The organism is Brevibacillus daliensis (genome assembly GCF_021245735.1).
GTDB lineage: Bacteria > Bacillota > Bacilli > Brevibacillales > Brevibacillaceae > Brevibacillus_B > Brevibacillus_B daliensis.
Map to the genome: position 1 here is coordinate 57,672 of NZ_JAJISB010000008.1, position 57,671 is coordinate 115,342.

The 57,671-nt window shown below is 39.3% G+C and carries 55 protein-coding genes (2 of these 55 cut by a window edge); 43 read left to right on the top strand and 12 right to left on the bottom strand.

Features of this window, described 5'->3' with window-relative positions:
• The 9 genes from LM917_RS09315 to LM917_RS09355 all read left to right on the top strand — a co-directional run.
• Window positions 1-975, top strand: partial view of an acetate--CoA ligase gene (locus tag LM917_RS09315; protein WP_232697233.1) — the 3' portion only. The gene continues 627 nt to the left of window position 1, outside the view; 975 of the gene's 1,602 nt are visible here — the last part of the coding sequence; the start codon falls outside the window, past its left edge; it ends in the stop codon at window positions 973-975.
• Between the two features lie 369 nt (window positions 976-1,344).
• Window positions 1,345-1,581: a hypothetical protein gene (locus tag LM917_RS09320; protein ID WP_232697234.1), complete on the top strand. Its 237-nt coding sequence runs from the start codon at window positions 1,345-1,347 to the stop codon at window positions 1,579-1,581.
• A 183-nt stretch (window positions 1,582-1,764) separates the two neighbouring features.
• Window positions 1,765-2,079 (top strand): thioredoxin family protein, encoded by a 315-nt coding sequence (locus LM917_RS09325; RefSeq protein WP_232697235.1) that lies wholly within the window; start codon window positions 1,765-1,767, stop codon window positions 2,077-2,079.
• A gap of 174 nt (window positions 2,080-2,253) precedes the next feature.
• Window positions 2,254-3,261, top strand: coding sequence for an ABC transporter substrate-binding protein (locus LM917_RS09330; protein WP_255668166.1), 1,008 nt, complete (start codon window positions 2,254-2,256; stop codon window positions 3,259-3,261).
• A gap of 34 nt (window positions 3,262-3,295) precedes the next feature.
• Window positions 3,296-4,213 carry an ABC transporter permease gene (locus LM917_RS09335; RefSeq protein WP_232697237.1) on the top strand — a complete coding sequence of 306 codons (918 nt, stop codon included), beginning with the start codon at window positions 3,296-3,298 and terminating at the stop codon, window positions 4,211-4,213.
• A 5-nt stretch (window positions 4,214-4,218) separates the two neighbouring features.
• On the top strand, window positions 4,219-5,016 hold the full coding sequence (locus LM917_RS09340) for an ABC transporter ATP-binding protein (protein WP_232697238.1): 798 nt from the start codon (window positions 4,219-4,221) through the stop codon (window positions 5,014-5,016).
• A 104-nt stretch (window positions 5,017-5,120) separates the two neighbouring features.
• Window positions 5,121-6,338: a branched-chain amino acid ABC transporter substrate-binding protein gene (locus tag LM917_RS09345; protein ID WP_232697239.1), complete on the top strand. Its 1,218-nt coding sequence runs from the start codon at window positions 5,121-5,123 to the stop codon at window positions 6,336-6,338.
• 223 nt (window positions 6,339-6,561) lie between these two features.
• Window positions 6,562-7,653, top strand: a complete 1,092-nt coding sequence (locus tag LM917_RS09350; RefSeq protein ID WP_232697240.1) for a mandelate racemase/muconate lactonizing enzyme family protein — start codon at window positions 6,562-6,564, stop codon at window positions 7,651-7,653.
• On the top strand, window positions 7,650-8,603 hold the full coding sequence (locus tag LM917_RS09355; protein ID WP_232697241.1) for a C40 family peptidase: 954 nt from the start codon (window positions 7,650-7,652) through the stop codon (window positions 8,601-8,603). Before LM917_RS09350 ends, LM917_RS09355 begins: the two co-directional genes overlap by 4 nt.
• Window positions 8,604-8,871: 268 nt before the next feature.
• Here the strand turns inward: LM917_RS09355 and LM917_RS09360 are convergent, their stop codons facing one another.
• A complete protein-coding gene (locus LM917_RS09360; RefSeq protein ID WP_373688777.1) occupies window positions 8,872-10,203 on the bottom strand; it encodes an MFS transporter in 1,332 nt (443 codons plus the stop codon).
• A gap of 167 nt (window positions 10,204-10,370) precedes the next feature.
• On the opposite strand from LM917_RS09360, the gene LM917_RS09365 reads away from it, so the two are divergent.
• The 3 genes from LM917_RS09365 (at window position 10,371) to LM917_RS09375 (ending at window position 13,043) form a co-directional block, all read left to right on the top strand.
• On the top strand, window positions 10,371-11,600 hold the full coding sequence (locus tag LM917_RS09365) for an alanyl-tRNA editing protein (RefSeq protein ID WP_232697243.1): 1,230 nt from the start codon (window positions 10,371-10,373) through the stop codon (window positions 11,598-11,600).
• Between the two features lie 57 nt (window positions 11,601-11,657).
• Window positions 11,658-11,840, top strand: a complete 183-nt coding sequence (locus LM917_RS09370; RefSeq protein ID WP_232697244.1) for a hypothetical protein — start codon at window positions 11,658-11,660, stop codon at window positions 11,838-11,840.
• Between the two features lie 231 nt (window positions 11,841-12,071).
• Entirely contained in the window at window positions 12,072-13,043 is a 972-nt protein-coding gene (locus tag LM917_RS09375) for a carbohydrate kinase family protein (protein WP_232697245.1), read from the top strand.
• 69 nt (window positions 13,044-13,112) lie between these two features.
• Here LM917_RS09375 and LM917_RS09380 read toward each other — a convergent pair whose 3' ends face one another.
• Complete coding sequence (locus LM917_RS09380) at window positions 13,113-13,568, bottom strand: GNAT family N-acetyltransferase (protein ID WP_232697246.1); 456 nt, start codon at window positions 13,566-13,568, stop codon at window positions 13,113-13,115.
• Between the two features lie 191 nt (window positions 13,569-13,759).
• Here LM917_RS09380 and LM917_RS09385 point away from each other — a divergent pair, with 191 nt between their 5' ends.
• From LM917_RS09385 to LM917_RS09405, 5 genes are all read left to right on the top strand, one after another.
• Window positions 13,760-13,945, top strand: a complete 186-nt coding sequence (locus tag LM917_RS09385) for a hypothetical protein (RefSeq protein WP_232697247.1) — start codon at window positions 13,760-13,762, stop codon at window positions 13,943-13,945.
• Between the two features lie 376 nt (window positions 13,946-14,321).
• Entirely contained in the window at window positions 14,322-16,145 is a 1,824-nt protein-coding gene (locus tag LM917_RS09390; RefSeq protein ID WP_232697248.1) for a SpoIID/LytB domain-containing protein, read from the top strand.
• 219 nt (window positions 16,146-16,364) lie between these two features.
• The gene (locus tag LM917_RS09395) at window positions 16,365-18,203 is read left to right on the top strand and encodes an LTA synthase family protein (protein WP_232697249.1); all 1,839 of its coding nucleotides are present in this window, start codon (window positions 16,365-16,367) and stop codon (window positions 18,201-18,203) included.
• A 124-nt stretch (window positions 18,204-18,327) separates the two neighbouring features.
• Complete coding sequence (locus LM917_RS09400) at window positions 18,328-19,017, top strand: metal-dependent hydrolase (RefSeq protein ID WP_232697250.1); 690 nt, start codon at window positions 18,328-18,330, stop codon at window positions 19,015-19,017.
• Window positions 19,017-19,673: an NUDIX hydrolase gene (locus LM917_RS09405; RefSeq protein WP_232697251.1), complete on the top strand. Its 657-nt coding sequence runs from the start codon at window positions 19,017-19,019 to the stop codon at window positions 19,671-19,673. Before LM917_RS09400 ends, LM917_RS09405 begins: the two co-directional genes overlap by 1 nt.
• A 201-nt stretch (window positions 19,674-19,874) precedes the next feature.
• On the opposite strand, the gene LM917_RS09410 is transcribed toward LM917_RS09405, so the two are convergent.
• Window positions 19,875-20,069, bottom strand: coding sequence for a DUF4083 domain-containing protein (locus LM917_RS09410; RefSeq protein ID WP_232697252.1), 195 nt, complete (start codon window positions 20,067-20,069; stop codon window positions 19,875-19,877).
• Window positions 20,070-20,144: 75 nt separating this feature from the next.
• On the opposite strand from LM917_RS09410, the gene LM917_RS09415 reads away from it, so the two are divergent.
• Entirely contained in the window at window positions 20,145-20,639 is a 495-nt protein-coding gene (locus tag LM917_RS09415) for a tetratricopeptide repeat protein (protein ID WP_232697253.1), read from the top strand.
• A 269-nt stretch (window positions 20,640-20,908) separates the two neighbouring features.
• Entirely contained in the window at window positions 20,909-23,794 is a 2,886-nt protein-coding gene (gene dacB / locus LM917_RS09420; protein ID WP_232697254.1) for a D-alanyl-D-alanine carboxypeptidase/D-alanyl-D-alanine endopeptidase, read from the top strand.
• 98 nt (window positions 23,795-23,892) lie between these two features.
• Here dacB and LM917_RS09425 read toward each other — a convergent pair whose 3' ends face one another.
• On the bottom strand, window positions 23,893-24,879 hold the full coding sequence (locus tag LM917_RS09425) for a YutH/CotS family kinase-like spore coat protein (protein WP_232697255.1): 987 nt from the start codon (window positions 24,877-24,879) through the stop codon (window positions 23,893-23,895).
• Between the two features lie 216 nt (window positions 24,880-25,095).
• Between LM917_RS09425 and LM917_RS09430 the strand changes: the two genes are divergently transcribed.
• Both LM917_RS09430 and LM917_RS09435 read left to right on the top strand, forming a co-directional pair.
• On the top strand, window positions 25,096-25,644 hold the full coding sequence (locus LM917_RS09430) for a cysteine hydrolase family protein (protein WP_232697256.1): 549 nt from the start codon (window positions 25,096-25,098) through the stop codon (window positions 25,642-25,644).
• A gap of 14 nt (window positions 25,645-25,658) precedes the next feature.
• Entirely contained in the window at window positions 25,659-27,101 is a 1,443-nt protein-coding gene (locus LM917_RS09435; protein ID WP_232697257.1) for a nicotinate phosphoribosyltransferase, read from the top strand.
• Between the two features lie 186 nt (window positions 27,102-27,287).
• On the opposite strand, the gene LM917_RS09440 is transcribed toward LM917_RS09435, so the two are convergent.
• From LM917_RS09440 to yxiS, 3 genes are all read right to left on the bottom strand, one after another.
• Window positions 27,288-29,120, bottom strand: coding sequence for an ATP-binding protein (locus LM917_RS09440; protein WP_232697258.1), 1,833 nt, complete (start codon window positions 29,118-29,120; stop codon window positions 27,288-27,290).
• Window positions 29,121-29,143: 23 nt separating this feature from the next.
• A complete protein-coding gene (locus tag LM917_RS09445; protein ID WP_232697259.1) occupies window positions 29,144-30,139 on the bottom strand; it encodes a BMP family ABC transporter substrate-binding protein in 996 nt (331 codons plus the stop codon).
• Window positions 30,140-30,406: 267 nt separating this feature from the next.
• Window positions 30,407-30,706 carry a protein YxiS gene (yxiS, locus tag LM917_RS09450; protein ID WP_232697260.1) on the bottom strand — a complete coding sequence of 100 codons (300 nt, stop codon included), beginning with the start codon at window positions 30,704-30,706 and terminating at the stop codon, window positions 30,407-30,409.
• A 209-nt stretch (window positions 30,707-30,915) separates the two neighbouring features.
• Here yxiS and LM917_RS09455 point away from each other — a divergent pair, with 209 nt between their 5' ends.
• From LM917_RS09455 to yidC, 11 genes are all read left to right on the top strand, one after another.
• Complete coding sequence (locus tag LM917_RS09455) at window positions 30,916-31,323, top strand: DUF2203 domain-containing protein (RefSeq protein ID WP_232697261.1); 408 nt, start codon at window positions 30,916-30,918, stop codon at window positions 31,321-31,323.
• Between the two features lie 205 nt (window positions 31,324-31,528).
• Window positions 31,529-32,713 carry a two-component system sensor histidine kinase NtrB gene (locus tag LM917_RS09460; RefSeq protein WP_232697262.1) on the top strand — a complete coding sequence of 395 codons (1,185 nt, stop codon included), beginning with the start codon at window positions 31,529-31,531 and terminating at the stop codon, window positions 32,711-32,713.
• An 8-nt stretch (window positions 32,714-32,721) separates the two neighbouring features.
• Window positions 32,722-33,543, top strand: coding sequence for an SPL family radical SAM protein (locus tag LM917_RS09465; protein WP_232697263.1), 822 nt, complete (start codon window positions 32,722-32,724; stop codon window positions 33,541-33,543).
• A 19-nt stretch (window positions 33,544-33,562) separates the two neighbouring features.
• The gene (locus LM917_RS09470; RefSeq protein WP_232697264.1) at window positions 33,563-34,498 is read left to right on the top strand and encodes a S66 peptidase family protein; all 936 of its coding nucleotides are present in this window, start codon (window positions 33,563-33,565) and stop codon (window positions 34,496-34,498) included.
• Window positions 34,499-34,601: 103 nt separating this feature from the next.
• On the top strand, window positions 34,602-35,306 hold the full coding sequence (deoD, locus tag LM917_RS09475) for a purine-nucleoside phosphorylase (RefSeq protein ID WP_232697265.1): 705 nt from the start codon (window positions 34,602-34,604) through the stop codon (window positions 35,304-35,306).
• 450 nt (window positions 35,307-35,756) lie between these two features.
• On the top strand, window positions 35,757-36,236 hold the full coding sequence (locus LM917_RS09480) for a class I SAM-dependent methyltransferase (protein ID WP_232697266.1): 480 nt from the start codon (window positions 35,757-35,759) through the stop codon (window positions 36,234-36,236).
• 290 nt (window positions 36,237-36,526) lie between these two features.
• Entirely contained in the window at window positions 36,527-37,942 is a 1,416-nt protein-coding gene (cls, locus tag LM917_RS09485; protein WP_232697267.1) for a cardiolipin synthase, read from the top strand.
• A gap of 361 nt (window positions 37,943-38,303) precedes the next feature.
• Window positions 38,304-39,281 carry a YpdA family putative bacillithiol disulfide reductase gene (locus tag LM917_RS09490; RefSeq protein WP_232697407.1) on the top strand — a complete coding sequence of 326 codons (978 nt, stop codon included), beginning with the start codon at window positions 38,304-38,306 and terminating at the stop codon, window positions 39,279-39,281.
• A gap of 94 nt (window positions 39,282-39,375) precedes the next feature.
• Window positions 39,376-41,214 carry a glycoside hydrolase family 3 protein gene (locus LM917_RS09495; protein ID WP_232697268.1) on the top strand — a complete coding sequence of 613 codons (1,839 nt, stop codon included), beginning with the start codon at window positions 39,376-39,378 and terminating at the stop codon, window positions 41,212-41,214.
• A 112-nt stretch (window positions 41,215-41,326) separates the two neighbouring features.
• The gene (locus LM917_RS09500) at window positions 41,327-42,139 is read left to right on the top strand and encodes a divergent polysaccharide deacetylase family protein (RefSeq protein ID WP_373688772.1); all 813 of its coding nucleotides are present in this window, start codon (window positions 41,327-41,329) and stop codon (window positions 42,137-42,139) included.
• Between the two features lie 412 nt (window positions 42,140-42,551).
• Window positions 42,552-43,313 carry a membrane protein insertase YidC gene (gene yidC, locus LM917_RS09505; protein ID WP_373688773.1) on the top strand — a complete coding sequence of 254 codons (762 nt, stop codon included), beginning with the start codon at window positions 42,552-42,554 and terminating at the stop codon, window positions 43,311-43,313.
• 182 nt (window positions 43,314-43,495) lie between these two features.
• Here the strand turns inward: yidC and LM917_RS09510 are convergent, their stop codons facing one another.
• From LM917_RS09510 to LM917_RS09525, 4 genes are all read right to left on the bottom strand, one after another.
• The gene (locus LM917_RS09510; RefSeq protein ID WP_232697269.1) at window positions 43,496-44,035 is read right to left on the bottom strand and encodes a GDYXXLXY domain-containing protein; all 540 of its coding nucleotides are present in this window, start codon (window positions 44,033-44,035) and stop codon (window positions 43,496-43,498) included.
• Window positions 44,032-45,102 carry a DUF2157 domain-containing protein gene (locus LM917_RS09515; RefSeq protein WP_232697270.1) on the bottom strand — a complete coding sequence of 357 codons (1,071 nt, stop codon included), beginning with the start codon at window positions 45,100-45,102 and terminating at the stop codon, window positions 44,032-44,034. The genes LM917_RS09510 and LM917_RS09515 overlap by 4 nt, the downstream gene beginning before the upstream one ends.
• Window positions 45,103-45,358: 256 nt before the next feature.
• Window positions 45,359-46,648 carry a glycoside hydrolase family 18 protein gene (locus LM917_RS09520; RefSeq protein WP_232697271.1) on the bottom strand — a complete coding sequence of 430 codons (1,290 nt, stop codon included), beginning with the start codon at window positions 46,646-46,648 and terminating at the stop codon, window positions 45,359-45,361.
• Window positions 46,649-46,716: 68 nt separating this feature from the next.
• On the bottom strand, window positions 46,717-47,892 hold the full coding sequence (locus tag LM917_RS09525) for a radical SAM/SPASM domain-containing protein (protein WP_232697272.1): 1,176 nt from the start codon (window positions 47,890-47,892) through the stop codon (window positions 46,717-46,719).
• Between the two features lie 224 nt (window positions 47,893-48,116).
• Here LM917_RS09525 and LM917_RS09530 point away from each other — a divergent pair, with 224 nt between their 5' ends.
• The gene (locus LM917_RS09530) at window positions 48,117-48,665 is read left to right on the top strand and encodes a hemerythrin domain-containing protein (protein WP_232697273.1); all 549 of its coding nucleotides are present in this window, start codon (window positions 48,117-48,119) and stop codon (window positions 48,663-48,665) included.
• A gap of 27 nt (window positions 48,666-48,692) precedes the next feature.
• Window positions 48,693-49,781: a TIGR04053 family radical SAM/SPASM domain-containing protein gene (locus LM917_RS09535; protein ID WP_232697274.1), complete on the top strand. Its 1,089-nt coding sequence runs from the start codon at window positions 48,693-48,695 to the stop codon at window positions 49,779-49,781.
• 65 nt (window positions 49,782-49,846) lie between these two features.
• Here LM917_RS09535 and LM917_RS09540 read toward each other — a convergent pair whose 3' ends face one another.
• Window positions 49,847-50,554 carry a Crp/Fnr family transcriptional regulator gene (locus LM917_RS09540; RefSeq protein WP_255668119.1) on the bottom strand — a complete coding sequence of 236 codons (708 nt, stop codon included), beginning with the start codon at window positions 50,552-50,554 and terminating at the stop codon, window positions 49,847-49,849.
• Window positions 50,555-51,046: 492 nt separating this feature from the next.
• On the opposite strand from LM917_RS09540, the gene LM917_RS09545 reads away from it, so the two are divergent.
• The 9 genes from LM917_RS09545 to LM917_RS09585 form a co-directional block, all read left to right on the top strand.
• Window positions 51,047-52,189, top strand: coding sequence for an amidohydrolase/deacetylase family metallohydrolase (locus tag LM917_RS09545; protein ID WP_232697275.1), 1,143 nt, complete (start codon window positions 51,047-51,049; stop codon window positions 52,187-52,189).
• A complete protein-coding gene (locus tag LM917_RS09550) occupies window positions 52,177-52,320 on the top strand; it encodes a hypothetical protein (RefSeq protein WP_232697276.1) in 144 nt (47 codons plus the stop codon). The genes LM917_RS09545 and LM917_RS09550 overlap by 13 nt, the downstream gene beginning before the upstream one ends.
• Before the next feature lie 18 nt (window positions 52,321-52,338).
• Window positions 52,339-52,563 carry a PRD domain-containing protein gene (locus LM917_RS09555; protein ID WP_255668120.1) on the top strand — a complete coding sequence of 75 codons (225 nt, stop codon included), beginning with the start codon at window positions 52,339-52,341 and terminating at the stop codon, window positions 52,561-52,563.
• Window positions 52,564-52,565: 2 nt separating this feature from the next.
• Entirely contained in the window at window positions 52,566-52,928 is a 363-nt protein-coding gene (locus tag LM917_RS09560) for an SFCGS family glycine-rich protein (RefSeq protein WP_232697278.1), read from the top strand.
• A gap of 11 nt (window positions 52,929-52,939) precedes the next feature.
• Window positions 52,940-53,287 carry a DUF4312 family protein gene (locus LM917_RS09565; protein WP_232697279.1) on the top strand — a complete coding sequence of 116 codons (348 nt, stop codon included), beginning with the start codon at window positions 52,940-52,942 and terminating at the stop codon, window positions 53,285-53,287.
• A gap of 21 nt (window positions 53,288-53,308) precedes the next feature.
• Window positions 53,309-54,097 (top strand): DUF4311 domain-containing protein, encoded by a 789-nt coding sequence (locus LM917_RS09570; RefSeq protein WP_232697280.1) that lies wholly within the window; start codon window positions 53,309-53,311, stop codon window positions 54,095-54,097.
• Between the two features lies 1 nt (window position 54,098).
• Window positions 54,099-54,755, top strand: a complete 657-nt coding sequence (locus LM917_RS09575; RefSeq protein WP_232697281.1) for a DUF4310 family protein — start codon at window positions 54,099-54,101, stop codon at window positions 54,753-54,755.
• Between the two features lie 270 nt (window positions 54,756-55,025).
• On the top strand, window positions 55,026-56,972 hold the full coding sequence (locus LM917_RS09580; protein ID WP_232697282.1) for a BglG family transcription antiterminator: 1,947 nt from the start codon (window positions 55,026-55,028) through the stop codon (window positions 56,970-56,972).
• Window positions 56,969-57,671, top strand: partial view of an amidohydrolase/deacetylase family metallohydrolase gene (locus LM917_RS09585; protein ID WP_232697283.1) — the 5' portion only. Its footprint extends 437 nt past the window's final position; only the first 703 of its 1,140 coding nucleotides appear in the window; it begins with the start codon at window positions 56,969-56,971; its stop codon lies beyond the right edge, outside the window. Before LM917_RS09580 ends, LM917_RS09585 begins: the two co-directional genes overlap by 4 nt.

The following is a 57,671-nucleotide window of genomic DNA, read 5'->3' on the forward strand; positions in this document are numbered from 1 at the left end:
GTAGCCTCAACCTTTTGGCTTGATGTGCGAGAAGATGATCTGGTATGGGCAACGGCTGGTCCAGGTTGGGCGAAATGGGTGTGGAGTCCGTTTGTTTCTGCCTTGGGAAGAGGGGCAACCGCATTCGTTTTTCAAGGCAAATTTTCTCCAGAAGCATATGTATCCATATTGCAAAAGTACTCAATCAATGTGCTATGCGCTACTCCTACCGAATATCGATTAATCGCTAAGATGAATGGACTGGAAGAGTATGACTTGTCCAGTTTACGATCAGCATGTTCAGCTGGTGAACCGTTAAATCGGGAAGTGATCGATACGTTCCGTAGGACTTTTGATATCACGGTACGAGATGGATATGGACAGACGGAGAATACGCTTCTGGTCGGCACGTTTGTCGGGATGGAGCCAAGACCAGGCTCAATGGGAAGACCATCTCCTGTGGTTAACGTTGCCATCATTGATGAGGAAGGTAACCAGCTACCCTCGGGACAAGTAGGTGATATTGCGGTAGACCGCTCGATGGTTGCATTATTTAAAGGATATTGGAATGATTCTGAACGTACCAGCCGAGCGTTTCGAGGGAATTGGTACGTTACGGGAGACCAAGGAAGACTTGATGAAGATGGATACATTTGGTTTGAGGGCAGGTCTGATGATATCATCATTTCGTCTGGATATACGATCGGTCCATTTGAGGTGGAGGATGCTTTGGTTAAACATGAAGCTGTTGCAGAATGTGCAGCCGTAGCGAGCCCTGATCCTGAAAGAGGACAAATTGTTAAAGCATTCATTGTATTAAAACAAGGGTTTGAACCTTCGACTGAACTGATTACAAAATTGCAGGAGCATGTAAAACAATATACTGCCCCTTATAAATACCCAAGAAAAATAGAATTTGTACAGGAGTTGCCAAAAACGACCTCAGGAAAAATCAGACGAATCGAGTTACGTGTAAAAGAAAAGGAAATGAAATGATGAATAAATCTTAAATCACAGATAGAAGTGAGATGAAAGTGAAAAAGACGCCCCTCTACGTAGAGGCGTCTTTACGTTGTTTTGTTACCTTTCTAGCTTAGCAGGAACGCGAGTTGCCGCTAAAGCAGCAGCACGAAATAATCACCAGAAGGATAAACAGCACAAGGATTATTGAGCAATCATTACAATCATTGCCACCAAAGAAACCAGACATCATATCAACCTCCTTTTCTCTGCTTTATAACTTATGTGTAGACGGATGTATTGGTTATTCCGCGGAGCAACATTTTTCTAAAAAAAAGATGGAACATAGCTCCGAATACGGGTAAGGTATGGTATAGACAAACTATTCGAAGGAGGAAGATCACCATGAGTTCATGTAATTTGGATCATACATTAGAAGATGTACAAACTAAGCTGGCGGAGCAAAGAGAGTTTCTTCCACCTGTACTAGCAGAACAAGTGAGTCTGTTTCTTAGCGAACAAGTAAATCAAGGTACACTGAATGAAATTTTTCATTTATTAAAAAAATATGACCTAAGTGAAGAAGCAGAAAGAGTGAGTAGAAATGTACTTCTTTCTAAAATTGTCCAAAAACCCAACTAAATAAGGACGGATATCCGGTGTGATTTGGATAAGTAAAAGTAGACTCATGTATGACTTGAGGGGTAATGTTGTTTCTTGTTAAAATATTGATCGGTAACAATTGTATCTCCCGCACATTGGTTCGGGAGTTTTCTTTTGTGAAAAATGAATAAAATATACAATCACAAAAAGGGGATAAATTGAATGAAGGATATTGATTTAACTCAATTAAACCAGATAGTAAATGAAAATACAGATAAAATGTTTCTGTATATTTATACACCGCTATGTGGAACGTGCAATATAGCCTATAAAATGCTCACTGTAATGGAGCAACTCTTTCCTGCTGTTATGTTTTATCGCGCTAATATCAATATGTTTCCTGATCTTGCCAGAGAGTGGGAAATAACCAGTGTGCCTGCATTGCTATATTTTGAAGATGGTATAGAAAAATCCCGTTGTTATGCCTTTTTCTCAACGCCTGATCTATACGAATGGATGAAAAATCTCATTACATAAGTATTATTATTTTTTTGCATAAAAATAAAATAATATTCTGACTCTTCAAAAAACATACAGTTAGTGGTAACATAGTTTACTGTACAGACATTTTTGAATATAAAAAAGGGGGAGTAATACGTGAAGCTGAAGACGAAGAAGTCCAATGTTCTTTTCTCTGTTTTAACTTTAGCTATGCTAACGCTTGTAACTGCATGTGGACAATCAGCTGCGCCTGCACCAGCTGCACCAGCAACACCACCTGCAAGTTCTGGTGAAGCTACTAAACCAGCGGAAGAAGCGAAAGTGTTAAAAATCGGGGTAATTCAAATCGTTGAGCATCCGGCACTAGATGCTGCGAGAGACGGTTTCATTGCCAAATTAGCTGCAAACGGTTTCGAGAAGGACAAGCAAGTCACGTATGATATTAAATCTGCTCAAGGTGAAATGCCTAATGCGATTACCATTGCTCAAAAATTCGCAGGTGATAAAGTCGATCTGATCCTTGCGATTGGTACACCAGCAGTACAAGCTGCTGCACAATCTACCACTGATATTCCTATCCTGTTCACGGCTGTAACAGACCCAGTAGCAGCAGGATTGGTGAAATCGATGGATGCACCAGGCGCTAATGTTACAGGTACAACTGACATGAACCCAGTTGAAGAACAACTCTCCTTAATTAAGCAGCTAAAAGCTGATGCTAAGTCAGTAGGTATTATTTATAGCGCAGGTGAAGTAAATTCTAAAGTCCAGGTTGATATAGCAAATGAAGTAGCAGGTAAACTGGGTCTTACTATTCAAGAAGCAGCTATTACGAGCCCAACAGAGGTAAAACAAGCAGCTGAATCAATGATTGGTAAAGTAGATGCTTACTATGTACCAACAGATAACATAGTTGTAGCTTCCATTTCAGCACTTCTTACTGTAGCTGAAGCTCAGAAAATTCCAGTAGTCGCAGGAGAAGAGAACTCTGTTAAGAGCGGCGCAATCACAACATATGGAATTGACTATAGCCTTCTAGGTGCGCAAACAGCGGATATGGCAGCAAAAATTTTAAAGGGTGAAAAGAAACCTGGTGAAATGCCAGTAGAAGCCCAAAAAGAAATGAAACTAGTAATTAATACTAAAGCAGCTGAGAAAATGGGAGTTAAATTGCCTGAAGATTTAGTTAAGAAGGCAGTCCAAACTTTTGACCAATAGTTGATGGAAAATTACTAACATAAGGAGGAGCATCATGAACTTCGCAATCGTGAGCGCAATTGAACAGGGTTTACTCTTCGCTATCATGGTGCTAGGCGTTTATCTAACCTTCAGAATTCTTGATTTTCCTGACCTGACGGTTGATGGAAGCTTTGCGCTAGGTGGCGCAATCGCTGCTACCTTAATTATCGATGGTATGAATCCGTTTCTGGCCACGCTGATCGCGATGGCTGGAGGAGCGATAGCCGGTACATTTACTGGATTGCTCACAACAAAAGGAAAAATTAATGGACTACTCGCCGGGATACTCGTAATGATTTCCCTTTATTCCATTAATCTGCGAATTATGGGGAAAAAGTCCAATCTTCCTTTGTTGCGGGAGGAAACGTTGTACTCAAAAACACAAGCCCTGTCTATTCCCGATATTACTTTTGGTGGCATCACATGGTTGACAGGTGAAGCTATCATCTTCCTGGTCATGGTTTTGCTGATCAAATTCCTCATTGACTGGTTCCTGCATACTGATCTTGGACTTGATATTCGTGCAACTGGAGATAATTCAAGAATGATTCGCAGTTTTGGTGCCAATACGGATACGACTACCATTATTGGCCTTGCCCTGTCGAATGCATTAGTGGCAGTCTCAGGAGCTTTTATAGCACAATATCAAGGATTTGCTGACGTTGGTATGGGAATCGGGATGATCGTGGTTGGTCTCGCTTCCGTAATCATAGGTGAAGTATTATTTGGAGCAAAAAGCATTATGCGTGTTACGCTTGCTGTCGTTCTGGGTTCAGTGGTCTATCGACTGGTTATTGCCTTTGCGTTACAAGCCGGTTTAGAAGCGACAGACATGAAATTGATAACAGCGTTCCTTGTCATCCTGGCACTCGTATTGCCGAATATTATGAAGCGTGCCTTGAAGATGGGAAAAACGGTGAAAGGGGGATAACAGCGATGCTTACAATCTCCAATGTTAATAAAACCTTCAATGAGGGTACGGTAAATGAAAAAATAGCGTTGCGTAACATTAATCTTCATTTGGCTCCAGGTGATTTTGTTACAGTAATCGGTAGTAATGGTGCTGGTAAATCTACATTGATGAATGCCATTTCAGGTGGTTATATCCCTGATACAGGTACGATCAAAATTGCTGAACAAATGGTTACGAAGTGGAATGAACACAATCGCGCCTCACTGATTGGTCGAGTTTTTCAGGACCCAATGGCGGGGACTGCGCCTAATATGACGATCGAAGAGAACCTGGCCATCGCCTATTCGCGCGGTAAGAAGAGAAGACTGGGACTTGGGGTCACCAGTAAAAAACGGGCGCTTTTTCAAGAAAGATTGAGAATGCTAGACCAAGGATTAGAAAATCGCTTAAAAACGAAAGTAGGCTTTTTATCGGGAGGTCAACGCCAGGCACTCAGCTTACTTATGGCTACATTTACTAATCCGAAAATTCTGCTATTGGATGAGCACACAGCAGCACTTGATCCTAAACGTGCAGCGTTAATTGTTGATTTGACACTGAAGGTTGTTAATGAAAATAAGCTAACCACACTAATGGTTACGCATAATATGGAACAAGCCCTGAACATGGGAAATCGTCTATTAATGCTGCATGATGGTTCAATCATTCTTGATATTCCACAAGAGAAAAAGTCCCAAATGACAACGAATGACCTCCTTCGCGCTTTTGAAGAAGCGAGAGGTGGAGAGAAGTTAACCGAGGATAGATATATTCTCGCATAAGAATAACAAATGATCGGATTGTTTTCATAGGATTCGGCATATAAGTAGAATGAGTTAATGGTAACCTCGAATCGAATAAGAAAATAGAGAAAGAGGGCATCCACATGAATTGGAATAAAAAATCATTGGCACTAGTATCATCAGTATTGTTTGCAAGTACGGCATTGGCAGGATGTGGGGGAGCAGGAAACAATGCAGGAGGCGGGACACAATCTGGTGGCACCGGTGGCGCTACTGCTACAGGTGACAATAAAATTGTAATCGCAATGGTTGGACCACTTTCTGGTTCCATTTCAGACTACGGTGATTCGGCAAAAACAGGTGCAGAGTATGCACTTAAACAGAAGGTTGCCAAATTTAAGGAATTAGGCTTTGAGCTTTCCATGAATCCATTGGATGACCAAGGTGAACCAAAACAAGGGGTTGTAAACGCGCAGAAAGCAATCTCTGATCCAAATGTAATTGCATTAGTGGGTCACGTAACGACAGGTTCATCCCTTGCTGCATTACCTAATTATGAAACTGCGAAACTTGCAATGGTGGCACCTTCCACTACAGGACCTGACTTCACAGAAAGTGGAAAAAAAGTTGCTCACCGTATTTGCGCTCGTGATGATCAGCAAGGAAGTAAAGCAGCTCTATATGCGAAAAACACGTTGAACGTAAAAAATGCCATGCTTATTCATGACAAGCAAGCTTATGGTCAAGGCTTGGCTGACCAGGTAAAAGCACAATTTGAAAAAGATGGTGTGCAAGTTGTTGGTTTTGAAGGAATTACTGCCGGTGAGAAGGATTACAATGCTGTCGTTAACCAGGTAATGGCGAAAAATCCTGAAATGATTTACTTCGGAGGCTATTATGCGGAAGCAGGAATCTTGATCAAACAGCTTCGCGATAAAGGCTTCAAAGGGGTATTCATGGGTGCTGACGGTCTTGACTCAGCAGAAATGTTCAAAATCGCTGGTCCAGCTGCTGAAGGCGTAGTATTTACGTCTGTAGTAGGGGATATCGGCGCTACAGAGGAAGGGAAGAAATGGATTTCTGATTTTGAAAAAGATACTGGCAAAAAAGTCGGAATCTTCACTTCTTTCGGTTATGACGCTATGAATGTTACTTTGAATGGAGTAGAACAAGCAATCAAAGCAAACGGTAATAAAAAACCTACACGTGAGCAAGTGCTTGAAGCTATTCATGGCACAAAAGATTTTAAAGGTCAGTTCGTAAACGTAACATTTGACGAAAAAGGTGACAACCAAAACGCTCAAATCTTTATTTACGAATACACAACTGATAACAAGAAGTTCATTGGTGAAGCAAAATAAGGTTGCGTGATTACATCTGGCAGGCCTCTTTCATAAGAAAGAGGCTTACTTTTGTCACTTGTCAGGTGAGAGTTAACTGTGCTTCATTCAGAAAATAGTGAATAATTCTTTATATAGTAAAAATCCGTATAAGTTTGTTATACTAATGTGCATACATAAATGAAAGAACATTCTGTGATTGATTGAATTGTTGGATCTTTCTTACAACTGGAGGTCTTCTGGCATGATTATCGCGAGCATTGAGACAAAAAGACAATTTGTACCACTCACCAAGCCTTTTAAAACAGCGTTACGTACGGTAGTAACCTCGGAGTCTATTATTGTTCGAGTTGTGACGAAAGACGGTAAAACTGGATTTGGTGAAGCACCAGCAACCGTAGTAATTACGGGTGACAGCCTGGATAGTATTGAGGCTGCGATTGAAAAAACGATTGCCCCACAATTAGTAGGGAAAAACATATGTAATTATGAAGACGTTTTTCAAACGCTTCATGCTAGCATGGTAAATAATAGCAGTGCCAAGGCAGCAGTCGATATGGCAATTTATGATCTACTTGCAAAGCATGCAAATATGCCATTATATCAATTCCTAGGCGGTTATCGAAATAAAATGGAAACCGACTTCACTGTAAGTGTCAATTCTCCTGAGGAGATGGGGGAAGATGCTGTTTCCTATTTGCAGGCTGGCTTTGAGACGCTAAAGATTAAAGTTGGGAAAGACGAAATTGCAACGGATATTAAGCGCATCCAAGAAATTCGACATCGTATAGGTAATCAGGTAAAAATCAGGCTGGATGCGAACCAGGGATGGGGAGTAAAGGAAGCCATCTATTCAATTCGACAGATGGAAGATATGGGACTAGGTATTGAACTGGTCGAGCAACCTGTGAAGGCACATGACATTGATGGACTGCTTGCCGTAACGACACATGTAGATACACCAATTATGGCTGATGAAAGTGTTTTTTCACCGATACAGGCATTTGAAGTATTACAAAAACGTGCTGCAGATCTGATAAATATTAAATTAATGAAGTCAGGCGGTATCTACAAAGCACAACAAATTAATCATCTTGCAGAAATGTGCGGAGTAGAGTGTATGGTCGGAAGTATGATTGAAACAAGACTTGGTATTACAGCAGCGGCACATTTTGCTGCAAGTAAGAAGAACATAACGCGATTTGATTTTGATGCACCACTGATGCTTAAATTCGACACAGTAGATGGTGGCGTTCAGTATGAGGGGAAATGGATGAAGCTAGGTCAAGAACCTGGGCTCGGAATATATGAAATCAAAGAGAGTGTGAAAGCATGATTATGCAAAAAAGACATGTGATCAATGTAGATGTAGCCACGATATGGACATCTCCATCATCGCCTGACCCTACTGATGCGACTGCCGTGACAAGTCCCACATCGATGGATGAGTGGCTTCGTGTTCTCGATTACAATAACCGCATACAATTGTATAACGACAATAAGACTCAGACTCAGGTCTTATATGGCACCGTTGTGGAAGTTATTGAAGAAAAAGGGGATTGGGTATTCGTTACGGTGGAAGATCAGCCTTCTTTAAAAGACAAGAGAGGTTATCCAGGCTGGATGCCAAAGGCTCAGATTACACAGATGGATTGGCCAGCAGAATCAGAGAATCTACCACATGCCTATGCTAATATCCATGGTGTAGTTTTGTACAAGGATAAAACCACAGCTGGACTGAAGTTATGCTTTTTGACTAGCTTACCAGTGATAAATGAGGATGCGGAATGGGCAGAGTTATACACTCCACAAGGCTCACAATGGGTAAAAACAGCAGATGTGACAATACGTAAAAAAACAGATAAACCAGACGTTTCTGGCGAAAAAATAGTAGAGACAGGGAAAACATTTCTGGGTCTACCTTATTTATGGGCAGGTAATTCCTCCTATGGCTATGACTGTTCAGGATTTGCCTACTCGATGCATAAGGCATTTGGAATTGTCATTCCTAGAGATGCTTCCAATCAAGCGAAATATGGAGAGAATGTGCCGTTAGATCAGCTTCAGCCGGGTGATTTGCTTTTCTTTGCTTTTGAAAAAGGGAAAGGCTCTCTTCACCATGTAGCGATCTCACTAGGTGGTACGTTGATGATTCACGCACCGAAAACGGGTAGATCTATTGAAATTCTAGATTTGGAAAACGAAGAAGTGTATCGGGAAGAGTTATGTGGTGCTCGCCGTTACTGGAGAATAACGGAAGCAATTGACTTCCATGCTGTGAAATAAGATATTTTCATACAGTAAATAAAAGGGAGCAGGTATATTGAGAAGCCTGCTCCCTTTTTCTGTAATATAGGTAATCTCAACGACTTTTTCTCTTGGAATAAAACAAGTAATACCCACCTACAACTACAAGAACAAAGAGTGATATTAATCCGGTGTACAAGGGATACCCTCCTAACTAAGAAAAAGGTAATATCATAAAGGTGTTACAAGAGACATTGAATAGAAACACAGGTATACGAGTTAACATAATTAAATTATAGTAACCTTATCATTCTGTTAAAACACTTTCCTCATCCATCTTAATCTTTCTATGAAAATATAAACCGCAAAAAGTAAGAATAGCTAAGGAACCGATCGCAATTCTGCTGGCCACAGTACCATAATCAGCAAGATTATAAGTTATTGTTCCATTGAGCAGAGGACCTACGATAGCAGATACCTTTCCTGAGAAGGCAAACAATCCAAAAAACTGTCCACGTTTTTCAGGTGGAGTTAATTGAATAATTAAGGTTCTAGAAGTAACCCACATCGCTCCCATCACAATCCCGTAAAGACAGCCTGCCAGCCAAAAAATGGTTTGATTCCAGGCAAATGCAGCAAGGAGAATTGCCAGAATTAAATCAATGGCCACTATAATGACAGCAGTCTTCGCTCCCACTCGTTGTGTAATATATCCAAAAACAAATGATCCTACAATACTAAATAAGGTTGCAACTAGATAAAGGATAATAAATGTACCAGCAGTAAAAGAAAGAACAGTAGTTGCATATACCGACATCATAGCAATCGCCGTAGCAACTGCATCATTAAGGAAGAAGTATGTAATCATGAATAGGAAGATATTTCGATAGGTACGCATTTCTTTAAAGGTAATTATGATTTCTTTATAACCAGTCCATAATCCAGTTTGGGAAAGAGCCGTTTTGGGTTTCACAGGCTCTTTGTATAAAAATGCAATTGGTAATGAGAAAAGTAGAAACAACAAACCACTTGCCAAAAATACAGCTTCATATCCATAACTAGCGGCTAATGGATAAACCGCGAGTCCACAAAGGGTTCCTAAATAGCCAACTGCAACACCAAACCCAGATAATAAAGGGATTTCTTCTTTCGTTCCCATATCAGGAAGCATGGCATCATAAAAAATTAAGCCTGATTGATAAAAGAATTTACCTAACATAAAAAAGAGAATGACAGCGATCACAGAAATGGGTAACTGAGTTATAGCAGCAGGCAACGGAATATAAGCAGCTACACCCATCATGATGGTAGATAAGATGGACATGAAAGCAAAAATAAGCAGGAAACGCTTCTTTTGTTGATATCGATCGATCCAGACACCGAATAATGGAGACAACAGCACGAGGAAAAGACTAGCTAATGCATTTGTATAACTGACAAGCGAGCTTGCTATTTGGTCCAGATAAGCATTTCCTCCCATGATATCTTGGATGTAAAACGGAAAAAATATGGTAATGATATTGGAAGAAAAAATCGTGTTAGCGAAATCATACAAAGCCCATGAAACGATAGGTAGGGATAAATATAAGGCCATACCACGTCGTGGAGTGGGAATCGGATCGGTAGGAGGAGGGGGCATGATGGACATGGAGGTCACCTGCTTTCGTTATAGGATGGTAACTATACGATAGCACATAAACGTAGTTTTTTTGACCAATAGTTATAATTTTCCGAAAATAATATCTTAGCTATCTGACATGGCTTTCCGACATGGGAGCGACTATAATGAAGGCTGGAGGTGTGAACATGTCAATCCAAGCTACTAATAAACTATATTATCACAATACATATTGGCGCGAATGTAATGCGACCGTATTAGAAATGAAATACAATCAACAAGGCGAAATATGGGTTGCCCTTGATCAAACCGTGATGTATCCAACAGGTGGAGGTCAACCGCATGATTCTGGACATATTAATCATATTGAAGTTATAGATGTAGAAGAAGAAGATGGGGTAATCTGGCACCGTCTCGCTGAAAGCCTGCCTGAAGGCACGAAACATGTTACGGTTGAGATTGATTGGGAACGCCGTTTTGATCATATGCAACAGCATGCAGGTCAACACATCTTGTCTGCTGCCTTTGAAGAATTATATCAAGCAGAGACAATCGGGTTTCATTTGGGAAAAGAAACTTGTACCATCGATCTTGTTTTACCAGAGTTTACGGATGAAATGGCACGCAAGACTGAATATTTTACGAATGAATTAATTCTAGAAAACAGGGAGATTAATGCGCGCTTCGTAACCGAGGAGGATTTGGACAAGTATCCATTGCGCAAGAAACCCAGTGGCTACGAGCAGATTCGATTAGTGATTATCCCGGAGTTAGATTATAATCCATGCGGTGGAACGCACCCTCAACGTACTGGTGAAGTCGGTCCACTATTACTAATTGGTTATGAAAAATATAAAGGTGGAACACGCGTTCATTTTGCTGTTGGTAAGAGAGTAATTCGTCTCTTGAATGAAAAGCATGCGTTACTCAAATCGTTAAGCAAAATGACTAGTGCACCAGAAGAGAAGTTACAGGATAGTATTCAAAAGTTGCAGGATGATCGTAAGCGATTAGAGCAAGAAGTAACGGAAAAGAATAACCAAATCCTTGAGATTTTTGCCAATCAAATGATAGAAGAAGTAAATGCTCATCCACAACAGGTAGCATTTTCCAGAATCTTTGAAGGACGTTCTATCGCTGAGCTACAGAAAATTGCACGATTGGTAATTGAAAAATGTCCGCAAGCTATATGTACACTTGTTGGTGGAGATCATGATAAACAACAAATTGTTTGTGCAAGAGGTGAGCAGGTTTCTTTAGAAATGAACAAGCTGCTTGCTGTCATTTTACAAAGGATTGGTGGAAAAGGCGGAGGCAGTGCACAACTAGCTCAAGGTGGAGCATCCTCAGAGCATTCTTTGGCACAGATTAATGACATGATTGTGGTAGAACTTCAAACTTTATTAAAAGAGGATTGAACGATAGTCTTAAAATGCTTACAATGATGGTAGCTTTTAGATAAAGAAGGTGGAAATATGTCTGATCAACAACAACCGAAAAAGGTTAGCCTGGCTGAAGCAATGAAACAAAAACTTGCTGAAAAGAAACAGCAAGCACAACAACAGGGAACTGCTAAAGGTAATCAATCTACTAAGGTTTTGAAAAGCCAAAATACGAAGAAACCAAACAACCAAAGAAGACGTACAGGTGGATCATAGACCGAACAATTTGGAAGGTCTAGGGCACACGATACGATGAAAAAGACGAAAGGACGTAAAGTCATGTATCTTTCGTCTTTTTCTATATTAGAAGGTTACTTAAAAATGATGATTATCAAGTTTTGTTACATAAGCGGTTGTTGATTTTTGTCGAATAAGGTAAGATAACAAGTATTGTACGGAAGACTAAAGCGTACAGGTAAAGTATAACAAGACAGGGGCAAAGTAGTGATGAGTCATTTTCTCTCTGTTCTCGGAACAGTGTTTATTGATGTGAAAGGTTTTGCTTTCGATAATTACCAAGCGCAGACCAAAAATCTGGGTTCTATTCAGTTTACCCACGGTGGAGTCGGTCGTAATATTGCTGAAAACCTTGGCCGATCTGGTTGTCCGACAGCTTTTGTGTCCGTATTGGAAACCACAGGAATGGGTCCAGATGTAGAAAATCGTCTTCGATATTCTAATGTTCATACAGAGTTTTCTGAGCGATTGTCACATGGTGGCATGGGAATGTGGATGGTGCTATTGGACGAGCATGGCGAGCTGCAAGGTTCCGTTTCTCAACAGCCTGACCATGAACATATGCGTAACCTGCTCAAAAAGAATGGTGAGAAAATCGTTAGTAGTTCCTCACATATTATTGCAGAACTTGATTTTGAACTAGATATCTTACAACCTGTCTTTGATTTAGCTAAGGCACAAAACAAGCCAATATATGGAGTCGCAGCGAATTTATCCGTTATTATGAAGCACCCCGACATTTTGAGGGAGCTAGATTGTTTTGTCTGCAATAATTTTGAGGCAGACCAGATCTTAGGTGAGAATTTTAGTGATTATGATATAGCGAAGCAGGAAGAAAAGCTTGTGGAGTTTGTTGATAAAGCTGGATTATGTCAAATGGTTATTACATTGGGCAAAAACGGTTCCGTTTATTATGATAAAGCTACTGGTGAAAGCGGCCATCAAAACGTGTTTCCTGTTAATGTGGCTGATTCATGTGGTGCAGGAGATGCCTATTTCTCTGGTGTTGTAGTGGGTCTATCGAAAGGTCTATCTCTAAAAAATGCTGTCATCTGTGGGACAAAAATCGCTGGATGGACGATTGAGTCCACTGAGAGTATCTGTACTGATCTTTCCAAACAAATTAAAGAAGATGACGTGTTAAAAGAAATATTGTGTATGGAAGAATTGATTACAAATTAAGAGAAACAATCTCTTTCTATATAAAAAAGGCGGTCAGGACTTAAGGAGTCTCTGAACTGCCTTTTTTCGTTAATGAAAATCCATAGACAAACGCACCATGTCCCTAATCTGTATGCCATTTTCTAATAATTCTTCGTCATAGTGTCGAAGAAAAAAATCTCGATCGATTCCGGTTAATCTAAACCCGCATTTTTGATAAAGAGCTAACTGGTTAACGCTGGAATTACCTGTACCAACTTCAATTGTTCGGTAACCACTAGATTTCGCTTGTTGAATGGCATGAAGTACGAGTTGTTTACCAAAACCATTTCCATGATAACTCTCCATTACTGCCACATTTACTAGCTCAACTGTATCAGGTCGCGTTGGTAGTAAGACATATACACCGACAACAACCTGTTCTAACTCCCCGATGTAACAGTCGCCTCTTAGGATATATTCTTCAACCAAACGACGCGAAGGATCTGCCAACAACAACAGATCAATAGGCGGCTGTTCTGTTGGCTCCAGTTTTCGAATGAACATGTTACAACTCCTCTTTTATCTGTATTCCTACTAATCATAGTAACCTAACGAGGCAGGTATATCATTTATTATTTTTCAAAGCAGTTATATGATTGCATCACAACAGTGATGGGTCTTGTATGAGACCAGAGTTTGTCTGGGTATACTTAAAAAGATAGACGCGAGAAAATGTAGAAAGGGGTAGCTTTTTCATGGTAGGGTATCAGGTAGGGTGGCAGGATGCTTGCCAAATAAAAAAAGTTCTCTATCGTTTCTCCATTACATACCGAATAGGTAATCAAGCAGGACAAATTCTCTTTTTCTTTCCCAATATCTCTTCCAAAAAATCTGCACTTGTTCGTGAAATCTTTTCACTTTACTCCTCTTCGTTACGTTAGAACCGTAGCATCTTAACAAGGAGCCATATAGTATTTTTGTTAACATAATGGTAAAATGTTAAAGAAATCATATAGGATGATCACTAAGCGTTGCATAGTCTTCTATGGAACGTTTTTCTTGTTGTATCAGAATGTATCGACTTCATAAGGTTTTTACTAAAACAAAGTAGAGAAAAAACCGATAAATGGTAATGAACAGCTTCACAAAAAAGACGCAGGAAATATTTGTTTCACTTTTTTTAGATAAAGTGAAACAATTCAAGATTTTCCGAGTCTATAAAATAGAAAGGGGAATTTTTCCCCTTTTCTCAGATAGAGATGCACAGACTTGTCGAAATCTAACAAGGATTCGTGTGGAAAAGAGAGGAGTTTCAACATGAAAAAAACGAGTGCTATCCTATCAGCAATTGTTTTGATAGGATCGACGATTAGTCCGGTTGCTATGGCAAGCGATATACTGGGAAAACCATTTGCATCGGTTTCAAGTATGAAAAACGTTGCTACCCTCTCCGTTCATGATTTGGATAAGGGTGATTATGTCATAGAAAAAATTATGGCAAAAGATCAACAGAAAAAGAAATTGGAACTGGAGAAACAAGGTGTAGTTACCTTGGCAGACCAGATGAAAGTATATCAGTTATCAGGTAATGACGTGGTGGAAAAATCACTCAGCAATGTTCTTGTAGGTGCGGAAAATGCTAGGGTATACCTGGATAATTCCAATCAGGTGAAAATGATCATGCTGGAAGGAGAAACTCCCAGCGATAAAATGCGTGTAGGAATTTATAACAATAGTTATGGCTCATTGGACCATCAACAGGTAAGTATGAAGTCACCCGGTGGACTAGTCCTGATAAATAAGAAAACGGATGAGAAATTCCAGGTAAATGAAAACCAGCAGGTTACCTTCTTGCGCGAAAATGATGGAATGAAAGTTACTGTGGATAATCAGCCGTTAGTAACCACAAAGGACCGATTGCAGGTTATGCCAGCTGATCATCATTCTCTTATACAGATACCCAGTTTAAAACGAAGTCAGGGTGTACCACAGTATCGTGGTGTCTTTGAGATTTCACCATCTGTGACACCAGGTAAGCTATCGGTTATCAATGAAATACATATCGAACAGTACCTGTATCAGGTAGTACCTAGCGAGATGCCTGCTTCATTTGGTCTGGAGGCGCTTAAAGCTCAAAGTATTGCAGCACGTACATATGCATTAAGTGATTATTACAGCAATCGTTATGCGCCTAAAGGGTTCCATGTAGATGATAGTACATTGAGTCAGGTTTATAATAATACTGGCGAAAATCAGCTAGTCAATCAGGCTGTAGATGCCACAAGAGGACTGGTTATGAAGAATGGTACAGGCTTGGTAGATGCCAGATATTACTCGTCTTCTGCCGGTTTAGGAGTGGGACGACATGAGAATACCTCTGATCCAGTTACTCAGATGTTCCCAGGTACTCCCGTTGATTACCTGCCTTCCCAAAGCTTCCTAATGGAGTCACAACAAAAAGCTGGATTTATTTCAAGAGCATTTCATTCAGAAGAGGAAGTTCTTTCTTTCTTAAAAGATTTATCTGTGGTAAGTGTAGATTCCCAGTCAGTATTCTTCCGCTGGAAAGTAGAAATGTCAAAACAAGAACTGCAAAACACAATTAATAAAAATTTGGCTGCACGCGCAGCAGCTGACCCAAATGCCATAACAAAGCTGGATGTCGATGGTCAGTATAAAAAATCGGTGATTCCACCGAATGGCGTTGGTGAATTAAATACGATCGCAGTCGCCAAACGTGGTACGAGCGGTAATATCATGGAACTGGTGATTGAAGGTAGCAATGGAACCTTTAAAGTTAGTGAAGATTATAATATTCGTAACTTACTACGCCCAAGTAAAACATACACAGGTGGACAAGATGTCATCTTGCATCGAGCTAAGGGTGGTTCCTCTGATTATATAGCAGGACAGGCTGTGAAAAATTATAGTTTATTACCATCTGGATTTGCTGCCTTTGACTATCAATACGATTCCAATGGTCAACTTGCCAGCTTGACGATTTATGGTGGAGGAAATGGTCATGGAATGGGAATGAGTCAATATGGAGCAGCAACATTGGGGGCATTAGGTTTACCTGTAGAACAAATTCTCCAAACGTTCTATCCAAACCATCAATTAGAAAATATATACCAATATTAAATAGTAAACTATAGGTTGAACTATTGTAAATAATATGGCACACTAGAAAAAGATGACCGTTCTGAAGGGTCATCTTTTCTTTTTGGTTCCATTTTCATTTTGAGTGAAATGTTTTGTTGAGTTATGATGAATTTATTATGGATTTGTAACATGCCCCCTTACTGGGAATTATGGTAATATGGCATAGTTGGCTATCCTGTATAGAAAGGCTAAATGGCTATGATGAATTGGAAACAATATTCGTATGTGACAGCACTTTTGTTATTGACCAAGTTTTTTTGGTTCAGGATGTTTATTTATGACGATAAGAATCCGATAAGACTTATTTGGGCAGAGGCAAGCACGGTAGCAATTATTGTTGTTATTTTTGCCTTGCTTTTCTATAAAAGAAAAGTGTTGGCTTATGTAATAACGAACTTTCTCTTATCTACTTTTTTACTTGCCGTCGTTCTTTACTTTGATTATTACGGTAAAATTATGACCTTTGAAGCAATCAAACAAATTGGACAAGTAAAAGAAGTATCTTCAAGCGTTTTTAATTTGGTGAAACCCCAGTATTTTGTCCTGTATCTGGACTTGATTCTCTTTTATTGCTGGCATCGTTGGATTCAAAAGAACCAACAGCACAGTGAACAAGCGACGATGCACCTAGTGAAGAGATTAGGCATTATTTTAGGATGCTTACTTATTATCTTCACATTTGAAGGGGTAAAAGCTGAACGGACCGCTGATATTAAAAATGCAACGAAAAAGGCACAGCAACTGGGGCTTATTACGTATCAGCTCGAAACCTTTTTGAATGAAAAGGAAATACCGGTCTGGAACGAAGCATATGATGCGAGAATCAAACAAATCAAGGCTGAACGGGAGAAATCTCAGGTAAAAGAAATGTTTGGTGTCGCAAAAGATAAAAACTTGCTCGTCATACAACTTGAAGCATTCCAATCGATATTAATTAACCAGAAAGTTAATGGTGTAGAAGTTACTCCTAACCTGAATGCATTGATAAAAGAAAGCATGTATTTCCCTCACTTCTACCAACAAGTAGGGCAAGGGAATACATCTGATGCGGAATTTATCAGTAATACCTCAATATATCCGTTAGAAGATGCACCTATGTCAGAAACATTTGGTGATCGAGAAATACCAAGCTTGCCACGACTGTTGAATAACCAGGGTTATAAAACGATGACCTTCCATGTGAATAAGGTAGATTTCTGGAATCGTGACGAAATGTACCCGGCACTTGGGTTTGATCAATACTATGATACGGACTTTTTCGGATATGAAGATGTGGTTGGATTAGGACCATCAGATGAAATTTTATTCGATAAAGCGATGCCTGTTTTTGAAGAGACAACGAAGCAGCATCGACCGTTTTATGCGCAAATGGTGACACTAACTGGACATCACCCATTTGTTATACCAGAAGAAAAAATTGAATTCCCGTTACCAGAAGAAATGGTAGGAACGCAGATCGGGAATTACATTCAAACACAGCACTATGTGGATCAGCAAGTAGGGAAACTGATTCATGATATGAAACAGAATGGCTTATGGGAGAATACAGTGATCGCGCTCTATGGTGATCATTTCGGTATTTCACAAGATGAACCAGATAAAAACGGTAAAATGATCTTGGAAAACCTTTTGGGCAGATCATATGACAAAGCAGACGCTTTCGCTGTTCCCTTTATTGTTAAAGTGCCAGGAATGACTGAAGGCAAAACGTATGACACAGTAGGCGGTCAAATTGATATTATGCCTACCATTGCAAACCTGATGGGGCTTGACTTAAGCAAGGAAACATACTTTGGTCAAGATTTGGTGAATACGAAGTCGAATATGATAGGTGAACGCTTCTATATGCCAAGTGGTTCGTTCATTAACGACACCATGCTGTATACACCAGGACAAAGCTTTGAAGATGGGAAAGGGATTAACTACAGAACAGGGGATAGAAAGATTGACTATACTCCATATAAGGAGCAGTATGATCTGATGCTTGAGCTGCTAGAGATATCTGATGCGTATGTTCATCAACTACCTAAACGATGATAAACGAAATATGGTAATACTTCAGGCTGTTGAGATTACTCAACAGCCTGTTTTTATTCTCTCGCCGATGCAGAATTGTGTATAATAATTACATGGATAAAATATGCAAGAGAAGAGGGATACGATGAAAATTACCTATCATGGTCATTCTTGTGTTCATTTAATGGATGAAAATCATTCCATCATTATTGACCCGTTTATTACAGGAAATAAACTTGCATCGGCATCACCAGAGGATATTAAAGTTGATACCATCCTTTTGACACACGGTCATGGTGATCATATTGGTGATGCTGTACAAATAGCTAAAAATAACGATGCGACGATTGTTTGTGCTGTTGAACTTGCAACCTTTCTAGGATGGAAAGGTGCAAAAACGCTTGGATTTAACATTGGGGGCACAGTCCATTTGCCATTCGGATCTGTGAAAATGACACAAGCTTTTCACAGTACAGGCTACGTCGTGGATGAAGAACAAAAAATTGTATATACTGGAATGCCTGCTGGACTGATCGTAAAAATGGACGGAAAAACCATTTACCACGCAGGTGATACTGGTTTATTTGGGGATATGAAGCTAATTGGTGAGACAGCACAGCCGGATATAGCCTTTTTACCGATTGGTGACCATTTTACTATGGGTCCAGACGATGCCCTGCTAGCTGCCGGGTGGATTAATGCCAAGACAACGATCCCCATTCACTATAATACGTTTCCTCCAATTGAACAGGACCCACATCAATATGTTAAAGAATTAGGGTATCGACAGCAGATTGGAAAAGTATTAGAGCCAGGAGAAAGTTGGGAAGTGTAATGGATAACTTGCTTGAGCATGCTGTGCAAAATCTTGCTGATAGACAGCGTGGAATACTAGATCAGGAAAAATATGTGCGTACAGCAGTCCTTCTCCCCATTATCCGGGATAAAGAAGGGGATTGGGCCATATTATTCGAAAAACGAGCAAGTACTTTGCGTAATCAAGCAGGAGAAATATGTTTCCCTGGAGGTCATGTTGAACCACAAGATCAGAGTGAGTGGGAAACAGCCAAAAGAGAGACGATTGAAGAACTTGGCGTGGAAGCTGAAATGATTAAGTATGTGGCTGACTTAGACATTTTAGTCAATGCACACGATTTACTTGTCTATCCATATGCAGCTTTCCTCTCAATAGATCAGGGCATTGTTCCAGATCGTAATGAAGTGGACGAGGTTTTTTCGGTGAAACTAGCGAAACTGATCTCAATGGAACCTATAACGTATGACATGCAGATTCGGGTTGAACCGGAAGATAACTTTCCATTTCATCTAATCGCGAATGGACGTAACTATAAATGGAAAAATGGCAAGCGGAACACTCATTTTTACGAGGTGGATGGGAAGGTCATTTGGGGGATAACGGCCCAGATTCTTAAACACTTCTTGGAATTACTTAAACAGGACCCAGAGCTCTGTCAGAAGTTAGGTAACTAGCTATAATATAAGCTTGGTAGACTAGTACGAGTAAGGATTAGCAAATAGATTATCAGATATTACCTGAGCAAAGCTTGGGATCTGATGTGAGACGGAGGTATCTTTGCCTTCGTCTTTTTGTCGTTTAGCTCGTAATCGGTAAAAACTGGTCAAATGAATATCGATTAGAGTCTTTGAAAAGAAACCTACTAAAGCAGATCTCTAGTTGCATTTATCCTTTTCTAATAGCTCAATAATTTTATCAAGTTTCTTATTCATCTCGATAGAATGAGTCCTTTTTGCAGAAGAATGAATAAGTAGTCTTCGGACAAACAGAGTAAGCGAGACGATAAATAGAATAATGAGAGCAAAAATTACACTCAAGTAGATTATGGAGATAAAATTGAGATCAGTCATAGGAAATACCTGCTTTATTTTTTGATAATTCTAACATATTCTGGGTGTAAGCTGATCATGGGAGGGGAAGGGGAGTTGGAAAAGGTACATATTGAACTGGAACATGCAATTAAGCTAAGAGAGGAAAAGAATCTGCTTACTTCAAATGAAATTCTCGTTACACTAGTCAAAGAATTTCCAGAGAATGCAATCGTATCCTATCAGTGCGCATGGAGCTATGATGTTTTAGGTAAGGAAAGGGAAGCGGTACCTTATTATGAAAAAGCATTATCGTTAGGTTTGGAAGGAGAAGATTTAGAAGGTGCCTTGCTAGGCTTAGGAAGTACGTATCGAACGTTGGGCGAGTACGAAAAGTCTAAGAATATTCTTCTAAAAGGAGTGGAATTGTTTCCTGCAAATCATTCGATTAAAGTGTTTTATGCGATGACACTTTATAATCTAGGTGAACACAATAAAGCAATGGACATACTTTTAACAAGTTTGGTTAAAACATCTGATGATCCAGAAATAATAAAATATAAGAATGCCATACAATTTTATTCAAATAAACTAGATACCATTTGGGAATAAGATTACTGCTTGAAAGGGACTTCTTACTGGAAGTCCCCTTTTCTGTTATCTAACAAGTAGTTCGAAAATCAAAAAGTTTTTCAGTATAAATCAAAATATTTTGAAAATTATAAACAGTTGTGCAGGATTTATAAGAAAACAGTACGAAATGATTCTTGGAACAATCATAATTGCTGCTCTTTTTTCATAAGTAGAAGCTAGATAATTCGTAAGGAAATGTATGGCATTATATTCGTTTGTTAACTCTAAAAAGATGAAGGAGGAAAGCAATGAAAAGAAAGATAACTCTAGCGGTTAGCTATGTGCTGATTTTTTCTTTTGCTATTCAGTTACTGTTAGGTCCTAGCACTGTACAAGCAGCAGAGTCAGCCAATGCAACGGTAGAAACACAGATCAATTCGTTGCTAAACCAGCTTACAAAAGAGAGCGAAAGCAAAGGGATGTATGCGGGTATATCTGTATACAATCTCACACAAAAATCATGGATGTATCGTCATCAGGCAGACAAAGCCTTCGTACCTGCATCCAACATGAAAGTTTTTACATCAGCAGCAGCCTTGGATCAACTTGGACCTGAATATCGTTTCAAAACAGAAGTATATACGGACGGTAATCTGAATCGTAATGGTGTGTTAAAAGGAAACCTCATCTTAAAAGGATATGGCGATCCGACATTAGAACTGGAGGATTTAATAAAAATAGCTACAGAAATAAAAGCGAAAGAAATTACAAGCATTGAGGGCAATATACTTGTCGACGAAAGTTATTTCGATGAGACAAGACTGGGTCCAGGATGGATGTGGGATGATGAGGTGTATGGATATAGTGCGCAGTTATCTGGACTATCCCTTCATCAAAATGCAATTGATGCCATTATTACACCATCCACAAATGCTGGAGAGCTGGCTTCTATCAGCTTTTTACCCGATAGTGACTATCTAAAGGTACAGGCAAACGTCACAACCACAGAGGGTAAGGATCAAAAAATAAAAGTAGTGCGAGAACTAAGTACGAATAACCTAACTATCTCAGGCTCAATTGGAAAAGATGCTAAAGCCTACACAGAGGAAGTGACCATGGAGGAACCAGCTCTATACGTAGGAAAAACATTTTCAATGCTTCTAAAAGAACAGGGCGTCCAGATTTCCTCCAATAGTCAACTGCAAAAAACAGAGTGGAAAAAAGGAAAACCGATAGTGACTCACTACTCGAAGCCGATGTCCAGCATTGTAGAAGAGTTAAATAAAGAGAGTGACAATTATTATGCGGAAGCATTGCTTAAGACGATGGGAGCAACTAAGAAAAAAGAAGGAAGCTCTCAATCTGGTTTACAGGTGGTACGGTCTTACATGGATGAAGCCAAAATCAAAGAAAGATACCAACAATCGGATGGTTCAGGACTTTCCAGATTTAATTTGATCACCCCAAATCAGATGACCGAGCTCCTGATTCATATTCAGTCGGAACCATTTAAAGACGTATTTGAAAAAAGCTTACCAATAGCAGGTATAGACGGGTCTTTAAAAAATCGAATGAAAGGAACAGCAGCAGAAACGAAATTGATTGCAAAAACAGGGTCGATGAGTGGTGTAAATACACTATCTGGATATGTAACCGCTCAAAATGGAGATAAAATTGCTTTTTCCATTATGATAAACGGAATCTATAAATCTAAATATGCCACAGATTTGCAAAACGCAATCGGGAACATCCTTGCCACTTATCCAACGGCTGCTACTGAGGAGATAGCTGGTAGTGCTGATCATAAGAGTTATAAATTATCTTCTCTACTTGATCCGTTATGGGAAGATCCTGCTTTATCACAGCTTCATGTAGGGATGATGGTAACTTCATTGGATAAGCAGGGGGAGGAAGCCATACTATACGAGCATCAGGCAGACCAATGGTTAACGCCTGGGACTGTACTCAAGCACCTGACGACAATGGCAGCCCTTACTCAGTTAGGGGAAAATCATCAGTTTTCGACGGAACTGTATGCATCTACATCTGTTAACCCAAATGGAACATTATATGGAGATATCATCTTAAAAGGGTTGGGTGATCCTTCATCTATTACAGATAAACAGAGTACTACGAATCAATTGTCAGCCCTCGATCAACTAGTCGGGCAATTAAAAGAGAAGGGTATCAAACAAATCGAAGGAAATATTTTAGTTGATGATACCTATTTTGATAATGAAGTACGTGGGCTCGGCTGGGCATGGGATGAAGAAGAAAATCTCCCCCGAGTTGGTGCGTTACAGAGTGACAATGGCTTTATCACACTAAGTTTTCAACCAGGAAAAAAGGTGAATAGTCCAGTAAGCTTCGATATGTGGCCAAAAACAAATTATGTGACCCTGTATAATGAAGCAACCACTGGAAAGTCTGGTTCGCCCAACACATTTGCCATTACTAAAAATAGGGGCACAAATATTATCCGTCTGATTGGTTCTTTATCGAAGGATGCATTCGCTCAGTTGGAGAAAGTTGCGGTAGAAGATCCAGCTGTATTTACAGGAGTTCTGCTGATGCAGAAATTGAAAGAGGCAGAAATTTCGCTTGCACCCAAGACCAAAATACTGGAGCAGACCGTTCCGGCAACTGCCATAAAAATTGGACAGGTACATTCTTCATCGCTTCGAGAATTGATCGTTGAAATGAATAAAGAAGATAACCATCTTTATGCAGAAATGATCAATAAATTCGTAGGGAAAAGCAAAGCAGGTGAAGGAAGCGCTGAAAAAGGCATAAGCGTCATACAAAATATGCTAACATCTTGGGGACTTTCAACTGAATTTGACATGATGGATGCATCTGGAGTCACCCGATATAATCTGATTTCTGCTCGTCAACTTAATAATGCCTTGGTTAAAATGGCATCACAGCCTGAATACTTATCTTACTATAATTCTTTACCGATAGCTGGTGTTGATGGTACCTTAAAGAACCGCTTTACAAATACACCTGCCAGTTCCAATCTGCGAGCTCTCTATTCTAAGACTAAAAACCTGACATCCATTTCAGGATACCTTACTACCAAGGGAAATGAGAGACTGGTAGTAACTTTAATCCTAAATGGCGATGTAGCTGATCCGCAGTCATTGGTTCGTCTGGAAGACCGAATCATGGCGCTGTTGTCCACCTATGAGTAACAAAGTGCTTCAATAATGGTTTTACCCGATAATACGATAAAGCCGTTTCCCTATAAGCGATAGGCTTATAGTAAGGAAACGGCTTTATAACTGTTTTGTTATTGTTGATTCCACATCTTTTTCATGTAATCAGTTTTTTTCCACTCTCTCTGAAAGAATTTTTCAAGTTGAGATGTGGTTAGTCGTCGATACAATTTTTTGCGAAGAAACCGTTCTACCATATGTGGAAATGCCAGGTCTAAATAAAGTAATTTTAGCTGAGAAGAGGAAAGTGGATTTTCTTTTTGATAAGCATGCAAGTATGATTCAAATATGTCTTTTGAAAAGCTTTTCTGAGACTCCATGATACGAAAAAACATACGTCCTATATCTTTTGAAACATAATCGTGACGAACGTCTTCCCAATCAATTAGGTAATACTTTTTCTTACTATTGATTACATTAAGTGGATGATAATCACCGTGGCATAATGGTTTTTTATCAATAGGAAGGGTTTTCCATTTTAAGTAGTAGGCATCTTGCAAAAGCTGTTGCTGTAGGAACTTACCAGTATTAATAAAACGGGGTAAGTATTTCGTGATGATTTTCATTTTTTTAGAGGTAGAATGTAGATGATGGGAGTTCCAATTTTGTAACGCTCTTATATCTAGTTTATATTCTCGTTTCCAATTTTTACTTTCTGCATACTCCTTCGCCTCTTCATGCTGAAATCCAACCGATAAATGGTGGAACCGACCGATTGTTTCTGCGATTTTTTTAATGGACCTCGTTGACAAAGGGGAGGGAGAACTGCCAGTTATATATTCTTGCAGTACGTACCGTTTCTTTTTGTAAGTAATAAATGGTTTATCTTTCAGCGTACGATGTTCCAGGGGTATAGCTACCCCCGTTTTGTGCAAAAATTCTTGAGCTTCATGAGAAAATATAAGTCGATTCGCCTGGTCTGATTGCCCCTTCAATATATAGGTACCCTGATCGGTGGATAGTAATAAGATATGTTTGCCAAATCGATTTTTCAAGGTTTTTACGGATAGAACCTGTAAACCGTAGTGTTTCCGAATCAAATGGGTAAGCGTAAGATTCATCGCAATATCATCCCCTTCTATTCAGCTTATGATGGGTTGGAATAATTGGCACAAAAAGGAGTCAACAAGTATTCAGAGCAGATAAAGATAATAGACTAGGCTTGAGACAGGCTTTTGTTACGATTTGACACATTTTGATCACAAGCATACAATGATTTTAATAACAGCAGGTTTGGTAATAACAGAGAGGATAGGGTAGAGGGGGGTAATGATTCAATGGGTAAAGCATTGATTGTGATAGATTACACAAACGATTTTGTTGCTGATCAGGGCGCATTAACTTGTGGGGCACCCGGACAAGCTATAGAAGATCGAATCGTTAGCTTGGTAGAAGAATTTTTACGTGAGGATAATGAGGTTGTTATGGCGGTAGACATGCACACGGAAAATGATGAATATCATCCGGAGACAAAACTATTTCCACCACATAACATCATTGGAACAAATGGGCGAGATTTATATGGCAAGTTACACGATGTGTATCAATCAAACAAATCAGCTATTTACTGGATGGATAAAACAAGATATAGCGCATTTGCTGGAACAGACTTGGAAATAAGATTACGGTCGAAAGGAATTACGGAGCTTCATCTGGTTGGTGTATGTACAGATATTTGTGTCCTGCATACAGCTGTTGATGCGTATAACAAGGGATTTTCCATTGTAATTCATGAAGACGGTGTTCAAAGTTTTTCTGAGGTTGGGCATCAATGGGCTTTGCAACATTTTAAAAATGCGATAGGTGCAACAATCGTTCGCAAATAAAGGAGTTGCCTACTGTGAAGTACGACAATCTAACATTACATACGGATAAGTATCAGATCAATATGATGTACGCGCACTGGAAGAATGGAACCCATAATAATATCCGCGTATTTGATGCATATTTCCGGAAACTTCCTTTTGGCAACGGCTTTGCAGTTTTTGCTGGCTTAAAGCGGGTCATTGAATATATTGAAAACCTTCATTTTAGCGAGCATGAAATCAATTATTTGTCCAAACAAGAAGAAGAGTATGATCCAGCTTTTCTTGAAATGTTAACTACATTTCGTTTTACAGGGAATCTTCGTTGTATGGCTGAAGGGACTTTGGTTTTTCCAAATGAACCCCTTCTCCAGGTAGAGGCACGTGTAATGGAGGCGCAACTTGTAGAGACAGCTATCTTGAACTTTATCAATTATCAAATTCTTATAGCCACTAAAGCTGCGAGAATAAGACGTATTGCACCAAATGATACCTTGCTTGAGTTCGGAACACGTCGAGCACAAGAAGCAGACGCAGCTATCTGGGGAGCTCGTGCGGCATATTTGGCAGGATTTGATGCTACCTCCAACATGATGGCAGGCATGCTATTTGATATCCCAACCAGAGGGACGCATGCTCACGCTTGGGTACAGGATCATCCTAGTGAGGAAGAGGCTTTCCAACGGTTTGCTGATGCATTGCCAAATAATGTGGTTTTATTGGTTGATACGTACGATACGCTAAAAAGTGGTATTCCCAATGCGATTAAGGTAGGGGAGAGACTGCGTGCAAATGGTAAAAAGTTAAAAGGTATCCGTTTAGACAGCGGAGACATTGCCTATTTATCCCGGAAAGCCAGAGCAATGCTAGATGCTGCTGGATTTGAAGATGCCTCTATCTTTGCATCGAACGATCTTGATGAAAATGTAATTTTTAACTTAAAAATGCAAGGGGCACAAGTGGACTCATGGGGAGTTGGAACGAGGCTGATTACGGCAGAGGATAATCCAGCCCTTGGTGGTGTTTATAAGGTAGTTGCAAAAAAGGAAGGAGAACAGTACCTTCCTACCATTAAAATATCAGGTAACCCTGAAAAAATAACTACTCCTGGTAACAAACGTGTCTACAGAATTATTAACAAGGATACGGGAAAAGCAGAAGGAGATTACATTGCCATGGTGGAAGAACAGGTGCATGGACTTCCACGCATCATGCTGTTTGATCCCGTCCATGTGTACCTGCATAAATTTGTGGAAAACTATGAGGCAATTGAATTATTGCATGACATTTTTGTTGACGGCAGGCTAGTGTACGACTCACCAACATTGGATGAAAGTAAAGATTACTTAATGAAGCAGTACAACTTATTTTGGGATGAATATTTACGTAAGCTTAATCCTGAGAAATATCCTGTAGACCTCAGCCAATTGGTATGGGATACCAAAATGAAGCTGATACAGGAATGGAGACAAAAGTAATCGTTATATTTGTAACGTGTTTCACATACTGAGGTAATAAGAAAAAGCTCTTCACAACCGCCAGTTTTTTTGGCTACATGTGGAGAGCTTTTTCTCATTTACATACAGTTATTATTGCAATTATTTTAGTAATGGAGATACTCTTAAAACTCATTAGTTATCACCAGCCTATTTAATAGACATCGATTAGGGTGTATCAAATGGTTGTGAAGGTAAATGTATGATGATTGTTGTTCCTTTACCCATTTCACTTTCAATCTCCATTTCCCCTCCGTGATTTCGAACCAGACGCATGGTAATGGGTAGTCCCAGACCAGTGCCACCTTCTTTTTGAGAGAAGAAAGGGTCCATCACTTTCGATAGATACTCAATAGGGATACCATCGCCAGTATCCGTAACCTTAATCGTAATACTAGTCTCATTCTCTTCACAGTAGATCGTCACGTTACCACCTTCAGTCATGGCTTCCATACTGTTCTTAAGCAGATTGAGCAATATTTGCTTCATCTGCTCCTGATCTACGTACAATTTCAAATCAGGAGAACAAGAATAACTAATTTCAACGCGGCGAAGCATGGCTTCTCCTTTTGAGAGAGTGAAGATTGATTGTAACAATTCAAGGGCAGATGTCTCTTTATAGATTGGCTTTGATGGTTTAGAGAGCAAGAGCATCTCTGTAACAATTTTATTAACACGTTCAATTTCCTGAATAACCAAGGGTAAATGGAATTCGTTTCGTTCCTCTTTCGTCAACTTTTGCTGTAACAATTGCATAAACCCAAATATGACGGTGAGAGGGTTACGTATTTCATGTGCAGCACCTGCAGCCAACTGGCCAACCATGGCTAGTTTTTCTGACTGGTGCATATAGATTTCTACTTGTTCTTGTTCTGTAATATCAGTTAGAACGATCATCCAGCCAATGTTCCCTTTTTGGTTGTCCAATAGAGGAACATAAGAGACGAGGGCAAGGAAGCTATTACCATCTTTATGGAGAAGTTCCATCTTTTTGTTTTCAAACCAATATGTTTCTTCCGGATATTCGGTTTGTAACCATTCCCATCCTTGCCCCTTGATCGTAGTCGGAAGACTGGCTTCATCCAGTAAAACAAGATCTTGTGCTTTTCGGTTAATGTATAATTCTCCCGTAATAGCATGACGTGTAATAACTCCGACTGGCAGTGAATCTAGAATTTGTTCTCGAACATGTTTTTCCTGTGCCAGAATCTGATTCTGTTTTTCACCCTGTTTGAATAATAAAGAGATATTACGTGACATCTTGTTACATTCTTGGGCAAGCTCATAAAATTCATCCTTACTACTATAAGTAATTTGCTGTCCGAACGTTCCTTTTGACACCTCTCGTACTTGAGTGAGGAGCGAGCGAATTGGTCGCATCAGTTCTCTACGGAAATATAACGTGCAAAATAATCCGAAGAGAATAGATGCCACAGAAATGGTATATGTAATAATAAGAGAAATTTTCATTTTCTGGGTGCTTTTTGTAACTTCATCAGATGTGTTTTTCTCTATTGTACGAAGAGATAGACTGACGATCCGTTCAAGATGAATAAGTTTAGGTTCAACTTCTGTTCGCAACACGTACGTGACAGCCTCAAAATTCTCTGCTTTCAAAAGAGGATTAATTTTGTTTAAAAAGATATGGTCCAGCTCGGCAATCAGATCATAAATTGCGAAGAAGTCTTTATTTCGCTCATTCCGCTCGATATTTCGAAAAGAATCTCGTAACTCAAACTCTGTATAATACTTTTCCAAATAGTCGGCATCTCTTGTTGGTACATACATTTTGAGAGCATACATTTTTGTATACAGTTGATTTTTCATTCCTAGCAAAGCATTCGTCTGTGGAATAATATGCTCCATTAAATACGTTTCCTCAGAGGTTACTTTAGTAATTTGATAACTGTTTAAAATGGCAACAGAGCCAATCAGCAGCATCATAACAAAATAGCTGAGCATCATTTTCATCTGAAAGCCCATGTTGCGAAAAGGGGACATCAATATCCCTCCTGTGAATAAGATCAAGGGGTTGAGGTTCTAGTTAATTGATCAATCGTTTTGGTCATTTCCAGCTTGACTTCATCTGAAACCATCGGACCATAGGGGCCTAAATGGTTAACCCCTTCACGAAGCCCATAATTTACAATTCCGTTAGGTAGTTGATCGAAAAGAAATTGATCAATCAGATTTGTATACACCTGATTTACATCCTGCATCAATGACGTTATCACATGATTGGGCGCTATAAACCGTTGGTCGCTAATATAGCCAATAGAAAGGATATCATGTTTTTGTGCTACTGTTATCACGGTCAGATTAATGCTATCTCCTGCCGAATATATCACATCAACGTTTTCAGCTATAAGTTCCTTGGAAGCATGAATAGCGGCTTCTTGATCATTATAGTCAGGTATAATTTTGATAATGGCAGTTGTCTTGGGACTAGATTCTGCAACCCCACGTTTTAATCCGGCAAGTAAAGGCATGTCATTTGGCATGTTGGTAACGATAAATCCAACCTTATTTGTTTTTGTCATTAACGTGGACAGCTTTCCAATCACATAGCCAGCAGGTTCCATGTCAAATTTGATGACGGTTTGATTGGGATGGTTGACCTCACCATTCAATGTAACAAACCTGGTATCAGGATAAGAAGGTGCAATCGCATCAAAGGGAGAAGAAAAAATAATCCCGTGACCGATCACAAGGTCGAACTTTGCCGCTGCTAGGTTGGAAGCGACCTTTTCAATCTTATTTTTATCAATTTCTTTCACAATCTCCAATTCAAATTTATATTTATCTTGAAGTTGATACATACTTTGCAGGGCTGTACTATTCCAGGCCTGATCATAAGTAGGTCCTTCCAAAAGAAGCGCGATTTTGGGAGAGGTACTGGTGGTACGAGAATATTGTTGAATTTGGTTCATGCTAACTAAAAATTGAAAAGTTAAAATTAAGAGTAACCAGATTACCAAGGCTCCCATGATGTATATGATACTCTTTGGTTTTTTGGCCACTACAATTCCTCCCACATGCTACGGTGCTCCTTGAATGGAACTTGATTGCAAAATTCGACAAAAAATAACAAAATCCTTCTACACCGAATCTTACACCATTCATATCATATATTACGATTATTATAAATAGATTGGACAAAAAAACTTACAAAAACAGGAAAAAGCAGGAATCAGGGCAAGTATTGGCGAAAAGATTTGAATAGTATAACAAAAGCCTTAAGAAGAAGGAGAGAGTCATTAATCTAGCTTCCCTCCTTCATTTCATCACTATTTATTTCTTGAATTCATAATTTCAGACACAATAAATGCAAGATCGTCGTTTCCAAACATGCCTAATATTCCAAGTAAGGTTTGATCAGAGATTTCGCCCGCTTCTTCCTTGGTAACCGTTAACTCCATGATTTGCTGAAGTACGGGATTTGCTGCCTGCTCAGGATATGCTTGATGATATATTTCTTGTGGATCGAGAGAATGATTAATACACCACTGAGCAAAGACCAAAATCATCATATGCTCATCTTGCTGAAACTGTTTAATGATCTGTTCCTCTATATCTTTTCTATCCATTCGATATTCCTCCTACATTTAAAACGAACAAGTCCACAATTGTCATTGTAACCACCATTAACAATGACTGGCAAGAAATGATCTGAAATTATGTAAAAGTTTTTTTACGCTTACATAACAAGAGAAATTCCTGTAAAATATGTGACAAGGATAATTATTAGATTAATCAAAATTTTTAAGGAAACAAATGTGAATTGAGGTGTACGACTATGAATAAGAAGAGAATGTTTACTCCAGAGGAAGCAACGGAATTTGTTCCTTTTCTAGAGACAGAGCTTCTATTTTTACGGCAGCAAAAAAAGAGTATCTCCGAAAAATTTTATCGATTGCAAATTATAAAAAGCCATGTGGATCATACGGGTGGAAGTGATTATGCGGAACAAGAAATTTTTGAGTTGGAATGCCAACTGGAATTTCTCCATTTGGAATACGAGTTGCATATGAACTCCATTGAACTAAGAGGAATACAAATCAAAGATATACAATTAGGATTAGCAGATTTCCCTGCATTAGTAGACGATGTAGAAGTTTTACTCTGCTGGAAGACAGGAGAAAAGATTGTTTCACATTATCATGGGGTAGAAGAGGGATACTTGGGCCGAAGAAAGCTATGCTAGGTACTTCTACTGAGAGTTTGAGCTTTTACATCAAATTGTTTGAACAGATCACCTGAAGAGTTTCATTACTCATATATAAAAAGGATAAGCTCAAGAAAAGTAGCTTGTCCTTTTTTGACAGATAAGAATTTATAAAAATTCTCATCTGCATAAGAAAACTAATAGAGTAGTTGTCGTTTGGTAATCCATCAAGAAGGATTACGGAATGGGACTGAAAGATAAAATGGGGGAAGTAGTCCGACAATATCCCAGATGGGTATCGAATAAACTGGAGAGGAAAAATATGCGGACTAATATAGCATTACATTCAACAATATTTAATCAGATGAAAGATCTCATCTTTCTGATCAAGGCAACGGAAGACAATCTTTTCATCGTAACGGAAGTGAATCAAGCTTTTTTAGATGAAACCGGTTATATACATGAAGAGGTAATCGGGAGGGAGATCAGTGAACTGGTTGGACAAAGCGGTACACTTTTTTCCGTCGAAATGTGTAGAGAAGCAATTGCGGAGAAAACCACGATACAATATGAATCTACACTTCTTCAGCCATTAGTATCACGAACCTATGAGATTGCTTTGCACCCAGTTATTGAACGGGAAGGAACAGGGTATATCACCGGTGTCGTACGCAATATCACAAAGAGGTTGAGACAAGAAGAAAAGCAAAGAAATACGGAGAAAATGCTGGTGGTAAGTCATTTAGCAGCTGGCGTTGCCCATGAATTAAGGAATCCGTTAACCTCAATAAAAGGATTTTTAAAATTATTAAAAGACCAAGTCTCTGAACAAGATACCTCGCTTGAATTCTATCTCAATATCATGTCAGATGAATTTATCCACATTGAACAAGTAGTTGACGAGTTGGTAAAGCTATCATTGCCACATTCATTACTATATAGTGAAACACATATCCCCTTATTAATCGAAGAAACCATCAAATCATTTCAAGAGTTACAGGTTCATCTAGAGGCAACCATTCAGCTCCATTTTCACTACTATGGTTGTATTCCTCCTGTTTCCTGTGACCGAAGCCTGGTGAAAAAGGTTCTTCTTCATCTGCTTACCAATGCATCGGAATCTATGCTTTATGGTGGGGAAATATTTATTACGACCTATGTTAATGAACAGAAGGAAGTGTGTATTAGTATCATTGATGAAGGAAAGGGAATTGCCCAGGATCGGTTGAAAAGATTGGGAGAGCCTTATTACTCAACAAAAGAGAAAGGGACAGGATTTGGACTTACCATGTGTTATCAGGTGATTAAGCAGCATCAAGGACGCATCGTCATTCATAGTGAGGAGAACGAGGGTACAATCGTTACCGTAGCTTTACCCGTCCACCCCAAAAAACAGCTAGTGCCCAAGGAACCTGAGGAAGGGAAGTAAGTATTCTTATGCTTATTACTCATAGGCAACCAAAACAATTAATGCAAAAAGCAAGCGGTTACGTATCAGGATATACTCATACCTTAAATCCCTACATTGGCTGTAGCTTTGGCTGCTCATACTGCTACGTGAGACAGATGCCGGTTAATCTTTTTCGAAAAGAAGATTGGGGAAGTTATGTCGATGTAAAAAACGGCGCTGCCCAATTGTTAAAAAAAGAACTCATGAGGGAAAAACGTAAAGGACCCGTTCGAATCTTTATGTCAACCAGCACTGACCCCTATCAACCCATTGAATATGAAGCAAAAATCACCAGACAGTGTTTAGAAGTGCTGGCTGAAGAACATATCGATTATCTATGGGTACAAACAAGAAGTCCACTGGTTACAAGAGATATAGATCTTTTTATGAAAATGAAACATAGAGTCATGGTAAGTGTTACAATTGAAACCGATCGAGATGAAATCAGAAGAAGCTTTTCTCCACAAGCACCACCTATCGCAGCACGGATAAAGGCGCTGTCTCTCTTAAATGAATCAGAAATACCATGCCAGGCTGCCATTTCTCCTGTATTACCTTGCAGTAAAGACTTTGCAGAAAAACTACGTCCTGTAACTGATCGGGTATGTATCGATGACTACTTTATGGGTGATGGACAACAAGGAAGACGTACGAAGCGATTGGGAATTGAAACTATATATCGGGATGAAGATCTTCTTGCCTGGTATTCTCCTGAAGCATATAAAATTGTTTATCAGCAATTTTTAAACGTTTATAATCCAGAGCAAATATATATCAGTCAGGCTGGTTTCTTGCCAGCAAATAGTTAGAGTGGAAGGGATGAAGCAATTGAAAAAGGGTAAAACACTTCATTTACAAGATACGATTGGAATCATTGCTCCTGCGAGTCCTGTGGATTCGAAAAAGGTTGGTAAAGCAGTAGAGGCAGTGGAAGCATTAGGGTATAAAGTGAAGGTGGGGGAGAGTTGCTATCGTTCGTACGGTGGTTACTTAAGTGACACGCCAGATAATCGAGCAAGTGAACTGGAAGCAATGTTCGCAGATCCAGAAGTTGATGCAATTCTTTGTTTGCGTGGTGGATATGGTACCCCCCATTTGCTGGATAAAATTGATTACTCGATTATTGCAGCTCATCCAAAATTATTTATTGGCTACAGTGATATTACTGCCTTGCATATCGCTTTTATGCAAAAGGCTGGCTTGGCTACCGTTCATGGTCCAATGGCTGCCGTTGAGATTGCAAACGACTTTCATCCCATTTCAAAGGAATATTTTACTCGATTGTTAACAGAGTCAGAACCACTTGGGGAACTGGTAAATCCCGAAGAGGAAATGATTGAGTGTCTGGTACCTGGTGAAGCTACAGGTGCAGTGGTGGGGGGGAACCTCAGCTTGATCTGTACTACCCTGGGAACACCATATGAAATCGACACAAAAGGAAAGATCCTTTTCCTTGAGGATATTGATGAGGAACCCTACGCTATAGATCGCATGCTTACCCAGCTTGCCTTAGCAGGAAAGTTATCGGATGCAGCTGGTATTGTGCTAGGCACGTGGACAGATTGCACCGTGAAAGAGGGGAAAGAAAGTTTTACCGTAAAGGAAATCATTAAACAAATCGTGATCCCATACAACAAACCTACTATCCTGAATATTCAGATTGGCCATGATCCATGTAATATCCCACTACCTCTGGGAGTTCGTGCAACGTTAGTAGCGGATAAAGGTATATTACGCATTGACGAGAGTATTACGGAATCATAAGGGAAATCGACCAAAGACTAGGATATCCTTATCAGTTAGGGTATAATACGATAGGCTATACTAGCTATGTCTAACATAACAATCAATTTGGAGGGACGCATTCATGAGTGTACATATCGAAGCTACAGAAGGTCAAATAGCAGAATCCATTCTGCTTCCTGGTGACCCACTCCGCGCAAAATATATTGCTGAAACATTCCTGGAAAATCCACAATGCTTCAATAACGTAAGAGGTATGCTAGGTTTTACAGGTACGTATAAAGGTAAACCAGTTTCTGTAATGGGAACAGGGATGGGGATTCCTTCTATCTCTATCTATTCACACGAACTAATTAATTCATATGGAGTTAAAAACTTGATTCGTGTAGGAACATGTGGCGCAATTCAGAAAGACGTAAAAGTGCGTGACGTTATTATTGCGATGTCATCTGCTTCTGATTCAGCTGTAAATCAGCATCGTTTTAACGGAATGGATTATTCTCCAACTGCAGATTTTAGCTTGTTGAAAAAAGCTTATGATGTTGCTATGGAACGTCAAATGTCTACTAAGGTAGGTCAAGTTTTCACAAGTGATACATTCTATAACGATAACCCTGAACGTGTTCATAAACTGGCTGATTATGGTGTACTGGCAGTAGAAATGGAGACAACTGCTCTTTACACAATCGCAGCCAAATTTGGAGCACGTGCATTATCGATACTAACAGTTAGTGATCATATCATTACTGGCGAAGAAACTACAGCAATGGAACGCCAAACTACTTTTAACCAAATGATTGAAATTGCATTAGAAGCAGCAATTTCTTAATTCATAACGAAGACCAAAAACCCGCTTATTCCAAAAGCGGGTTTTTGGATTGTGGACAAACTTTTCTTATTCGATATAAGGGGAGTTTGTTTTACTTTTTGGAGGTAAAAAGTAAATACTTGATTTAATCGATCTCACCAACCGGGGGTTTACAGGAGCTGGACATACAGCGTTGACCCTCATGCCGCTCCTGTCCCTTTCAATGTGACAGTCTTGGTGCCAACAATTATTCATTGTATTTTTTGGGGATCAATGAGAAATTATTATGTTCATATTGCTGGAATGGAGGGTGAGTCCAATATCATGTATTTGTCTCCAAGGGTATATCACCGAATTGTCCGTCCTCGATGGTTCACTAAAACATATATACACGATCATATAAAAAGCCAATTCACAGTAGAAAACAAAATTGAATTAGATTTTGGTTGTGGAACGGGGGCGAACTGATGTATGTTTGGCACCGAACATTATTATGGCATCGATCCTGATGCGAACAGAGTACAATTTGCCAAACGCTTATATCCGAATTATACCTTTACGGTTTTTGACGGTAAACAAATACCAATGCACAATCAGACCGTTGATATATTATTAATTGTTGCGGTACTGCACCATATTTCAAATGAGCAAATCGCTGAGTATTTGTCCGAATTTCAAAGAGTTTTGAAGCCTGAGGGGAAAATTATTGTCATTGAGCCCTATTTATCCCCTAAGAAGAAATTTAATAACTGGTTTATGACCCGATATGATGACGGAGAGTTTATCCGAAATGAGGATGATTATCTTCAGTTATTCAACAATCAACTATATGATTGTACAGTACTCAAAAAGTTCCGAAAGCTTCTTCTATATAACGAAATCTTTTTCACAGCTGCTTCCAAATCAAATATCGCACAAAACGACAAGCTCTTCCTGAACCCTTCTTTATGATGAAGGGGAGTTGATGCCCAAAAGCGATGCATCTCAGGGAACACTTTTTACGAATGAAGCGCCATAAACAACCCATATCGTTCAAAAGTTGATAGACACGAGCAAGAATTTGGAAAAGGAAGAACCACAATAATAAAATTGTAGATAGTGAGTAGCAGCCATACTCTCCATGAATACGGCTGGTACTTCTGCTACACCTCTCGAACAGCCTTTTTCTCAAATTGTTCAACTGAAATCCCTTTGAATTTAGTAAAACAGGAACACCATAAAAAGGAGGTGAAACGAATTCATTGCTATGGATCATCTTTGCCCTCTTACTGTTTCTTATTCAAATTGGAGTCATTGTATTTAGCGAATATCGCCGTCCCCAAAAAGCAGTTACTTGGGTTGTCATTTCGTTCGTTTTTCCGTTTATCGGTTACCTGCTATATTATTCTATCGGGCAAGAATATTCATGTAACCTTCACCCACACCCAAAAGAAAGGACGAAGTTGGCTAGAATAAAGGAAAAACTGAAAGATCGGTGCAAGCGGCGAATGTCGGAAGAACTGCTTGACCAAACCATTCAGCAGAATGACACATTGCATGCGACGCTCAAAAAGATTGTGTCCCTTCCGATTAACGTTTGTAATGAAACGATCGTTTATAGCGAAGGAGAACAAGCCTTTGAAGCGATGTTAGAATCGATTACTAGAGCTAAGCACCATATTCATATTCAATTTTACATTATTCGCGACGACCAACTCGGTACTAAGTTTCAGCAACTGTTGATTCAGAAAGCACAGGAAAGAGTGAAAGTACGATTTTTATACGACAGGATCGGCAGCCGTCGGTTAGGGAAGACTTATTTGAAACAATTGCAGGAAGCGGGTGTGGAAACCGGATGTTTTTCCCCACTATTACCTGCATTTATTAGTAAACGGATTAATTATCGTAATCACCGCAAAACATTGGTTGTAGACGGTAAAATCGGGTATATTGGCGGCTTAAATATAGGGGATGAATACGTAGGGAAGAATCCAAAAATCGGCTACTGGCGGGATACACATTTCCGTTTGAAAGGAGATGCGGTATTGTGGATTCAATATGCCTTTTTGACCGATTGGTTTTTTGTCAAAGGAAAACTATTGACTGACCCCGTCTATTTTCCCGAACAGGAAAGTGAAGGGAGGGAACTCGTACAAATCGTAAAGAGCAGTCCAGACGAGACAATCCTGGAGCTTATTTTTTTCTTGATCAATTCGGCGAGAAAGCGGATTTATATTGAATCCCCTTACTTCATTCTCGATCCAGGCATCTTATTGGCTTTAAAAACAGCCGTAAGCAGAGAAGTTGACGTTCAGGTCATTATACCAACCATGCCTGAGTCTAATTTAGTTTACTCCGCCACTTTGTCCTATGCCCGGGAATTGATGGAGGCAGGGGTTCGATTTCATTGCTATAAGAAAGGATTTATCCATGCCAAAGTAATAATTACCGATGACTTGGCGTGCTCCGGCACAGCAAATATGGATATGCGCAGCTTTTACGACCAATTCGAAATAAATGCGGTCTTTTTTGACGAAAAGGTGGTAGACCGCCTGGTTCAAGATTTTTATCGTGATCGTAGTGGTAGTGAAGAGATTTTTCTGTCGGAATTTAAAAATCGACCATGGTTCCATAAGGTAAGAGAAGCCTTCGCCCGACTACTTTCATCTTTGTTTTAGTCAAAGTATTTGTTCATTTTAAATTATCCAGTCATTTTTACATCTCAACATGTAATCCCTTTCAATCCCATTTGTATGAAAGAATAAAGAGCAAAGAGCAAAGAGCAAAGAGCAAAGAGCAAAGAGCAAAGAGCAAAGAGCAAAGAGCAAAGAGCAAAGAGCAAAGAGCATGAAGGGCTTAGAAGGAATCCTCAGGTCTTCCATTCTGCGACTTTTCTAGCAAATAATAATTGATGTTTTTGAATATACGTTACAGGATTGCTCGATAAAAAGCCGACTGAACTCGCTACATAGCGAGTTCTTTTGTGAGGAATTGAGCAATTTGGCTTATAATAGAGAATAGAGAAGGTGAGGGATGAGAATGGAAGATATTATCGTTGTTGGAGCAGGTCCATGTGGCTTGTCTTGTGCGGTGGAACTAAAAAAGCTAGGATTTCATCCACTCCTAATTGATAAAGGGAGCATTGTACACTCCATTTATAAATATCCAACGTATATGATTTTTCATAGTACACCTGAATTACTTGAGATTGGGGATATACCGTTTAGTACACCAAATGAAAAACCAACACGTCAAGAAGCATTAACGTACTATCGTTTAGTTGCAGAGAGATACCAACTGCCCATTCATACGTTCGAGGAAGTAACATCTGTGAACCCGGTACAAGGTCATTTCACAGTAACGACAAGGACAAGATCCCAGGAAACAAAAGAGTATCAAGCCAAACAAGTCGTAGTTGCTACCGGTTATTTTGATAACCCGAACAAATTAGGTATTCCAGGAGAAGAGCTATCCAAGGTAAGTTCTTTTTACACAGAAGCACATCCATACAGCGGATGCAACGTAACGATAATTGGTGGGAATAACTCTGCCGTAGATGCAGCACTTGATTTGGGAAGAGCAGGTGCAAAAGTTACAGTTGTATGCAGGGGAGATCACTTATCGGAGCGAGTAAAGGCTTGGACCAAACCAGTTTTTGAAAGCAAATGTCAAAAGGGTCATATTAGGATGATATTCTCCTCGCGGGTAATTAGTATTACTGAGAATGCCGTGTTAGTTGAAACACCATCAGGAGTAGAAAATATTGAGAATGACTTTGTATTTAGCTTGATCGGTTACAGACCTGATCGCAAGCTTCTTCAAGAAATGGGTGTAAAAGTAGATCTAGAATCAGGTGCACCAGTTTTTAATGAGGAGAGTATGGAAACGAACATTCCAGGCTTATACGTAGCAGGAGTGATCGTGTCAGGAAGACATGTCAATGAAATCTTTATAGAAAACGGACGATTTCATGGAAAATTAATCGCAGAGCATTTGATAGCAGGGCAGGAAAAATAATTATTTCCTGCTCTTTTCTTGTTTGATATTAAAGCAGGTGGTAACATTTGGTAAGAAAAGAAGATTTAAATACGAAAAGAAATGGAGTAGAGGAATGAAACGAACTTTCATAGCCATTTTCATTGTGTTACTTAGTGGTATACTTCTTGCCATTTACCTTAATCGTCCGGTATTACCACCGACAAAAGCTGTAAGTAAAAACACTACGTCGTCTTTATCAACCACTTCCCCTACTGTACAAACACATGATAATAAAGAAGAACAACTATCGATAGCGCAAATTGTTTCGGAGATGTCAGTGGAAGAAAAAGTAGGTCAAACACTGATGCCAAGTTTTGCAGGGTTTCGGGAAGGAGAATATTTTCAGAAGCTAACACCGCAGATTAAAGAACAATTGCAAAAAAATCACATTGGCGGTGTCATCCTATTTCGAGATAGCATGCACGATGTATCAGACATCGTTACTTTAACATCTGATATTCAGCAAGCATCCACTACATATGGAATGCTGATTGGAATTGACCAGGAAGGCGGTACTGTTTCAAGAATGGAAATGGGAACGCAGATGCCTGGTAACATGGCGCTGGGTGCAGCTAACGATTTAGTGTTGACGAAAGAAGTTGCAGGAGTAATAGCAGAAGAGCTGAAATCCCTAGGCATCCAGATTAATTTTGCCCCAGCCATTGACGTTAATAATAATCACGATAATCCAGTTATTGGAGTTAGATCTTTTGGTGAAGATCCTCAGGTAGTAAGTAAACAGGGAGTTTCATATCTAAAGGGAATACAAGAAAATGGCGTGGCAGTGAGCGCCAAGCATTTTCCAGGACATGGGGACACTAGTGTGGATTCTCATGTAGGCCTCCCAGTAGTAAAGCATGATCGAAAACGACTGGAGAGGGTTGAATTGGCACCATTTCAGGCGGCAGTAGAAGCGGGTGTAGACTCTGTAATGGTTGCTCATATCTCATTTCCAGCTATTGACGACTCGAAAGTAAAATCCAGTAAAAGTGGTCAATCTGTCTTGTTGCCTGCTACCTTATCACCAAAAATTATGCAAGGTATATTGCGGGAAGAGATGGGCTTCGACGGTGTAATCATTACAGATGCGATGAATATGGCTGCAGTGACCAAACATTTTGATTCAGCAGATGCTTCTATTCAAGCTTTTAATGCGGGAGCAGATATTATTCTAATGCCTCCTGATTTAGATCGAGTACATCAGAAAATGGTGGAGGCTGTTCAATCTGGTAAGATCAGTACACAAAAATTAGATGAATCCGTTACAAGAATTCTGACGTTAAAGCAAAAGCGAGGAGTTCTTATGAAACTGAAGCAAGAGGATGTACAAGGTAAAATTCAACATGCCAAAGCTACAGTAGGAAGTGAACCACACCTCAAAATTGAACAGCGAGCTGCAGAAGCATCCATTACATTGATTACAAATAAAAATAATGTATTGCCTTTGCAAATAGAGAACAAACAATCCATTGCCGTTATTGGTCCTAGCTATACATCAGAATTAGCAAATGAGTTAGGGAAATATGGTCTACCTGTAAAGGAGATTCCCTTATCCTTAGTAGTTCCACCAACACAACAAAAGGATATTCAGAAGGCTGATGTGCTCGTTTTTATAACGCAATCCTGGAGTAATGAACCGAAAAAACTGGCTCAGCTAAAATCTTTGATGAATCCAGCATTAGCAAATGGGAAGCAAAAAGTGATTGTCGTATCTGTACAAAATCCTTACGATTTAGGAAACTTCCCGAATGCCACTGCTCTCATCGCGCAGTATGGATATACACCTGCGAGCTTTAAGGCAACAGCAACGATGATAATGGGAAAAATAAAGCCAATGGGTAAATTACCAGTTACTATTTATAATTCAGAAAATCAAATATTATTTCCTGCGTTAAGTGGACTTACTTGGTAAGCTGAAGCTGTTTAAGAGAAAACGCGAGGAAAATCTTTTTTAATCCGTTATCTATGAGTAAATCTATAGACATTGAGACAATCTATGGAAAAAGGATAAGGCGGATGAGCAGATGTTAGCATACAAAAAATCAATCATTCTTTGCTTTTTATTACTCATTGTTGCAAGTAGAGGATTTTGGATTACACCAGTAACAGCAAACACACCTATGCATGAAGCAATGATGAAGAAGCAAAAAAAAGTGTCACTCATCATAGATGATTTTGGAAATAACATGTCGGGTACTGAGGAAATATTAAATTTACCGATTCCACTCACCGTAGCAGTTATGCCGTTTTTGCCAAGTACCAAGAAAGATGCGGAAATGGCATATCAAAAAAAACATGACGTGATTGTACATATGCCTATGGAACCGATGAGAGGGAAAAAAAGCTGGCTCGGACCTGGCGCAATTACTTCCGATTTAAGTGATGACGAGGTCAGAAAAAGAATTCATGCTGCAATTGATGATGTACCTCATGCGATTGGAATGAATAACCATATGGGATCAAAAATAACGCAGAACAAGCGAATTATGCGAATCATATTAGAGGTATGTAAAGAAAGAGGGCTTATTTATATTGACAGCAAAACCTCGTATCGAAGCATAGTTGGAGAATTGGCATACGAAATGAAGGTACCGTATATGGAAAACCAGGTTTTTCTTGATGATATTGATACATCTTCCCATATATCCAAACAGTTAAAACTCGTCTCTGAGAAAGCAAAACAAGAAGGTAAATGCGTAGCTATTGGGCATGTGGGCAAAGGTGGAAAAATCGTTGCTAAAGAAATCAGCTCTTTTATACCAGAAATGGAAAAATATGGTGAATTCGTACCTGCATCACAAATGGTTACCAAAGTAGCTCAGCCAACACAAAAATAGATAACGATTATTGAGATTACAAAATAAACCTCTTCTACTAAGGTAACATAATTGTGACATGGTTATAAATGTGTTAGAATAAAAATCTGTAAAAGGGAGGTGAGATGATCGTGGATGTATCGATAGAGGTATCCGTATCCTATCTATGGTTGCTTCTAGGCATTACTGCTATTCTGGTGAAGACTTGGTTGATAATAATACGGCCATTTGCGAAAAATCACAATAAATTTTGTTGTGTTATGCAAGTGGAGGATAGTCAGCTTATATATAAATCTCCAGGCTCCTGTCTATTCAGAAAGCTATACAGAAGGGTATCAATGCACAAAGAAAAAGCAACCACGTCATCAGATGAAACACTCCCAGCAACCCCTGTTCTTTGTTAATCATTTGCTAAAAACAGGGAGGATGTAAATTGAAACGTTTTCGTAAGTATGCATTGTGGTTATCGATTGTAGCATTAATGTTAGTACTGAGTGGTTGTACAAATACGGACCCAATCACATCAGAAAGTACGGGAATTTGGAATCACTTTTTCGTTTATCCTTTTTCCTGGCTAATTCTACTAGTTGCCAAAGTAACTTTTGGTAACTTTGGATTGGCAATTATCTTGGTAACCATTATGATTCGAATATTGATTCTGCCACTCATGATCAAGCAAGTCAAAAGCAGTGTTGCAATGAGAGCGTTGCAGCCTCAAATGGAAAAAATAAGAAAGAAATATAAAAACCCTAAAGATCCAGCACAAGCACAAAAAATGCAAGCGGAAACTATGGCGCTTTACCAAAAGAACGGGGTTAATCCTTTAAGTGGTTGTCTTCCTGCATTAATACAAATGCCGATTTTGATGGCGTTTTACTATGCAATTAGACGTACTCCAGAAATCGCATCTCAACAATTCCTTTGGTTTGGTTTAGGAGCTCCTGACCCATCTTTGGTATTACCAGTATTAGCAGGTTTAATAACGTTCTTGCAAACCAAAGTGACACCTAACCCTGCCATGGACCAAAATCCAAGTATGAAAATGGTCTTTTATATCATGCCAGTAATGATTATTACTGCAGGGATTGGATTACCAGCTGTTTTACCGTTGTATTGGGTTATTAGTGGTGTTTTTTCAGTTATTCAAACGTATATCCTCTATAAAGTTTACCAGAAACCTGAGTTAGCGAAATAGGCAATGGTAAATCATATGCGGATCTTACTATAGGTTTGAAGCAAAGTCTCTTGCGCGATTGCGTAAGAGACTTTGTTCGTCTTGTAGAAAAAATGAAAACTCCCCGTATTTACATTTGAGTAGCTATGGTTGGATTAAACACTATTTCTAGTAAGGTTACGTTAATTTACATATCAGACTTTTTATCTAATGGGCGCCACCTTTTGCAGAATGGTATGACCTCTCCACACTTTCAGTTCTGCAATAAGCTCTCCATTTCGAGACAATTCTTCTAATTCCAGTCCTTTATTTTCTTCCACATAGAATACGTCAAAGGAATAATTAACCTGAATGGTATTCGGTTCCATAGAGGTATAGGCCTCTCCTTTTATATAAATTCCTGATTCCGGCTCATGTAATGTCACTTGCTTTACAACATAAAGATCACCATCTGGAACAATCTCTACAAACACAGATACGGTATCAGATGATCGGTTTTTTAACGTAGTTAATACATCCTTATCTGCTTTATTAATAGACACCTGACTTGCTTCGAATTGAAGATTAACATGGTCACCATAAAAAAGATCTCTTGGATCAAGCGGTATGGTTTTTAATGTAACACTGGTCCCAGAGAGTAAGGTTATTCCAGGTACTACTAGCATAGAGCCAAGAAAGAGGAGAGGAACAAGGAGCACGATCAAAAATGAGTGAGAAGCTACAAGTGTACCTACTCTTTTCATGTGATTGCCCTCCGTTTCTTCTCAAACCAGATTCCAAAGCAGATTAAAATGACTCCTCCAATGATGAAGAAAAGTGACTTCGGCAAAAAGTCGAACGTAATATCTGTGTAGAAGCGGAGCAACAAAATACAAATGACAAAAATGTCTGCAAGGCTATCTTTGTTAATTCGGTATAGAGCAAATAATCCAAGTAAAACTCCTATAGACACTCCAAGAATGACTGAAAGGTTTTCAGTCATTCCGAGATCATTCCAATAGAAGGAAAAGGTAAGAAACAAACCAAATAATCCATAGAAGAATGCTCCTTGCCATTGTAAAACAGCCCGATAACGTGATAGTGGCAAAGCTACCAGGCAAAGCCCCATGATCACAATGATGGCAGGAATCCACTGTAACTCCATATCCCATCTTACAACAACTGAGGAAATGATAAAGGCAAGCAGGAAATTTAACGAGACAAATAACAAACGTGAGGTATGATAAACCTTCTGATTAAGCCAATACAGCAGTGGGACACAGAGTACAAGAAGATAAGGGATCGGACGGAGAGGATTAACCATATCCCGCGAATAAATCGCAAGTAAAGTAATAATGAGAAATGCAATCCATTTATCTTTCAAATAAATAGATAAGGGTAGGGTGCCTAATGCCCAAAGCAAAAATGCAATGTTTGAATCAGCGTCCATGTTAAACATTTGACCAATCAGGAAAATCCCTGCTCCATACATAAAGAAAGCAATGTAGTAAAATACACGCGAAATGCTCTTATGTCTGCTTTCATAATATCGACCACCAAGAAATAAACCGATGAGGCCACCAAAAATAAGGAATAACTTAAATAATGTCGGAATTGCCTGCCAGTTGCTAGCGATAAAGGAAAGGATACCAATCCCGATTAATAAAGCACCAAAGCCAAGAAGAATATGTACATTACTAAAACGTGGGGTCACTTGATAACTGGCAAGGATGTTGGAAACTTGCTGTTCACTAACTATTCCTTCTGCTTCGAAATATTTCAATTCCTTTTCCAAGAACTGAAATTGAGATGGTGAGGAAGGACGTTTCATTGCTAACACCTCCTTGCAATAGAAAAAAATCTTATATTATCATGTACCCTCATTAAATCATTTGTTAATCATCTCCTGCAATTATTTCTTTAGCTCTTTAGGATGAACTTGGTTATCTGTGCCTCTACACAGAAGAAAAACTCTTTCATTAAGAAAAGACTCCAATTTGAAGAGCTTTTCTGCATGTAAAGAGCTTTCATGCATTGCCGGAATAGCTACGAAACTAAATGATAAATCTGGAAAATACGCACCTCTGCTACATAGGGGATGAACGTTTTACCACAATGAAATTATCCTCCAACAGTACCCAGTTTTGTGGGAAATCAATACCTAACTTCCAATATGAGATTCCACGTAATCCAAATTCTTTAATCAAATTAAATTTTGCCTGAATGGATCTGGCATCTTCAAACCATACTTCGTGTTCTTTTTTCTGTTCATCATAATAGGTGAAAAAAGGAGCTTGTGCACCGTAATCATATAGAATTGCCGCTTCATTGTTTCGGGCAATATTAATGGCTTGCTGAGGGCTGACTACCTTGGCAAATTTTCCTCCTCGTTGATAAGGAAGAGTCCAGTCATACCCGTATAAATTTTGACCCATCATGATTTTTTCTGCCGGCATTTCGCTTAAGGCATACTCAATAACTCTTCTCACAGGACCAATAGGGGAGACTGCCATCGGTGGTCCTCCACTATATCCCCATTCATACGTCATTAAGATGACAAAATCAACAATTTCTCCATGTGCCTTGTAATCATGTGCTTCGTACCAAATACCTTTTTGGGTAGCGCTTGTCTTGGGAGCGAGAGCAGTGGATAGTAGTAATCCTGCCCCATGGATTTTATCTCTGGCCTTTCGTAAAAAATTAATATATGGCTCACGATCTTTGGGATATAGGTGCTCAAGATCAAAGTGAATATCACTGAATCCGTACTGCTTAGCAATTTGTAAGATATTGTTGAGCAATTTGTCTTGTAACTCTTCATTTTCTAGGATAACTTCACCTAATTCGGCACTAAATTGCCCATTTTCCAGATTGGTTACTACTAACATCAGAGTAGCTCCACCGTCGGCAGCAGCTTTTGGGGCATTGTCTAAATCGAGTGGCTTAAGGTCTCCATTACGAAGAATTTGATAACTGAAGGGAGCTAAATAAGTGAGAAAGGGAGAAGCCTTTCTTGCAGTTTGTTCGTCAACTGGCTGATTCTGTCTCGGTTCGATATATGCATTGCTTTGGACGGGGGTGCGCTGATTCCTTGGGATAATTAGCGACATACCAATGGAGAGAATAGCATTGGGAGCTAGGCGATTTGCAGAACGAAGCTGATTTACAGAAATGCCATAACGCTTTGCAATTGTAAATAAGGTATCACCTTTTTTCACGATGTAGCGTTCTGGTACAGGTATTACAAGTGCTTGACCAACGACAAGCTGTAATTCAGGATTTATTTCATTAATGAGGGAGATAGCCTGAACAGTCGTACCAAATCGATTTGCAATGGCGTAAAGGCTATCTCCTGGTTGAACCACATAGATTTGCATACATTCACCTCCTGAGAACTGTCTCTCATTAAGACTTATTCAGCAGGAGGTTGTCTTATTGCAGGATTCTACACGTGTTGTATTAAACCGATTTCCTGATCTGTTAAGTAACATTGTGGATCAGATGCCCAGTAATCTCCATAAAAGCCTTGAGCACGAGGGCGGAAGTTCCCGTTACATACGGAGAAATATTGACAGGATGAACATCTTCCATGAATTTTATCTTTACGATTGCGCAGTCCAGCAAGGATAGGGTGTTCACTGTTCCATATTTCTTCAAACGTTTGTTCACGTAAGTTACCCAGATGGATTTGTTGACTAAATTGGTCAGGATGCACATTACCAAGATTATCAACATTACATATAGCAATTCCAGAACGATTGCCTCCGTTACGTTGCATCTTTTCCCATATCCGTTCTGCCAATTCAGGATTTGTTTCTTTTGTTTTTAAGTATAAATAAATGGCATCCGCATGGTTGTCCACGGTTAGTATTTCTCTTGGTTGCCCTAATTCGTGAAAACGTTGGATGTTTTCAATAATATAATCAAGTGCTTCTCTTGTCTGGCTGTGGCTGATGTCATCCTCCACGCCGCCACGTCCAGCATAAACTAAATGGTAAAAGCAAATACGTGGAATATTTTCTTCTTCTATTAAGCGGAAAATATCAGGGAGTTCGTCAATATTATGCTTATTCATCGTAAAACGGAGTCCTACCTTTTGACCAATCTCTAAACAGTTGCGGATCCCACGCAAAGCTAGATCAAAAGCACCTTCTTTTTGTCGAAAAGCATCATGCGTCTCTTTCATCCCGTCGAGACTAATACCTACATAGCTTATTCCTAAATCCTTTAATCGTTTTGCTTTTTCTTTATCAATCAAAGTACCATTCGTTGAGAACGTTACACGTATGCCATGCTCAATTGCTCGCTCGGCAAGTTCGAAGATATCGGGGCGAATCAGAGGCTCACCACCTGAAAAAAGAATGACGGGAACCTTTTGTTCAGCAAATTGATCAATCACATGGAGTGCTTCTTCAGTGGAAAGCTCTCCCTCGTATTTTTTTGCCTCTGAGTTAGCATAACAGTGTTTACAGTGAAGATTGCAAGTTTTTGTAATATTCCAAGCGATTACTGGGCCATGTCCTGCGTGAGTACCCGTGCGCTGACCTTTTGATGTTGCAGAGTATCGCAATCGATCACCGAATGTTGTAGTCGTCTCAAGCAAACTAGACAACCCTATCATGGAGATTCCCCCTTTTTTTACTGTATCAGAAAGAAAAAACTTCACAGAGTTTACTACCTGATACGCATGAAAAACAGCTGCTAAGAAGAAAACACAGGAAATTTTCTTATCATTGATACATGATGATAATAATTCTAGCAACTCCTTCCATTTTTTGATGTGAAGTATTTCACTTCCAAGGATATAGGGATTGACTACAATCGAAAGGAAAGGAGGTAGTATGTATGAGCGAAACGGACAATGATTTTATTACAAACCAACATCACCTTCTCGATTATCTCTATAATTTTCATACTGAAATGAGTACACAATTGGATTCGCTCATTATGATAGCGGTGAAAAATAGAGGCTGGTCCGAACTTCTTGAAGAGAAATTACATGGTTTTATCAATTTTCTTAACGAGGATTTCAAAAAGTATCTCAAAATAGAAGATGACGTTCTTTATATGGCAATGATGAAACAAATCTCTACGTTGGATCACTTCCTGTTATTATTGAAGCAGGAACATGCCGAATTACTTGACCTCTCACAATCATTAATAGAAGAGTATGTAAGCTGTAAACAATTCGGTGAAAAATCTGCACGTTTAGTATGCTTACTTAAACAATTTTGTTATTCTTTCTCAGAACATGCCTGGAAAGAAAATCATGCGCTGTATCCATTGGCCAAACAGGTTCTCTCTTTAGATGAATTGGATCAACATTATCAAATGGCTGTGAAAACGAAACCACAGGATTCTTGTCTTCAAAACTATAATGATACCATTGCATAGACAGACAAGTAGAGAGGAGCTACAGGTATGAATTATAATCAGTGCCCATTTTTGGTTATCTGGGAAGTAACCAGGGCGTGCGCACTTTCTTGTATCCATTGTCGTGCAGACGCCCAGCCACATCGTCATCCTGATGAATTATCTACAGAGGAAGGTTACAAACTCCTTGATCAAATAAAAGAAATGGGAAATCCACTTGTTGTTTTCACTGGTGGTGATCCGTTGATGAGAGAAGACCTGTATGATTTGATTACATATGCAGTTGGAATTGGATTACGTGTTTCCATGGCTCCAAGTGCAACGCCACGAGTTACGGAAAAGGCAATTGTAAAAGCAAAAGAAGCAGGCTTGTCACGTTGGGCATTTAGTTTAGATGGACCAAACGCTCATGTTCATGATTTTTTTCGGGGAACAACAGGTTCATTTGATATAACGATTCGTTCACTAGAATTATTGAAAAAGCATAATTTGCCGATACAACTTCATACAACGATTTCTCATTACAATGCACATCTATTGGAAGAAATGTCTGAAGTAGTGGAGAAGTTAGGAGCAGTGATGTGGAGTTTATTCTTCCTAATTCCTACAGGGAGAGCACAGGCAAGTGACGCTGTTTCGCCAATGGAGCAGGAAAGAATATATCGCTGGTTAATTGATAAAAGCAAAACGACTAGTTTTGTGATAAAAACAACAGCGGCACCAGCGTATCGTCGTGCATTGTACTTCGCTAACCAAAATGATAATAAAATACTACCGGATAAGATAAAAAGAATGGATAACCTGGGTAGATCTCCTGGTGGCGTTACCGATGGGAAAGGTTTTATCTTCATTTCTCATGTGGGTAATGTTAATCCGAGTGGATTTCTACCACTTGATTGCGGAAATGTAAGAGAGCAGTCGATTTCTGAAATCTATCGTAATAATCCCATTTTATGTTCATTACGACAACCATCTGGATATAAAGGAAAATGTGGAGTTTGTAATTTTCAGGATGTATGCGGTGGTTCGAGAGCGAGAGCATATGCAGTAACGGGAGATTATTTAGCTAGCGATCCTTCATGTATGTATATTCCACCTAAATGGGAAGAAAACAGCTCAATGCTTTCGCTTCGTTAATAAGAAAAAGTCTTGGCTAATATGACCAAGACTTTTTCTTATATAAAGAACGAAATAACCTCGTATTATAACTGACATATTTCATGAGGACAATCATCACAGAATATAGCATCACGAAGGTATTGAAGATCCTTGATTAAAATATTGCCATTTGCATTTTGTTCGATGATATCCTGCTTTTTTAAATCGGCAAGCATTCTGTTTACACTTTCTCTTGTGAGACCAATAAATTGTGCCAAATCCTTATTAGTCAAAGATAAGGTAATATATATTCCTTTTTCGTGTGGCTGTCCATAACTGTTACTTAGACGAATTAAGGTTGAGTATAAGGCACCTGTTTTTCCGTTTAACAACAAATCTCGGAATTTGGATTGAATGCGTCGATTCATAATCCCCATCCAACGCAAGAATTCTGCACAGTACTGCCCATTATTTAGTAAGAAACGTTCCAGACTGCTTCGAGAAAAAACATCTACGACACATTTTTTCATAATTGTTGCCGTTGTTGTATAGGATAAATTTTCTTCAAACAAACCAGGTACACCAATTAGCTCACTAGGACCAAATATTTGCAGAATCAATTCTTTACCATCCGTTGTTGTTTTCGTTAATTTAATTTGACCTTTTCGAATTAGATATAAGTGATCTGCTTTATCCCCATCCATGAAAAGGACAGAACCTGCAGGTAATTTTTTTTGAGTACTAATACTAGTGAGATATTCAATAAAGCCGGGAGAGACTTGTTGCGTGAACGTTGTTCTGAGATGACCCAATATAGACCCTCCAAAAAAGAAATTTTAAAAATGTACAAAATATATTATATCTATAAATTAATAATAATTAAAGGTTTCAATAAAAAAATGTAAATTATATTACACATTAGAATCTATTTCTTAAATAGTATGTAGTTGTAGCTATTGTATTTCAGATAGCATTATCTTATGTAATGAAAGTGTAATTTACACAGGAAACACAGCGTATGAAATGATAATTTTCAAACATATAATCTGAAAATTCACAAAAAGTAGCGATATCTTTATATCGATTATTGCACTATCCCAAAGGGAAGAGAATGGAACTTTATTTAAAATTCCGATAAATCTATAATGGGTTGTAATCAGTGAAGGATGGTATGCCGAGCCACATTCGATTACGTAGCAGATTAATCAAGTCGAATAAGAAGAAATGTATGCGCTTACTTACAAGCTGAATAAACCTATACGCTTGTGTTATCATGTGATATTTCACGATAGAAAGGTGATAAGATGAAGTACGATCTATGTATCCAAAACGCGCATATGATTGATCCGGCTACTAAGAGGAATGGACGTTATCATATTTGGGTCCATGATGGACGTATAGCCAAAGTAATCTCATCTGATGAACATCAAGTTGAAGGAATGACTGATGCAATTGAAATCATTCTAGCTGATGAAATGATAGTAACACCAGGATTAATTGATTTGCATGTACACGTATATGAAGAAAATACCCCATCAGGGATTGCAGCAGACCGTATCGGTGTCGAACAAGGTGTTACAACGGTTGTGGATGCAGGAAGTGCAGGCGTTGATACATTCAAGAATTTTGTATCCCAATCGATTGAGCCAAGTCGAACAGAAATATTAGCATGGATTAATATCTCACGCCAAGGATTTTGTGATGGTCGTTCAGAACTGGCAGATTTGAGTTTACTAGAACCAGAACGGACAGTTGAACTGGTAAAAAAGGAAAAACGAATAATAGGAATAAAGGCGAGAATGAGCGGTTCTGTAGTTAAGCAATCAGGTATAGTACCCTTACAAGTAGCAAAGAAAGCTGCTCGTGAACTCGGATTGCCTCTTATGATCCATATCGGCAATGCTCCGCCTGAATTATTTGAAATTTTACCGTTGCTTGATAAGGGAGATGTAGTTACACACGCTTTTCACGGAAAGAAGGGCGGTATTTTTACATCTGACGGTACCTTGTTACCTGAAGCACAAGAAGCGTTAGAGCGTGGTGTGATATTTGATGTGGGCCACGGAACATCCAGCTTTAGTTTTCGCACAATGAGGCTAGCATTATCACTAGGAATTAAGCCGAAAACGATTAGTACGGATATCTATCGTCAAAATTTTGATGGTCCTGTTCACAGCTTACCAACTACAATGTCAAAATTATTGGCACTAGGGGTTTCATTAGAAGAAGTAATTGAAATGACTACATCAACTCCCGCACAGATTCTACGTAGAGCAGATCAGATTGGGACAATGAAAGAGGGTACAATCGCAGATATTAGCCTATTAAAAATTGTGAATGAAGAGATAACCCTTACTGATTCAGAAAAAGAAGAAATGATAGCCCATGAATATATTCAACCGGTAGTAACGGTTAAAGCAGGGAAGGTATTTACATGTTACCAATAAATAGCATCGTTGAAGAAGTAGAAAAACTCTCTCCGATTGACAACTCAGATAAAAATCAATTTATCCACTTGCTTCAACTTATTAAGGAAGAGACTGCTGCTATTGGTCTTAACATATCAGGAGACCGTTAGATTTTAATTGGAATACATTTGCTTGCATTTATGAAGAGGGTAAAAAATAACGATAACATGCCTGCAGTAGAAACAGAATTGCTGGAGCAAAGTGATGGAAGATTGAAAGAAATCTCAAGCAAAATACTTCAAAATTATGGAGATCAGTTCAGCGTACAAATAGAACCAATTGAAATTTTTCTCATGCAGGTTCATCTTGAAACAGCCAAAGCATTTTTAGTAGAAAAAAAAGGGAGGAAATGAAGATGAGTAATCAAATCAAGGTAGTAATTGGAGATCGTTTAGGTAAAGGGCAGAATATTGCCAGAGGTGTTGAGGCAGCAGGGGGAATTCCTATTCTAATTGCTGGTGTAGGAGCAGATATGAAAGTAGGAGACACCATGCATAAGGAGCAAGCAGAATTTGGAATGTCCTTCTGTGGAAGTGGAGGTGCAGGAGCAGTTACAGCCAAAACAAAATATGGTTACGATGTCGAGTTTGGACTTCGTTCCATTGATGCTGGAATTACCGCACTTCGCAATGGGAAAAAAGTGATTGGATTTGGTTTTATGGATGTGGAAGAACTGGGAAGACGAATGACAGAAGAGTATAAAAAATTGCACGGATAGGAGATAACAACATGTATAAAGAGCTCGATCAGACTCTGACGTTAACTGGAATTGGCGAAACCAAGGAGGCAGCGTTTAATCAGATTTTTAGCCAAATAAAAAATAAAGTTGCCAGGGAGAGCCAGGAAATAATTATTCGCATTGAACCGATGGATGTTCATGTCATTTCGGCAACACAGCTTACCTATAAGGAGAGGTTTCTTGGCATCCTGTTCCCTCGCACTCGTACGCGCTACACCTTAAAGGTTCGTGTTTCCGTGCGTCTTCATGTAATCGAGCTTAGCAAAATTGACTTTAAGGAGGAGAAGCAAACGGCTGCTGACAGAATGCTAGGTCTGAAAAAGAAAGCAAATACCTAGAGAGAGAAATGAGGGAAAAAGATGGGCGTTACCTTAGTCATTATTTTTAAATCCATTATTATTGGTGCTTTGGTAGGTTTTGGTGTAGGGGCCGGAGCGGCACGTATGTTTCATGCTCCGAACGTTCAGGGAATGGGAGCTTTCAGAACATTCGGAGAACTTAACGCTTGTGAAGGCGACCCAATTTCACACTTCTCCTTTGGTTTAGGATTTTTATTTAATGCCTGGGCTTCTGTAGTGGGAGCAGGTGCATTAACACAGGATGTAGACCATCGAATTATTCCTAACTGGGCTGCTGCGTCCTTGTTATGGCGTAACCGTGATGTTACCCAAACGTTGCATAATCCTAAAAAAATGGCGATCGCTGGTGCCTTTGTCGGTGTCGTTGTGGTGACATTATTGAACTCTACTGCATCTAGCGTTCCTGCCTCCATGCAAAATGTTGCAACTCAGGTTCTGGTTCCGGCTGCGAACTGGCTGATCAATCCTATCATGCCGATTGTATTCTGGATTGCAGCGATGGATGCCGGGCGTCGTACAGGAATCTGGTCAACCGTTCTGGGTGGTATCGGTCATTTAATCATGGGTAATGCTGTTCCTGGTATTGTCCTAGGTATTCTTATTGGTAAAGGCGTTGATGATAGTGGTTGGAACAGAATTACCAAGACACTTGTGGTAGCAGTAGCTATTTTGTACCTATTAAGCGGATTCTTCCGTGGATTTGATGTAGCTTTCTTGCACAGCATTCAGGTCGAAATTCCACAATGGCTCATTGACTTGCATAAACTCTTTGGATCAGAGGTGAAGTAAGATGACGGATCAATCTCTTAAAAATAGAGGCTTTTGGTTTTCTGAATGGGCATTTCCTGTGTTCGTTGCCACTTTGTGCTCAGGCATTTTTGCAGGAACGCATATGTATTTCGTTTACCATGTAGGAGCATTTAATGATATTGCCATTGTTGCCATGTTAGAAGCAGGGATTAAAGGTGGAAGCTACGGTGCAGCAGCAGCTTTTGGAGCCAGTTTCTTGTTTGCAAGGGTCCTGGAGGGTCCTCTAGTGGGTATCCTGGATATTGGGGGGGCGTTGCAGACAGGTATCGGAATTGGGGTACCAGCCATGCTATTAGGTGCAGGTATTACGGCACCACTTGAAAATTTTACTCTTTCGCTACTAGTAGGCGCACTTCTAGGTTTACTAATTGGTGTCGTTATCATTATGATTCGTCGATATACAGTTGCTGGCTCAACCTCTACGTTTGGGGCTGATGTCATGATGGGGGCAGGTAATGCAGCAGGTCGTTACTTAGGTCCATTAATTGTAATTACGGCGATTATGGCGTCGATTCCGGTGGGGATTGGGGCAACTGTAGGTGCAGCATTCTTTTATGCCTATAAAAAACCAATCGCTGGTGGTGCTATCATTGGTGCAATGATCATGGGAGCAATCTTCCCGATCCTGCTTAAATAGACCAAGTAGAAAAAGCTGTTAATTATGTTGCGAAGTACAACATGGTTAACTGCTTTTTCTCGTTACATACTTCATTAACACTTGGGTTATAGTAGGCAAGCATTATTCTTTCATTTAAGATAAGTACATAACTTTAACAATAATAACTATTTTTGCACTGTCTCATAGGGCAATGAATCGAACTTTAAGAAAAAATGGTGTAATCGTACAATAAGGGTAACCAGAAGGATGATGTGCACCTGAGTAATGACATAAAAGGGGAATCTGTCCATGCTGTCTTCAAGATCCAAAGAGATTTTAAAAATGTTGATATTAGCACAACAGCCATTACGCATCAAAAACCTTGCTCAAGACTTTCAAGTAAGTGAGCGAACGATTAAATATGATCTGGATGGGGTTCGTACATGGCTAAAGGAACATAACATACTTATCCATTCGCAACCCAATCGTGGCATCTGGGTAGAATGTGATGAGGAAGAAAGTCAAAATATGCTGGAATGGTTGCATATGCATGGTAGCCAGGATATTTTCTTACACCAGAATGAGCGTGCCAGATTTATTGCGTTAGAGCTGATATGTCAGGATGGGTATTTGCGAATCAATGATTTATCAGAAATATTAGCCGTAAGTCGAAACACGATCATTGGTGATCTGGAAGAAGTAGAGCGTTTTTGTTCTAGATGGCAGCTTGTATTCGAAAGAAAGGTTCGAGTGGGACTTCGGATAACAGGCCAGGAGCTACATGTTCGTTTAGCCATCGAACAGCTAATGCATGAAATTTTGAGCGGATATGAGATGTTAAAAATTGTCCAAAGCATCACACAGGAACATGACGTTCCCTCATTCGCTCTATCCTTCTATCAATGGCTCAAGCTTGATGAACGGGATCAGCAACTGGTAAAACAAACGATAAATAGTTTGGCACATCGGGTTAGTAATGATCTGTCCATCTATTTTTCTGATCGGTTGCTTATCAGCCTATTAATCCGAATCAGTATTGTCATTCAGCGATTGTGTCACGGCACAGATCATTTATTGGATCGATTTGAAATTTCGCTTATTCACCAATTTTCTATCTTTGAGTATTTCCAGCAAGACATGAAGGTGTTGTTTGACCAATTAGGGTTACCGATTACTGACAAAGAGGTTGCTTTCATCTGCATGCCAACTATTCGGATGGTAATTGATCCGACTGCATTAGATGACGTGACAGGGGATGCTCAGCAAAATGAAATGTTTGCGGTTACAAAAAGACTGATTGAAGCAGTTAGTTCCAGGCTGGAGATCCCCTTTAATGAGGATCGTACACTATTAGAAAGTCTATTTGCACATATGTCAGATCGAGTTGTGAAATATCGTAATGGTGTATTGGACCCAAATCCGCTAACGGACGAAATCATTCGCATGTTTCCGGGCTTGTTTACAACCTTAAAGCAAATATGCATTGAACACTTAAAAGACTATCAGTTGTTCTTAACCAATTCTGATATCGCTTACATTGTATTACACTTTCAAGCAGCTTTTGAACGAATTAAGGACCGTGAACAATTCAGAGTGTTGCTTGTTTGTGGTACCGGACGTGGAAGTGCTACCTTACTCAAGACTTATTTAGAAAAAGAAATGCGGAACTTACACATTGTAGGCCTCTGTTCAAGTATAGAAGTGAACCAATTCTTGCAAAAAACAGAAGTCGATTTAATTATCAGTGTGATTCCAATCCAGGCTTCTGTACCTGTTGTGGAAATAAGCGCACTGCCTACCAAAAATGATAAGGACAAAGTAAAAGTAGCTCTTCGCAAGATTCAGGAAGAAATGCAAGGAAAAAAAGTGGGCAATGAACAGAGAAAGCGATTACAAACAAGCTCTAAGCAGTTTCCTGAAATTCCAATTGAAATAACCAGTAAGGTAGAAAATCTAACACAAGAGGTTATCTTGCAAGGATTTGAAATTGGAATGAAGCTAACTACACAGTTTGTCCATTTGTTGCCAGGAAATCGGCAGCAAGGTTTGTTGCTTCACATCTTGCTTATGTTGAATCGTTTACGCTTTGGTACACCTTATATGGAATATGAGGCAGAAGGTCTACAAGAATCCAAGCATATGCAAAGGTATCGGTTGGCATTGGAAGAGTTTTTCAATCAGGAACAACTTCAAATACCTTCGAGTGAAGTTAGTGCTATCATGCGCTATTTCACAGAAGAGAGGAGCATACAATGATCTACGATTTGATAATTCAACATGCACATGTTATCGATCCAGCAACCAATCGAAATGGACGGTATCACATATTGATTCAGGATGGGAAGATCGCTAAGGTATTGCATGCTACACATGCAGACGAGCAGTTACCAGAGGCAAAACAGCTGATTGATGCGAAGGAAATGATTGTCACCCCAGGGCTGATCGATCTTCATGTACATGTATATGAGGATAAAACACCACTGGGAATCTCAGCTGATCGAATTGGAGTAAACCAAGGGGTTACGACTGTAGTTGATGCAGGTAGTGCAGGGGCTACAACATTCGATGAGTTTATTAAAATTGCGATTGAACCAAGCACCACGGAAGTTCTTGCTTGGATTAATATATCTGGTTCAGGTTTATGTCAAGGATTATCTGAGTTAGCAAATATGGAGTGGCTGGCTGTAGAAGAGACAAAAAAGCTTGTGAAAAAAGACGCAAGAGTAATTGGAATAAAAGCTCGTATGAGTGGTTCAGTTGTAAAAGAAAGTGGAATTGAACCATTGAGAGTAGCGAAAAAATTAGCCAATGAACTTGAACTTCCAACAATGGTTCATATCGGAAACGCTCCTCCAAAACTGACTGAGGTATTGCCTTTATTAGAGAGTGGAGATGTTGTTACACATGCCTTCCATGGTAAAAAGGGTGGAATTTTCACAGAAATGGGAGAGTTAC

Coding starts and splice junctions, on each gene's coding strand:
- LM917_RS09535 (WP_232697274.1), top strand. CDS start 48,693: ATGAATTATAATCAGTGCCCATTTTTGGTTATCTGGGAAGTAACCAGG.
- LM917_RS09515 (WP_232697270.1), bottom strand. CDS start 45,102: ATGAAACGTCCTTCCTCACCATCTCAATTTCAGTTCTTGGAAAAGGAA.
- LM917_RS09440 (WP_232697258.1), bottom strand. CDS start 29,120: ATGTCCCCTTTTCGCAACATGGGCTTTCAGATGAAAATGATGCTCAGC.
- LM917_RS09460 (WP_232697262.1), top strand. CDS start 31,529: ATGGGACTGAAAGATAAAATGGGGGAAGTAGTCCGACAATATCCCAGA.
- LM917_RS09480 (WP_232697266.1), top strand. CDS start 35,757: ATGTTTGGCACCGAACATTATTATGGCATCGATCCTGATGCGAACAGA.
- LM917_RS09495 (WP_232697268.1), top strand. CDS start 39,376: ATGAAACGAACTTTCATAGCCATTTTCATTGTGTTACTTAGTGGTATA.
- LM917_RS09390 (WP_232697248.1), top strand. CDS start 14,322: ATGAAAAAAACGAGTGCTATCCTATCAGCAATTGTTTTGATAGGATCG.
- LM917_RS09520 (WP_232697271.1), bottom strand. CDS start 46,648: ATGCAAATCTATGTGGTTCAACCAGGAGATAGCCTTTACGCCATTGCA.
- LM917_RS09570 (WP_232697280.1), top strand. CDS start 53,309: ATGGGCGTTACCTTAGTCATTATTTTTAAATCCATTATTATTGGTGCT.
- LM917_RS09320 (WP_232697234.1), top strand. CDS start 1,345: ATGAGTTCATGTAATTTGGATCATACATTAGAAGATGTACAAACTAAG.
- LM917_RS09500 (WP_373688772.1), top strand. CDS start 41,327: ATGTTAGCATACAAAAAATCAATCATTCTTTGCTTTTTATTACTCATT.
- LM917_RS09360 (WP_373688777.1), bottom strand. CDS start 10,203: ATGCCCCCTCCTCCTACCGATCCGATTCCCACTCCACGACGTGGTATG.
- LM917_RS09325 (WP_232697235.1), top strand. CDS start 1,765: ATGAAGGATATTGATTTAACTCAATTAAACCAGATAGTAAATGAAAAT.
- LM917_RS09335 (WP_232697237.1), top strand. CDS start 3,296: ATGAACTTCGCAATCGTGAGCGCAATTGAACAGGGTTTACTCTTCGCT.
- LM917_RS09530 (WP_232697273.1), top strand. CDS start 48,117: ATGAGCGAAACGGACAATGATTTTATTACAAACCAACATCACCTTCTC.
- LM917_RS09545 (WP_232697275.1), top strand. CDS start 51,047: ATGAAGTACGATCTATGTATCCAAAACGCGCATATGATTGATCCGGCT.
- LM917_RS09510 (WP_232697269.1), bottom strand. CDS start 44,035: ATGAAAAGAGTAGGTACACTTGTAGCTTCTCACTCATTTTTGATCGTG.
- LM917_RS09465 (WP_232697263.1), top strand. CDS start 32,722: ATGCTTATTACTCATAGGCAACCAAAACAATTAATGCAAAAAGCAAGC.
- LM917_RS09340 (WP_232697238.1), top strand. CDS start 4,219: ATGCTTACAATCTCCAATGTTAATAAAACCTTCAATGAGGGTACGGTA.
- LM917_RS09550 (WP_232697276.1), top strand. CDS start 52,177: ATGTTACCAATAAATAGCATCGTTGAAGAAGTAGAAAAACTCTCTCCG.
- LM917_RS09580 (WP_232697282.1), top strand. CDS start 55,026: ATGCTGTCTTCAAGATCCAAAGAGATTTTAAAAATGTTGATATTAGCA.
- yxiS (WP_232697260.1), bottom strand. CDS start 30,706: ATGGATAGAAAAGATATAGAGGAACAGATCATTAAACAGTTTCAGCAA.
- LM917_RS09365 (WP_232697243.1), top strand. CDS start 10,371: ATGTCAATCCAAGCTACTAATAAACTATATTATCACAATACATATTGG.
- LM917_RS09345 (WP_232697239.1), top strand. CDS start 5,121: ATGAATTGGAATAAAAAATCATTGGCACTAGTATCATCAGTATTGTTT.
- LM917_RS09560 (WP_232697278.1), top strand. CDS start 52,566: ATGAGTAATCAAATCAAGGTAGTAATTGGAGATCGTTTAGGTAAAGGG.
- dacB (WP_232697254.1), top strand. CDS start 20,909: ATGAAAAGAAAGATAACTCTAGCGGTTAGCTATGTGCTGATTTTTTCT.
- LM917_RS09395 (WP_232697249.1), top strand. CDS start 16,365: ATGATGAATTGGAAACAATATTCGTATGTGACAGCACTTTTGTTATTG.
- LM917_RS09455 (WP_232697261.1), top strand. CDS start 30,916: ATGAATAAGAAGAGAATGTTTACTCCAGAGGAAGCAACGGAATTTGTT.
- LM917_RS09430 (WP_232697256.1), top strand. CDS start 25,096: ATGGGTAAAGCATTGATTGTGATAGATTACACAAACGATTTTGTTGCT.
- LM917_RS09375 (WP_232697245.1), top strand. CDS start 12,072: ATGAGTCATTTTCTCTCTGTTCTCGGAACAGTGTTTATTGATGTGAAA.
- LM917_RS09575 (WP_232697281.1), top strand. CDS start 54,099: ATGACGGATCAATCTCTTAAAAATAGAGGCTTTTGGTTTTCTGAATGG.
- LM917_RS09350 (WP_232697240.1), top strand. CDS start 6,562: ATGATTATCGCGAGCATTGAGACAAAAAGACAATTTGTACCACTCACC.
- LM917_RS09410 (WP_232697252.1), bottom strand. CDS start 20,069: ATGACTGATCTCAATTTTATCTCCATAATCTACTTGAGTGTAATTTTT.
- LM917_RS09380 (WP_232697246.1), bottom strand. CDS start 13,568: ATGTTCATTCGAAAACTGGAGCCAACAGAACAGCCGCCTATTGATCTG.
- LM917_RS09565 (WP_232697279.1), top strand. CDS start 52,940: ATGTATAAAGAGCTCGATCAGACTCTGACGTTAACTGGAATTGGCGAA.
- LM917_RS09490 (WP_232697407.1), top strand. CDS start 38,304: ATGGAAGATATTATCGTTGTTGGAGCAGGTCCATGTGGCTTGTCTTGT.
- LM917_RS09370 (WP_232697244.1), top strand. CDS start 11,658: ATGTCTGATCAACAACAACCGAAAAAGGTTAGCCTGGCTGAAGCAATG.
- LM917_RS09330 (WP_255668166.1), top strand. CDS start 2,254: ATGCTAACGCTTGTAACTGCATGTGGACAATCAGCTGCGCCTGCACCA.
- LM917_RS09385 (WP_232697247.1), top strand. CDS start 13,760: ATGGTAGGGTATCAGGTAGGGTGGCAGGATGCTTGCCAAATAAAAAAA.
- LM917_RS09525 (WP_232697272.1), bottom strand. CDS start 47,892: ATGATAGGGTTGTCTAGTTTGCTTGAGACGACTACAACATTCGGTGAT.
- deoD (WP_232697265.1), top strand. CDS start 34,602: ATGAGTGTACATATCGAAGCTACAGAAGGTCAAATAGCAGAATCCATT.
- LM917_RS09400 (WP_232697250.1), top strand. CDS start 18,328: ATGAAAATTACCTATCATGGTCATTCTTGTGTTCATTTAATGGATGAA.
- LM917_RS09355 (WP_232697241.1), top strand. CDS start 7,650: ATGATTATGCAAAAAAGACATGTGATCAATGTAGATGTAGCCACGATA.
- LM917_RS09425 (WP_232697255.1), bottom strand. CDS start 24,879: ATGAATCTTACGCTTACCCATTTGATTCGGAAACACTACGGTTTACAG.
- LM917_RS09405 (WP_232697251.1), top strand. CDS start 19,017: ATGGATAACTTGCTTGAGCATGCTGTGCAAAATCTTGCTGATAGACAG.